Annotated in this window: 49 protein-coding genes (1 of these 49 cut by a window edge); 18 read left to right on the forward strand and 31 right to left on the reverse strand. The window is 73.5% G+C overall.

The genetic code is table 11. The features are described from left to right. The first annotated feature begins 290 nt into the window (after nt 1-290). Entirely contained in the window at nt 291-503 is a 213-nt protein-coding gene (locus ACFO9I_RS05085; RefSeq protein ID WP_379178454.1) for a DUF7218 family protein, read from the forward strand. Between the two features lie 19 nt (nt 504-522). Here ACFO9I_RS05085 and ACFO9I_RS05090 read toward each other — a convergent pair whose 3' ends face one another. The 13 genes from ACFO9I_RS05090 to ACFO9I_RS05150 all read right to left on the reverse strand — a co-directional run bounded on the left by ACFO9I_RS05090 (nt 523) and on the right by ACFO9I_RS05150 (nt 12,248). Continuing rightward, nucleotides 523-1,677, reverse strand: coding sequence for a site-2 protease family protein (locus ACFO9I_RS05090; RefSeq protein WP_379178456.1), 1,155 nt, complete (start codon nt 1,675-1,677; stop codon nt 523-525). Between the two features lie 48 nt (nt 1,678-1,725). Further along, complete coding sequence (locus tag ACFO9I_RS05095; RefSeq protein ID WP_379178458.1) at nt 1,726-2,199, reverse strand: universal stress protein; 474 nt, start codon at nt 2,197-2,199, stop codon at nt 1,726-1,728. Then, the gene (locus ACFO9I_RS05100; RefSeq protein ID WP_379178460.1) at nt 2,196-2,849 is read right to left on the reverse strand and encodes a V-type ATP synthase subunit D; all 654 of its coding nucleotides are present in this window, start codon (nt 2,847-2,849) and stop codon (nt 2,196-2,198) included. The genes ACFO9I_RS05095 and ACFO9I_RS05100 overlap by 4 nt, the downstream gene beginning before the upstream one ends. 3 nt (nt 2,850-2,852) lie before the next feature. Then, entirely contained in the window at nt 2,853-4,253 is a 1,401-nt protein-coding gene (locus ACFO9I_RS05105; protein WP_379178462.1) for a V-type ATP synthase subunit B, read from the reverse strand. 10 nt (nt 4,254-4,263) lie between these two features. Continuing rightward, nucleotides 4,264-5,979 (reverse strand): V-type ATP synthase subunit A, encoded by a 1,716-nt coding sequence (locus ACFO9I_RS05110; RefSeq protein WP_379178463.1) that lies wholly within the window; start codon nt 5,977-5,979, stop codon nt 4,264-4,266. Then, nucleotides 5,976-6,509 (reverse strand): hypothetical protein, encoded by a 534-nt coding sequence (locus tag ACFO9I_RS05115; RefSeq protein ID WP_379178465.1) that lies wholly within the window; start codon nt 6,507-6,509, stop codon nt 5,976-5,978. Before ACFO9I_RS05115 ends, ACFO9I_RS05110 begins: the two co-directional genes overlap by 4 nt. Next, nucleotides 6,506-6,718: a V-type ATP synthase subunit F gene (locus tag ACFO9I_RS05120; protein WP_379178467.1), complete on the reverse strand. Its 213-nt coding sequence runs from the start codon at nt 6,716-6,718 to the stop codon at nt 6,506-6,508. Before ACFO9I_RS05120 ends, ACFO9I_RS05115 begins: the two co-directional genes overlap by 4 nt. Nucleotides 6,719-6,728: 10 nt before the next feature. Then, complete coding sequence (locus tag ACFO9I_RS05125; protein WP_379178469.1) at nt 6,729-7,097, reverse strand: ATP synthase subunit C; 369 nt, start codon at nt 7,095-7,097, stop codon at nt 6,729-6,731. After that, nucleotides 7,094-8,494 carry a V-type ATPase 116kDa subunit family protein gene (locus ACFO9I_RS05130; protein WP_379178471.1) on the reverse strand — a complete coding sequence of 467 codons (1,401 nt, stop codon included), beginning with the start codon at nt 8,492-8,494 and terminating at the stop codon, nt 7,094-7,096. The genes ACFO9I_RS05125 and ACFO9I_RS05130 overlap by 4 nt, the downstream gene beginning before the upstream one ends. Further along, a complete protein-coding gene (locus tag ACFO9I_RS05135; protein WP_379178473.1) occupies nt 8,481-9,419 on the reverse strand; it encodes a hypothetical protein in 939 nt (312 codons plus the stop codon). Before ACFO9I_RS05135 ends, ACFO9I_RS05130 begins: the two co-directional genes overlap by 14 nt. Continuing rightward, a complete protein-coding gene (locus ACFO9I_RS05140; protein WP_379178474.1) occupies nt 9,416-9,856 on the reverse strand; it encodes a hypothetical protein in 441 nt (146 codons plus the stop codon). The genes ACFO9I_RS05135 and ACFO9I_RS05140 overlap by 4 nt, the downstream gene beginning before the upstream one ends. Nucleotides 9,857-9,940: 84 nt before the next feature. Further along, nucleotides 9,941-11,122, reverse strand: a complete 1,182-nt coding sequence (locus ACFO9I_RS05145; protein WP_379178476.1) for a zinc-dependent alcohol dehydrogenase — start codon at nt 11,120-11,122, stop codon at nt 9,941-9,943. An 85-nt stretch (nt 11,123-11,207) separates the two neighbouring features. Then, nucleotides 11,208-12,248 carry a phosphatase PAP2 family protein gene (locus tag ACFO9I_RS05150; protein WP_379178478.1) on the reverse strand — a complete coding sequence of 347 codons (1,041 nt, stop codon included), beginning with the start codon at nt 12,246-12,248 and terminating at the stop codon, nt 11,208-11,210. Between the two features lie 89 nt (nt 12,249-12,337). Between ACFO9I_RS05150 and ACFO9I_RS05155 the strand changes: the two genes are divergently transcribed. Next, a complete protein-coding gene (locus ACFO9I_RS05155; RefSeq protein WP_379178479.1) occupies nt 12,338-14,158 on the forward strand; it encodes an MFS transporter in 1,821 nt (606 codons plus the stop codon). A gap of 4 nt (nt 14,159-14,162) precedes the next feature. Here the strand turns inward: ACFO9I_RS05155 and ACFO9I_RS05160 are convergent, their stop codons facing one another. Next, entirely contained in the window at nt 14,163-15,656 is a 1,494-nt protein-coding gene (locus ACFO9I_RS05160) for an ATP-binding protein (protein WP_379178481.1), read from the reverse strand. 6 nt (nt 15,657-15,662) lie between these two features. Then, the gene (locus ACFO9I_RS05165) at nt 15,663-16,505 is read right to left on the reverse strand and encodes a class II glutamine amidotransferase (protein ID WP_379178483.1); all 843 of its coding nucleotides are present in this window, start codon (nt 16,503-16,505) and stop codon (nt 15,663-15,665) included. A 136-nt stretch (nt 16,506-16,641) separates the two neighbouring features. Between ACFO9I_RS05165 and ACFO9I_RS05170 the strand changes: the two genes are divergently transcribed. From ACFO9I_RS05170 to ACFO9I_RS05200, 7 genes are all read left to right on the forward strand, one after another. Continuing rightward, nucleotides 16,642-17,088, forward strand: a complete 447-nt coding sequence (locus tag ACFO9I_RS05170; RefSeq protein WP_379178485.1) for a DUF6325 family protein — start codon at nt 16,642-16,644, stop codon at nt 17,086-17,088. 13 nt (nt 17,089-17,101) lie between these two features. After that, nucleotides 17,102-17,407 (forward strand): SHOCT domain-containing protein, encoded by a 306-nt coding sequence (locus ACFO9I_RS05175; RefSeq protein ID WP_379178487.1) that lies wholly within the window; start codon nt 17,102-17,104, stop codon nt 17,405-17,407. A 33-nt stretch (nt 17,408-17,440) separates the two neighbouring features. Further along, nucleotides 17,441-18,208 carry an ABC transporter ATP-binding protein gene (locus ACFO9I_RS05180; protein ID WP_379178489.1) on the forward strand — a complete coding sequence of 256 codons (768 nt, stop codon included), beginning with the start codon at nt 17,441-17,443 and terminating at the stop codon, nt 18,206-18,208. After that, the gene (locus tag ACFO9I_RS05185; protein ID WP_379178491.1) at nt 18,183-18,500 is read left to right on the forward strand and encodes an antibiotic biosynthesis monooxygenase family protein; all 318 of its coding nucleotides are present in this window, start codon (nt 18,183-18,185) and stop codon (nt 18,498-18,500) included. Before ACFO9I_RS05180 ends, ACFO9I_RS05185 begins: the two co-directional genes overlap by 26 nt. Nucleotides 18,501-18,509: 9 nt before the next feature. Further along, on the forward strand, nt 18,510-21,503 hold the full coding sequence (locus ACFO9I_RS05190; protein ID WP_379178493.1) for an ABC transporter permease: 2,994 nt from the start codon (nt 18,510-18,512) through the stop codon (nt 21,501-21,503). Nucleotides 21,504-21,606: 103 nt separating this feature from the next. Next, a complete protein-coding gene (locus ACFO9I_RS05195) occupies nt 21,607-23,454 on the forward strand; it encodes a glycoside hydrolase family 15 protein (RefSeq protein WP_379178495.1) in 1,848 nt (615 codons plus the stop codon). A gap of 40 nt (nt 23,455-23,494) precedes the next feature. Continuing rightward, nucleotides 23,495-23,914 (forward strand): hypothetical protein, encoded by a 420-nt coding sequence (locus tag ACFO9I_RS05200; protein ID WP_379178497.1) that lies wholly within the window; start codon nt 23,495-23,497, stop codon nt 23,912-23,914. Here the strand turns inward: ACFO9I_RS05200 and ACFO9I_RS05205 are convergent. Next, complete coding sequence (locus tag ACFO9I_RS05205) at nt 23,861-24,577, reverse strand: anti-sigma factor family protein (protein ID WP_379178499.1); 717 nt, start codon at nt 24,575-24,577, stop codon at nt 23,861-23,863. The genes ACFO9I_RS05200 and ACFO9I_RS05205 overlap by 54 nt on opposite strands. Next, on the reverse strand, nt 24,574-25,086 hold the full coding sequence (locus ACFO9I_RS05210; protein ID WP_379178501.1) for a sigma-70 family RNA polymerase sigma factor: 513 nt from the start codon (nt 25,084-25,086) through the stop codon (nt 24,574-24,576). Before ACFO9I_RS05210 ends, ACFO9I_RS05205 begins: the two co-directional genes overlap by 4 nt. Before the next feature lie 189 nt (nt 25,087-25,275). Here ACFO9I_RS05210 and ACFO9I_RS05215 point away from each other — a divergent pair, with 189 nt between their 5' ends. Continuing rightward, nucleotides 25,276-26,823, forward strand: coding sequence for a trypsin-like peptidase domain-containing protein (locus ACFO9I_RS05215; RefSeq protein WP_379178503.1), 1,548 nt, complete (start codon nt 25,276-25,278; stop codon nt 26,821-26,823). Between the two features lie 98 nt (nt 26,824-26,921). Next, nucleotides 26,922-28,256 (forward strand): APC family permease, encoded by a 1,335-nt coding sequence (locus ACFO9I_RS05220; protein WP_379178505.1) that lies wholly within the window; start codon nt 26,922-26,924, stop codon nt 28,254-28,256. Here ACFO9I_RS05220 and ACFO9I_RS05225 read toward each other — a convergent pair. Together ACFO9I_RS05225 and ACFO9I_RS05230 are read right to left on the reverse strand one after the other, a co-directional pair. Then, nucleotides 28,177-29,628 (reverse strand): PLP-dependent aminotransferase family protein, encoded by a 1,452-nt coding sequence (locus ACFO9I_RS05225; RefSeq protein ID WP_379178507.1) that lies wholly within the window; start codon nt 29,626-29,628, stop codon nt 28,177-28,179. The genes ACFO9I_RS05220 and ACFO9I_RS05225 overlap by 80 nt on opposite strands. Before the next feature lie 64 nt (nt 29,629-29,692). Further along, the gene (locus ACFO9I_RS05230; RefSeq protein WP_379178509.1) at nt 29,693-31,099 is read right to left on the reverse strand and encodes an alkaline phosphatase; all 1,407 of its coding nucleotides are present in this window, start codon (nt 31,097-31,099) and stop codon (nt 29,693-29,695) included. 307 nt (nt 31,100-31,406) lie between these two features. On the opposite strand from ACFO9I_RS05230, the gene ppsA reads away from it, so the two are divergent. Genes ppsA through ACFO9I_RS05250 form a run of 4 tightly spaced genes read left to right on the forward strand, consistent with a single transcriptional unit; the run spans nt 31,407 to nt 36,353 of the window. Further along, on the forward strand, nt 31,407-33,749 hold the full coding sequence (gene ppsA / locus ACFO9I_RS05235) for a phosphoenolpyruvate synthase (protein WP_379178511.1): 2,343 nt from the start codon (nt 31,407-31,409) through the stop codon (nt 33,747-33,749). Nucleotides 33,750-33,791: 42 nt separating this feature from the next. After that, nucleotides 33,792-33,944: a hypothetical protein gene (locus tag ACFO9I_RS05240; RefSeq protein WP_379179408.1), complete on the forward strand. Its 153-nt coding sequence runs from the start codon at nt 33,792-33,794 to the stop codon at nt 33,942-33,944. A 13-nt stretch (nt 33,945-33,957) separates the two neighbouring features. Further along, nucleotides 33,958-35,631, forward strand: a complete 1,674-nt coding sequence (locus ACFO9I_RS05245) for a SulP family inorganic anion transporter (protein ID WP_379179386.1) — start codon at nt 33,958-33,960, stop codon at nt 35,629-35,631. Between the two features lie 8 nt (nt 35,632-35,639). Continuing rightward, entirely contained in the window at nt 35,640-36,353 is a 714-nt protein-coding gene (locus ACFO9I_RS05250) for a M15 family metallopeptidase (protein ID WP_379178513.1), read from the forward strand. A gap of 37 nt (nt 36,354-36,390) precedes the next feature. Here ACFO9I_RS05250 and ACFO9I_RS05255 read toward each other — a convergent pair whose 3' ends face one another. Both ACFO9I_RS05255 and cls read right to left on the reverse strand, forming a co-directional pair. After that, nucleotides 36,391-38,526 (reverse strand): DEAD/DEAH box helicase, encoded by a 2,136-nt coding sequence (locus ACFO9I_RS05255; RefSeq protein WP_379178515.1) that lies wholly within the window; start codon nt 38,524-38,526, stop codon nt 36,391-36,393. Between the two features lie 228 nt (nt 38,527-38,754). Continuing rightward, the gene (cls, locus tag ACFO9I_RS05260; protein ID WP_379178517.1) at nt 38,755-40,206 is read right to left on the reverse strand and encodes a cardiolipin synthase; all 1,452 of its coding nucleotides are present in this window, start codon (nt 40,204-40,206) and stop codon (nt 38,755-38,757) included. 158 nt (nt 40,207-40,364) lie between these two features. On the opposite strand from cls, the gene ACFO9I_RS05265 reads away from it, so the two are divergent. Further along, nucleotides 40,365-40,724, forward strand: coding sequence for a cupin domain-containing protein (locus tag ACFO9I_RS05265; RefSeq protein WP_379178519.1), 360 nt, complete (start codon nt 40,365-40,367; stop codon nt 40,722-40,724). On the opposite strand, the gene speB is transcribed toward ACFO9I_RS05265, so the two are convergent. The 7 genes from speB to ACFO9I_RS05300 all read right to left on the reverse strand — a co-directional run bounded on the left by speB (nt 40,706) and on the right by ACFO9I_RS05300 (nt 50,300). Beyond that, complete coding sequence (gene speB / locus ACFO9I_RS05270; protein WP_379178521.1) at nt 40,706-41,656, reverse strand: agmatinase; 951 nt, start codon at nt 41,654-41,656, stop codon at nt 40,706-40,708. The genes ACFO9I_RS05265 and speB overlap by 19 nt on opposite strands. Beyond that, a complete protein-coding gene (gene narI / locus ACFO9I_RS05275) occupies nt 41,653-42,378 on the reverse strand; it encodes a respiratory nitrate reductase subunit gamma (RefSeq protein ID WP_379178523.1) in 726 nt (241 codons plus the stop codon). Before narI ends, speB begins: the two co-directional genes overlap by 4 nt. After that, nucleotides 42,378-43,076, reverse strand: coding sequence for a nitrate reductase molybdenum cofactor assembly chaperone (gene narJ / locus ACFO9I_RS05280; protein WP_379178525.1), 699 nt, complete (start codon nt 43,074-43,076; stop codon nt 42,378-42,380). The genes narI and narJ overlap by 1 nt, the downstream gene beginning before the upstream one ends. Continuing rightward, complete coding sequence (gene narH, locus ACFO9I_RS05285) at nt 43,073-44,752, reverse strand: nitrate reductase subunit beta (protein ID WP_379178527.1); 1,680 nt, start codon at nt 44,750-44,752, stop codon at nt 43,073-43,075. The genes narJ and narH overlap by 4 nt, the downstream gene beginning before the upstream one ends. A gap of 1 nt (nt 44,753) precedes the next feature. Beyond that, complete coding sequence (locus ACFO9I_RS05290; protein WP_379179388.1) at nt 44,754-48,440, reverse strand: nitrate reductase subunit alpha; 3,687 nt, start codon at nt 48,438-48,440, stop codon at nt 44,754-44,756. A 14-nt stretch (nt 48,441-48,454) separates the two neighbouring features. After that, complete coding sequence (locus ACFO9I_RS05295) at nt 48,455-49,699, reverse strand: MFS transporter (RefSeq protein WP_379178529.1); 1,245 nt, start codon at nt 49,697-49,699, stop codon at nt 48,455-48,457. Between the two features lie 76 nt (nt 49,700-49,775). Continuing rightward, nucleotides 49,776-50,300: a hemerythrin domain-containing protein gene (locus ACFO9I_RS05300; RefSeq protein WP_379178531.1), complete on the reverse strand. Its 525-nt coding sequence runs from the start codon at nt 50,298-50,300 to the stop codon at nt 49,776-49,778. A gap of 100 nt (nt 50,301-50,400) precedes the next feature. On the opposite strand from ACFO9I_RS05300, the gene ACFO9I_RS05305 reads away from it, so the two are divergent. Continuing rightward, entirely contained in the window at nt 50,401-51,027 is a 627-nt protein-coding gene (locus ACFO9I_RS05305; protein ID WP_379178533.1) for a helix-turn-helix transcriptional regulator, read from the forward strand. Between the two features lie 508 nt (nt 51,028-51,535). Here ACFO9I_RS05305 and ACFO9I_RS05310 read toward each other — a convergent pair. Genes ACFO9I_RS05310 through ACFO9I_RS05320 form a run of 3 tightly spaced genes read right to left on the reverse strand, consistent with a single transcriptional unit; the run spans nt 51,536 to nt 57,272 of the window. Continuing rightward, nucleotides 51,536-55,003, reverse strand: coding sequence for an ATP-binding protein (locus tag ACFO9I_RS05310; RefSeq protein WP_379178535.1), 3,468 nt, complete (start codon nt 55,001-55,003; stop codon nt 51,536-51,538). Further along, nucleotides 55,000-55,779: a DUF4194 domain-containing protein gene (locus ACFO9I_RS05315; protein ID WP_379178537.1), complete on the reverse strand. Its 780-nt coding sequence runs from the start codon at nt 55,777-55,779 to the stop codon at nt 55,000-55,002. Before ACFO9I_RS05315 ends, ACFO9I_RS05310 begins: the two co-directional genes overlap by 4 nt. After that, nucleotides 55,776-57,272 carry a DUF3375 domain-containing protein gene (locus ACFO9I_RS05320; protein WP_379178539.1) on the reverse strand — a complete coding sequence of 499 codons (1,497 nt, stop codon included), beginning with the start codon at nt 57,270-57,272 and terminating at the stop codon, nt 55,776-55,778. The genes ACFO9I_RS05315 and ACFO9I_RS05320 overlap by 4 nt, the downstream gene beginning before the upstream one ends. A gap of 137 nt (nt 57,273-57,409) precedes the next feature. Here ACFO9I_RS05320 and ACFO9I_RS05325 point away from each other — a divergent pair, with 137 nt between their 5' ends. Beyond that, nucleotides 57,410-57,671: the 5' portion of a hypothetical protein gene (locus ACFO9I_RS05325; RefSeq protein WP_379178541.1), read on the forward strand. 35 nt of this gene lie beyond the right edge of the window; only the first 262 of its 297 coding nucleotides appear in the window; it begins with the start codon at nt 57,410-57,412; its stop codon lies off the right edge, out of view.

Consider the following 57,671-nt stretch of genomic DNA (forward strand, 5'->3'; position numbering starts at 1 on the left):
CACCCCGACCAGCCCCCACCCGATGGTCAGAGACCACACCGACAACCCCCGAACCCCTGCGGTTGGTGACCAAACCGCAGGTGATCGCGGAGCGGACGCCGGGAGCCGACCCCCACCCCGGCGGACCTCCCCCGTAACCAGCCGAGAACCGCAACCGAAAGCAGCCCGAGAGCCGGGAGCGACCCCCGGCCGGAGCCCACCGGAGCCGCGACCAGCCGAGCACCGCATGGCCACGAACCACCCGGGTACCCACCACACGTCAGCACTCGCAACGACAGGGAGGCGACGACATGGCCGGCAACATCAAGAACGAGAAGCAGTACGAGGCGCTCAAGGACAAGGGCATGTCCAAGGAGCGTGCGGCGAGGATCGCCAACTCCCCCGACGCCTCGAAGCACGGCGGGCAGAAGAGCGGGTCGGGAGGCGACAGCTCCCAGGGCGGCACCACCGCCCAGAAGAAGGAGGCCGGCCGCAAGGGCGGCAAGGCGAGCCACGGTTCCTGAGCAGCACGCCCTGGCCGGGTCAGGGCTGGTGCTGGCGGACCCGCAACGGGGCGGTGGCGATCGCGCGCTCCAGGTCGGCGGTCGAGAGGATGCCGACCGGCTGCTCGCCGGACGGCCCGCCGAGCACCACGGACGAGGGCGGTACGTCAGCGCTGGCGTGCAGGAGCGACTCGCTGAGCGCTCGCGCCGCGTCGATGACCTCGTCGTCGGGGTGCAGCGCCGGCAGCGCCGCGGCGGGGGTCATCACCTCACCGACGCGTACGGCGTGCCGCCGGGACACCGGCACCGCGCCGGCGCGGGAGAGCACCAGCGTGCCGAGGTAGCGCTCCCCCGCCACGACCGGGTACGCCGAGTGGTCGGCGAGGGCGTCCAGGCTCTCGGCGAGCTCGGCGATCGTCATGTCGGGTGACAGCGTGATCGGCGGTGCCGTCATCAGGTCCCGCACCTGCAGGCCGGTGAACGCCTGCGTCGCCCGGGCGGAGAGCACCTCCTGCCGCACGGCCTGGAAGAGGAACCACCCGATCGCCGCGAACCAGACCCCTCCGACGGTGTCGCCGAGCAGCAGGAACATCATGCCCATCGAGATGAGCAGCACGGCGAACACGCGGCCGGCGCCGGCCGCCCGGATCGTGGCGACCTCGCTGTCACCCGTGCGCCACCACAGGAAGGCGTGCAGCAGCCGCCCGCCGTCGAGCGGCAGGGCCGGGACGACGTTGAAGGCGAGCAGCAGCGCGTTGATCTGCGCCAGGTAGGACAGCACACCGACCCACGGGTCGGGGGCGCCGGCGGCACCGGCCCCCACGGCCGCGAGCCAGAACAGTCCGGCGAGGACCGCGGACGCCGCCGGCCCGGCGGCCACGATCCGGAACTCCGCGCCCGGCCCCGGGATGGGCTGGTCGGCCTGCGAGACCCCGCCGAAGAGGAACAGGGTGATGTCCTTGACGTGCACGCCCTCGCGGATCGAGCGCAGCGTGTGGCACAGCTCGTGGACGAGCAGCGAGGCGAACAGCAGCACGGTCGCCACCGCCGCCATCGTGAGGTACTCCCAGGTGGGGAGGTCGGCGTAGCTGGTCGGGAACAGCACCGTCGCCAGTGACCAGTAGACGAGCGCGACGATGACCAGCCAGCTCCAGCCGACCCGGATCGGGACGCCCCGCACACGGAACACCACCACAGCTCAACGCTAGGAGCGTCGCCCGACCTCGGCAGGGGTCGAGCGGCATCACCGGGAGGACCTTGGACCTGCGCCGAGCCCGTCCCGCTTCCGGGTCGGCGGGACGACCAGCACCGGGCGCTCGGCGAACTCCAGCACGTGCCGGGTCTGCGCGCCGACGTAGGGCTCGCCGCTGTAGCTGCGGCGGGCCCGGCCGATCACGATCACGTCGGCCGCCCAGCGGCGGGCGTCGTCGAGGATCGCCTGCCCCACCTCCCCGTCGAGCACGGCGGCCTCGACCTCCACACCGGCGTCCTCGGCGAGCGCGGTGACCCGGCGCAGGACCACGGACGCAGCGGGCAGCCCGCCGCCCTCGCGGCCGGTGCCGGTGGCCGCGAGCAGCGCCGCGTCGAACTCGTGGTCGACGAGCACGTGCACGATCCGCAGCCGCGCCTGCAGGCCGCGTGCGATCTCCACCGCGGCGCGCGCGGCGGCCATCGCGTCGGGCGAGTCCTCGACCGCCAGCAACACGCGGCTGATCACGGCTCGGCCGTCCCGGCGCCGCCCCCGCGGGGCCCGGCGACCCCGTCGGCGCCGGCGGCCCGCCGCAGGCGTACGCCGTCCTCCCGCTCCGTCTGCTCCAGCGCGGCCTCCCGCTCGGCCAGGGCCTGCCGCAGCCACGGCGTCCAGCGCCGCTCCAGGGCCCGCATCCGCCGTCGCGTGACCGCGATCTCGGCCTCGACCCGGCGCACCGCCTCCTCGGCGGCGGCGGTGCGCACCCCTGCCCGCAGCGCAGCCTCGAAGGCCCGCGCGGCCGGCACGACCGCCGCGTTCGCCGGCGGGACCGTAGGCGTGCCCTCCGACACGACCAGCTCGGCCCCGGCCGGGTACCCGAGCCCCATGGTGCCGGCCCAGGTCACCTCGACCCGGGCCGGCTCGACCGCGCTCGCCGCGAGCACGGCGTCCTCGCCCCCGAGCAGCACGACGCGCAGCAGCCAGGTCCTGGCCTCGGCGTACGCGGCGGCCCACTCGCGTCCCAAGCGGTCGGCCTGCAGCCGGCGGCGCTGCAGCTCCGGGAGCAGGATCCGCAGCTTGCGGTCCAGCTGCTCACGACCGCGCTCGGCGACGGCGAGCCGCCGGTGCAGCCACATCCGCCCGGCGCGGCCGGGCGGGATCCGCGATGCCTGGGGCACGGCTCATCGCCTCCCGTCGAGATGGGTCTCGAGCAGCCGGGTCGGCAGCATCGTCAGCTCCCGCACCGGCAGGACCGAGGCGACGTCCCAGCACCGGTCCAGCGTGTCGTCCAGCGAGCGCACCTCGGTCCGCGACTGGTCCAGGAGCCGACGCTCGAGGCCGGTCGCGAAGTCCAGGTAGCGCTGGTCGGTCGCGTTCAGCGCCGCGGCTCCCACGATCTCGGCCAGCTCGGAGACCTGCCGGGCGCGGGCGAGGGCGGCGAGCAGCTGCGCCGCGAGGTCGAGGTGGTCCTCGCGGGTGCGGCCCGGCCCGGCGCCGCTGCGCATCAGGCGCGACAGCGACGCCAGCGGGTCGACCGGCGGGTAGACGTCGCGGGCGTGCACGGCCGCCGAGAGGACCACCTGCCCCTCGGTGATGTAGCCGGTCAGGTCCGGCACCGGGTGGGTGATGTCCCCCGCCGGCATGGTCAGCACGGGCAGAACCGTGACCGAGCCGGGCCGACCACGGACCCGTCCGCAACGTTCGTAGAGCGAGGCCAGGTCGCTGTAGAGGTAGCCGGGGTAGGCGCGCCGCCCGGGCATCTCGCCGCGGGCCGAGGAGACCTCGCGCAGCGCCTCGGCGTAGCTGGTCATGTCGGCGAGCACGACGAGGACGTGCCTGCCTTGGGTGAAGGCCAGGTCCTCCGCCACGGTGAGGGCGATGCGGGGCGTCAGCACCCGCTCGATGACGGGGTCGTCGGCGGTGTTGAGCAGCAGCACCAGCTCACCCGCCGCCGAGCGCTCCTCCAGCACCGAGCGCACCATCTCCGCGTCGGCGTGGGTCAGCCCCATGGCCGCGAAGACGACGCTGAAGGGTTCTCCGCCGGCGGTCGCCTGGGCGGCCACCTGGGCGGCGAGCTCGAGGTGGGGCAGCCCGGCGACCGAGAAGATCGGCAGCTTCTGGCCGCGGACCAGGGTGGTCAGCGCGTCGATGGCGGAGACACCGGTGAGGATCGGCTCCGCAGGCGGCTCCCGCCAGGTGGGGTTCAGCGGCAGCCCGGCCGCGGGCGCGGTGGTGGCCGCCAGGACCGGCGGGCCGCCGTCCACGGGCTCGCCGCGACCGTTGCAGACGCGGCCCAGCCAGGCCGGACCGACCGGCACCCGCAGCGGCCGCCCGGAGAACGCCACCCTCGTGGTGCCGGTGGCCAGCCGGTCGGTGCCCTCGAGGACCTGCACCACCGCGAGGTCCCGGTCCACCTCCAGCACCAGCCCGTGCCGGACCTGCGGGCCGCCGTCGGCGTCCTGCACGAGCACGGTAGCGAACTCGTCCCAGCCCACGCCGGTGGCGCCGCTGACCACCAGCAGCGGACCGCGCAGCTGCTCGACCCCGGTCCGCACGACCTCGAGGTCCGGGACCGGCCTCATCCCAGCCCCCTCATGTCAGGGCTCCCAGGGTGCGCAGCACCACGTCGCGGCGCGCGTCGACCTCGTCCACGGCGTCCGGCGGCGACTCCCGGGCGGCCCGCAGCAGCGGCGAGAAGTCGACCTCCTCGATCTCGGTGGCGATGACGCCCCGCTCCACCAGCGCCGTGCAGGCGTCGACGACCGCGAGCACGGCGTCGACGAGCGCGGTGGTCTTCCCCGCCGTGCAGTGGGCGTCGTTCGGGTCGACGGCGCTCTGCTGGAGCACGGCCTCGCGCAGCAGCCGCCCGCCGAGCAGGACGACCCGCTCCCGGCCCGGCAGCGACGCCGTACCCACCAGCTCGGCGAGGTCACCGAGCCGGTCGGCCTCAGCGAGCAGCGAGACCATCCGGGCGCGGCGCGCTCCCCAGCCCGGGTCGCCGTTGCGGGCGTACCAGACGGCCAGGCCCTCGGCGTCCCGGGCGAACGACCCCGTCCAGCCCACGGCCGGGTAGTGCCGGGCGTAGGCCAGGCTCCGGTCCAGGGCCCACAGGCCGCGGACGAACCGCTCGGTGTGGGCCGTGACCGGCTCGGTCGTGTCCCCGCCCGGCGGCGAGACCGCACCGATGATCGTGACCGAAGCCTCCACCCCGCCCAGGGTGACGAAGCGCCCCGCACGCTCGTAGAACGCCGCGAGCGCGGACGGCAGCCCGGCCGGGTAGCCCTCCTCGGCGGGCAGCGCCCCCGAGCGCGAGGCGAACTCCCGCAGCGCCTCGGCCCAGCGCGAGGTGGAGTCGGCGATCACCACGGCGTGGTGGCCCATGTCGCGGAAGTGCTCCGCCACGGTGACGCCCGTGTAGATGCTCGCCTCGCGCGCCATCATCGGCATGTTCGAGGTGTTGGCGATGATCACGGTGCGCCCGGCCAGCGCCCGGCCGGTCCGGGGGTCGACCAGGCGGGAGAGGTCCTGGAGCACGTCGGCCATCTCGTTGCCCCGCTCGCCGCACCCGACGTAGACGATGACGTCGGCGCTGCACCACTTCGCCACCTGCTGCAGCAGCATGGTCTTGCCGGTCCCGAAGCCGCCGGGAACGGCCGCGGTGCTCCCCCGCGCCAACGGGAAGAGCGCGTCGAGCACCCGCTGCCCGGTGAGCAGCGGCTCGGCGGTGGCCACCCGGCTGAGCACCGGCCGGGGTCGTCGGACCGGCCAGGTCGCGCCCATCGTGACCGAGGTGCCGGCGACGTCAGCCACCGGTTCGTCCGCCGTGTAGGTCCCCGGCCCGGCGAGCCACCGCACCGGGCCACCGACGCCGGGGGGCGCGAGCACGCGGTAGTCCACGCTGCCCGCCCCGGGAACGGTGCCGAGCACGGCCCCGGGGGTCACCTCGTCACCCACGCCGACCGCCGGCCGCCACTCCCACTGCGACCCGGTGTCGCGCTGGTCGGTGTCGGGCTCCAGCCAGGTGGGCGCCGACGCGAGCGGCCGGAGCAGCCCGTCGAAGACCCCGCCGAGCAGCCACGGCCCCAGCCGGGCCGACAGCGGCCGCCCGAGCGCGGTGACCCGGTCGCCCACCGCGAGCCCGCCGGTGTACTCGTAGGCCTGCACCGAGGCCGCCTCTGTCCCGACGGCGACGACCTCGCCCGGGAGCCCGGCGGCTCCCAGGGCGACCAGGTCCGCCATCGCCAGGTCGCCCAGCCCCGTCACCTCGACCAGCGGCCCGTTGACGCGGCGCACCCGTCCGGCGCTCACGGCGCAGACCACAGCCGGGCCCCGTCGACGGACGGGAGGACCCGCTCCACCAGCGCCTCGGGCGAGGCATCGATGCTGCGCCCGTCCGCGGTCCGGGCGGACAGCCCGTCGCCCTCGAGGTCGTGCACCGCGGCCCCCGGGAGCAGCACCAGCAGTCGGGCGGCCAGGTCCTCGCGCACGCTGGGGTCCACGAGCAGCGCGCGCACCCGCTCGACCGACTCGCGACGCAGCCGCTCGTAGGCGTCGCGCTGAGCGGACAGCACGACTCCCCGCGCGGCACGCCGGGCCTCGGTCTCCTCCGCCGCCAGCACCCAGGACGCGTCGGCCGCCCCCTGCGACCGTGCCTCGGCCAGCAGCGCCTCGGCCTCCCCGCGGGCAGCCGCCAGGCGACGCCGCGCGTCGGCCTCCGCCTCTGCCCGGACCCGGTCCGCCTCCGCTGCGGCGGCCGCGAGCAGGGCGGCGCGCACGGGCTCGAGCGCGGTGGCCGGGGCCGCGGGGGTCGGTGCGGAGGCCACCGGGGTCGCGGTCATCGCGGCAGCACCACCGTCAGCGGGGCCCCTGGGGCGGTGCGCTCCGGACCCAGTGCGTCCGCGGCGGCCCCCGTCAGCACGACGACGGCCACGCCGGCAGGCAGGGCCTCCCAGGCCGCCCGCACGGTCGCGGGATCGTCCGCCTCGTGCACCTGCGCACCGGCGAGGCCGAACCCCGCCACCAGGTCCGCGGTCCCGATCGCCGCCACGCCGGCCACCTCAGGCCTTGCCGATCAGGATGATCGACACGATCAGCCCGTAGATCGCGATGCCCTCCGCAAGGCCCACGATCACCATGGCGCGCCCGAACAGCTCGGGGCGTTCGCTCATCGCCGCGAGTGCCGCCGAGCCCGTGTAGGCCACCGCGATCGCCGCCCCGATGGAGGAGCCCGCCACCGCGATCGCGGCGCCGATGAGCGCCGAGCCGTTGGCGTCGCTGCCCGACGAGGAGGCGGCGGCCTCGGCGTGCGCAGACGCGACCCCGGACGCCGGCGAGGGGTCGGCGGTGACAGCGACGACGAGGAGCACCAGCGACGCCAGCAGCAGCACCCCGCTGGTGACGAGCACGACGCGCAGGATCCTGTTCACGGGACGACCTCCTGGGGGGCGAGCGGGACGTGCCAGGGCTGGAACGGCCGGCCCTCGAGGTCGAAGACCCGGGAGAACAGCTCGTAGTACTCCAGGCGCAGCGCCTGGATCGCCGCCACCACGCCCTCGAGGGTGAACGCCAGCGCGTTGCCGACCACGAAGACCAGGACCGCGGCCAGGCCGGCGGCCGGGCCCCGACCCCACAACCCCGAGGTGGCTTGCCAGATCACCGCACCGAGGGCGGCGTGGGTCAGTCCGAAGGCGGCCAGCCGGGCGAAGCTGACGACGTTCGACCCGAGCCGGACCACCAGGTCGACCAGCTCCACGGCCGCCTGGGCGCCGCCGCCCACACCACCACCGGCGGCCGTGAACAGACCGGCGTACGCCGCGACCAGGCCCGCCGCGGCGACCACGCCGGCCAGCACCACCACCCAGGCGACATCGAGGTAGATGCCGGCCGCGAGCAGGCCCAGGCCGAGGAAGACCGCCGTCCCGGCCAGTCCGGACGGCGCGTAGACCGCCCGCCGCCAGCCGCCCTCGCGGAACCGGTTGACCGAGCCGAGCGCGTAGGCGCCGGCGAGCAGCACCCCGCCGGCAACCACGGCGACGCCGAGCAGCGGAACCGGGTGCTCCAGCGGCGCCATCCACAGCACCGGCAGCACCCCGGTCGGGCCGAAGAACTCCCCGTAGAGCACGCCGAAGAAGACGCTCGCCGCACCCGCGCCGACCAGGAACGTCCACACGGGACGCAGCCGCGCCAACCGCCAGGCCTGCGCCCGCGCGGCCAGGCCGGCGGCCAGCAGCAACGCCCCGTGGCCGGCGTCGGCGAACATCATCCCGAACATCACGACGTAGGCGACCCCGGCGAGGACCGACGGGTCGAGGTCGGCGTACGGCACCGTGGCGTAGGTGCGGACCAGCGGCGCGAGCTCGTGGGAGGTCCCGTGCTGGGTGAGCAGCGTCGGTGGCTGCACCCCGCGCGGGGCCGGCAGCGGGACCGCCGCGGCGCCCAGCGCGGCGAGCCGGTCGGTCAGCGGCGCCATCGCCTCGACCGGCGTCCAGCCGACCAGGGCGGCCACCCGCCCCTCGGTCACCGCCCGGGCCGCGCGCTCCTCGAGCTCGGCCTCCCCGGCGATGAGGTCGAACCGGCCGTGCGCCTCGCAGTCGTCGAGGTCGGGTGGCAGCGACGACAGGGCCGCCGTCGTGGGCCGGGTCGGCAGCCGCTGCAGCCGGGCGCTCGCCGAGCCGGGCAGCGTGGGCTGCGTGCCGGGGCGGGGGTCGAGCTCCACGGTGCCCGCGTCGCCGACGACGACCAGCGCGTCGCGCAGCGCCGCGCGCGGGGCCACCAGCGCCACCCGCTGCATGCCGACCGGGTGCAGGGCCTCACGCCAGCGCATCGCCCACCCCCACCTCGAGGGCGTCGACCGACGCGTCCGGCCGGGCCGCGACCTCGAGGGCCGCCCGCACCCGCCAGGCGTCCACGGCCAGCAGGGCCACCGCACCGAGCACCACCGCCGGGCCGGGGCGGGGACTGCGGGCCAGCGCGGCCGCGTCGGTCTCGACCCGCGCCCACCACCGGCGCTCGGCGGCCCACAGGTCGGTGCCCGTGGCCACCCCGTGCAGCGCCCAGGACGCCACCCGGGACAGCGCCGGGACCAGGTCGCCGAGGGTGGTGGCGGACGCCGCGGCCGGGCCCACGACGCGGGCCGCCGACAGCCGGGCTCCCGGGGTGAGGTCCGGGTGCTCGAGCGTGAGGGCGCGGGCCAGCAGCAGTGCGACCGCGCCGGCCGCCCACGGCGCGGTCTCCGGCGCCACGGCGATGGCCCGGTCGGCCAGCGAGAGACGCATCGCCCACACGACCTGCTCCGGTGCCTCGCCGCCGGGATCGCCCCAGGCGGAGGTCGCCAGGGCACGTCGGACGCCGGCTGCGTCGCCGGCCGCCGCCAGCCGCGGCCAGGCCGTGCCCAGGCTGCCCAGCTCGTACGGCGGCCAGACGTCCTCGCCGCGCAGGCGGCGCAGGTGGTCGGCGACGTCGGCGATCTCGAACGGCGCGAGCAGCACCCGGAGCAGGGCGGCTCCCTCGCGGGGCACCCAGCCCCCGAGGACCCGCACGTTCCAGACCAGGGTGTCGTGGACGGCGCGCTGGGCGGCGGCCAGCGAGGAGCCCGGGCGCACGTCGCGCCGGTACGGCGAGCGCGCCAGCGCGACCAGCGCGTCGTCGAGCGAGGGCTCGGACGCAAGCCGGCGGACGCCGGCCCGACCGAGCCGGCGCCGGGTCATCGAGCGGGCGCGGACGCTCCCGGCCACCCAGGCGGCGGTCACCCGGTGCCCCCGACCAGGGCACGGACCGCGTCGACCACGTCCTCGACGCAGCCGGCCATCCGGGCGTCGGCCTGCTCGCGGACCGCGGCAGCCCGGCGCTGAGCCTCGGCCTTGGTGGCGTCGGCGTCGGCGGCCCGGCGTTCGCGCAGCTCCGCGACGACGGCCGCGCGCTCGGCGCCCTGCTGCTCGCGTGCGGCCGAGACCCGGCTCGCCGCCTCCTGCTCGGCGCGGCGCCTGACCGCCTGCGCGTCGGTCCGGGCCTGCTCGAGCAGCGAGGCACACGCGCGCTCGGTCGGGGCGAGCGCGGCCAGCAGGGAGGCGAGCTCGGCCGCGGGACCGGCCTCCCGGTCCACGGGCACGCCGGCCACCCCGGCGGCGCCGGGGGTCCCCGACGGACGGAACCGGTTCAGCAGGTCGCGGGCACGCGGCACCCTCACTCCCCTCCTCCGACGCTGGTCCGAGGATCGGACGGCGCCGGAGGCGGGAGACAGGGCACAAAGGCCCGGAGGGCCGGCCGTGGGTCAGGGCTTGAAGACGACCTTGACCGTGCCGTCCTGCTTCTTCTGGAAGTTCTCGTACGCCGTGGGCGCCTCGTCCAGCGGGACCCGGTGCGTGGCGAACTCCTCGGTGCCGAGGGGATCGGCGTCGTCCACGAGCAGCGGCATGATGTCGTCGACCCAGCGCTTGACGTTGGCCTGGCCCATGCGCATCTGCAGCTGCTTGTCGAACATCGTCATGATCGGCATCGGGTCGGTCTGGCCGCCGTAGACCCCGATCAGCGAGACGGTCCCACCGCGGCGTACGGCGTCGATCGCCGTGTAGATCGCGGCCATCCGGTCCAGGCCCACCCTGCTCATCAGCGGCGCGGTGATCCGCTTGGGCAGCGCGTTGAAGATCCGCTGCCCGACCTCCGCGACCGCCGAGCCGTGCGCCTCCATGCCGACGGCGTCGACGACCGAGTCGGCGCCGCGGCCGACGGTCCGGGACCGGACCTCCTCGCCGACGTCGTCGACCTCCCGCAGGTCGAGCACCTCGACCCCCCGGGCGCGGGCGCGGGCCAGGCGCTCGTCGACGCGGTCGACCGCGATCACCCGGAACCCCTGGTGGGTCGCGATGCGGCAGGCCATGTCCCCGATCGGGCCGAGGCCCAGGACCAGCAGGGTCCCGTCCTTCGGCACGTCGGCGTAGGCGACCGACTGCCACGCGGTCGGCAGCACGTCGGAGAGGAACAGGAACCGCTCGTCCGGCGGCCCCTCGGGCACCTTGATCGGCATGAACTGCGCCTGGGGCACCCGCAGGTACTCCGCCTGCGCGCCGGGCACCTCGCCGTACAGCTTGCTGAAGCCGAAGAGCGCCGCGCCGGTGCCCTGGTCGCGGACCTGGGTGGTCTCGCACTGCGTGTGCAGGCCCTGCTCGCACATCCAGCAGTGGCCGCAGCAGATCTGGAAGGGCATCACGACCCGGTCTCCTGCGCGGAGGTCGCCCACCTCCGGGCCGACCTCCTGGACGATGCCCATCGGCTCGTGCCCGAGGACGTCGCCCTCGCCCATGAACGGACCCAGGGTCTCGTAGAGGTGCAGGTCGGACCCGCACAGGCCGCTCGAGGTGATCTTGACGATCGCGTCGTTCGGCTCCGAGATGACCGGGTCGGGGACCTCCTCGACGCGCACGTCGCGCCGTCCGTGCCAGGTGACTGCCTTCATGCTCGCTCCTTCGTCGTGCGGACGTCGGTTCGCGAGTCCCGTACCCGAGGCACGGGCGGCCATGTGCGCCGCGGGGAGCGGCAGGTCAGTCCGGGCGGCCGGTCGGGTAGACGGTGAAGCGGCCGAGCAGGACGGCCAGCGCGGCCAGCGCGACCCCGGCGATGTCGTCGACGACGAAGTGCCAGCCGAAGTAGACGGTGGCCACCATCACCGCGAGGAGGTACGCCGTCATCGCCAGCGCCAGCCGACGCCGGCGGTAGTAGAGCAGCATGAAGAGCACCATGCAGGTGAAGCCCACGTGCAGGCTGGCGAAGGCGGAGATGCTGACGAAGGAGTCCGGCGCGGCCGGGTCGGCCAGCATCTGCGCCCGCTCCGCCATGTACTCCGCCTGGGTGCTGGTGATCCCGGTGTGCGGCAGCGCCGCGAACACGTGCGGCGCCGAGGCGAACGGCCCGAGCGTCGGGATCAGGTAGTAGGAGCCGACCCCCAGCACCCACACCCACATGGCCGAGGCGAGGAAGACGTAGCCCTCACGGATCCGCGGCGTGAACACCAGGGCGGCGACCACCGAGAGCGGCACGAGGTAGGTGAAGGACTTGTAGACCACCATCAGGACGTACGCCGCGGTGTCCTGCCCGAACACGTCGTGCAGCAGCGCCGCCGGGTCGTGACCGAGGAACATCCAGCGGTCGAAGCGCAGCATCTGCTCGTCGCGCACCGTGTTGAAGGCGTCCCAGCTCTTCAGGTTGCGGTAGCAGATGTAGACGGCGTGGTAGGCGACCAGGCCGGTCACGGCCAGCGCCAGCCGCCGGACCGTCCAGCGGGACCGCAGCGTGGCGACGAACCGGCGCCAGGGCTGCCGCTCCCGGACCGTGCGGACCACCGCCTCGAGGAGGACCAGGCCGGCGAAGAGGACCAGGGCGCTGGTCAGCCGGCCCCGGAACATCTTGCCGTCGGGGTCGCGCAGGGGGACGCCGACGTGGTGGGACCAGACGGCCGTCACGACGGCGAAGACCGCGACCAGCACCCAGATCCCGGCGGCCCAGCGCACCTGGCGCAGGTCGTCACGGGTGGGTTCGGGGGCCGGCTGGGGGCGGGTCCGGCTGATGGAGGAGGACGAGGCCACGATCGACTCTAGCAAGCGGAGGACCCCGGATCCGCCACCCCGGCGTGACACGATGGGCTGCGAAGGTGCGTTCGAACGGGGAGGGTGCGATGTCGGCGGGGAGCCAGGTGCTCGCTCGCGAGCCGGTGGTCCCGAGCCCCGCCGGCCGCTTGGCCGTGCTGGCGCGCCACCCGGTGCTCGTCACCGCGGCCGCGGCCGCGGTGCTGCACGTGCTCTGGTGGTGGTTGCTCGCGACCAGCGGCGGCGACCTGGCCGCGCAGGACGCGTGGGCGGAGTTCGCGCGCACCCATCCCGGGAGCGCCTACAACCTGGCGTGGTACGGCGGCATGCACCCGGTGTCCTACAGCGCCCTGTCCCCCTACGTGATGGCCACGCTCGGCGTGCGCACCACGATGATGCTGGCCGGCACCGCCTCCGCGGCGCTGCTGGCGCTGCTGCTGGTGCGCAGCAAGGCGCTGACCCGCCCGCTGTGGCCGGCGCTCTTCGGTGCCGTCGCGTTCGCCGGCAACGCCGTGTCCGGCCGGGTCACGTTCGGCCTCGGGCTGATGTTCGGGCTGGCGGCCCTCGCCACCGTCTTCGCGTGGCCGACCAGGTGGCGCACCCACGAGCCGCGGCACCGGTGGCCCCGGGCCGCGCTGGCCTGCGCCCTGTCCGGCGCCGCGACCGCGGCCAGCCCGGTCGCCGGGCTGTTCCTGGGTCTCACCGCCGCAGCACTCTGGCTCGGCCGCCGCCGCCCGGCCGCCTACGCCCTCGGTCTGCCACCGGTGGCCGTGGTCGCGCTGTCCTCGTGGCTGTTCCCGTTCTCCGGCCAGCAGCCGATGCCGTGGGCCTCGATGATCCTGCCGGTCGCGTTCGCCGCCGGGCTCTTCGTCCTCGCGCCGCCGTCCTGGCGGACCGTGCGCATCGGGGCGGTCCTGTACGGCGTCGGGGTGGTCGCGGTGTGGCTGGTGCCGTCCCAGATCGGCACCAACATCACCCGGCTGGGCCTGGTCTTCGGCGGCGTGCTGGTGGTGGCCGTGGGGGTGCGGAAGCCGTCGGCTCCGGTCCCGGGGCGCCGACCCGCGCTGCTGCACGCGCACCCCCAGCGGTTCACGGCCCTCCTCGTGGTCGGGGTCCTCACCTCCTCGATCTGGCAGGTCGCGACCGCGGCCCGGGACTCGATCGACACCCGCCCCGACGCCGCCTGGACCGTCGACGTCCGGCCGCTGGTGAACCAGCTCCAGTCGCTCCAGGCCGGCCAGGCGCGGGTCGAGGTGGTCCCGGCCGCCAGCCACCGGGAGGCGTCCGCGCTCGCGCCGTACGTCAACCTGGCCCGCGGGTGGAACCGGCAGGCCGACGCCGAGCGCAACCCGATCTTCTACACCGAGGGGCTGCTGACCAAGCGCAGCTACCGCGCCTGGCTCGACCGCTGGGCGGTTCACTACGTGGTGCTCTCGACCGGCGAGCCGGACCAGGCGGGGGTGGCGGAGGCGGCGCTCGTCTCCGGCGGCCTGCGCTACCTGCACGAGGTGTGGGCCGACGACAGCTGGCGCCTGTACGCCGTGCAGGAGCCCACGCCGCTGGCCGATCCCCCCGCCGTCGTCACCTCGTTCACCGCCGCCCAGGTCGTGATCCGGATGCCGCGGGCCGGCGAGGTCCTGGTGCGCATCCCCGACTCGCCGTGGCTGAGCCTGGTCGACGAGGAGGGCCAGCCCCTGCCCGGCCCGGTGTCCCCGGGGGCCGGGCTGCCCGCGGTCAACGTGAACGGCTGCCTCAGCGAGGCCGAGCAGCCGCACCTGCCGGGCGAGGCGGTCGACAAGTGGACGGTGCTGCACGCCCCCCGGGCGGGCACCTACCGGATCGCGGCTCCCTACAAGCTCCCCCGCGGCACCTCCTGCCCGGACGAGGGCGGGGGCGAGGACGCCCCGTAGCGCCTCACACCCGCGGTGCGGCCCAGGTGGTGGGCACGTCGGCACCGCCCTCGACGGTCACCCGCTCCCCCATCCGGACGTACGTCGCGTAGGGCACGACCTTGCCCGCGACCAGGGCCTCCCCCTTGGTGAACGCCGTCGCCCCGGCCAGCAGGCCCGACGGCACGAACGACAGCAGCCGCCCGAGGTCGATCAGGTCGGCCTGGCTGTTCATCCGCATCAGCAGCAGGTTGTCGCACTGCGACACGACGTTCTCGTGGACCTTGTGCGGGCGCTGGGTCGAGGTCAGCAGGTAGAGGCCGAACTTGCGGCCCTCGGCCGCGATCTGCACCGCCCGCTCGGCCGAGAGCGCGGTGACCTCGTCGGTGGCGAGGGCCGGGCAGATGTTGTGGGCCTCGTCGACGACGACCAGGCACGGCCGGCGCGACATCCGGTGCCCCCACAGCGTGGCCAGGACCGCGTCGGCCACCAGCCGCTGCTCCTGGGGCGTGTCCAGCGAGCCGAGGTCGACCACTGTGCAACGGGAGGTCGGGGCGCGCAGCTCGTCGACCAGGGACCGCTGGTCCGGACCCCACACCTGCCAGTCGAGGACGCCGAGGTTGAGCGCGCGGGTGCCGAGCATCCGGGCGCCGGGGTCCTCGGAGCCGAGCAGGTCGTCGGGGCCGGTCACCAGCGGCCGGCCGCTCTCCTGCCGTTGCAGGAGGTAGAGCAGCGCGGCGTACTCGTCGCGGTCGCGCACCGGGTCCAGGCCCAGCACCGCGGCCTGCGCGGGCTGGTCGAGGTCGCGGAACCGGAGTCGCAGGGGGTGGTCGGCGGTCTCCGCGTTGTTGCCCCAGACGGCGACGCCGGAGGCGGCCGGCGCGTAGCGCTGCAGCAGCGCCGGGTCCGCGCCGTCCCGCACCCGGCCGAGGCCGACGTAGTCGGAGTTGGGGTCGAGCACGACGACCCGGAGCGTGGTCTCCATCAGCACCCGCTCGAGCAGGACTCCCAGCGAGTAGGTCTTGCCCGAGCCGGACTGGCCGCACATGAAGGTGTGCCGGTCGAAGCCGCCTCCGTCCAGGGTGGCGGGTACGCCGGGGGCGAACCGGACCTCGCCGATGGTCAGGCCGGCCCGGTCCGGACGGCTCCGCTCGAACCAGTCGCCCACCTCGGCGGCCGTCGCGAGCCGGACCGAGGCGTCGTGGAACGGCTGGCCGTCGCCGTCGAGCACGACCCCGGTCCCCCGGGCGAGGCGGACCAGCACACCGCCCTCGCCGCCCGCCACGCCCTGGGCGGCCGCGGACGCCGCGTCGGTCGACAGGTCGACCACCATGCCCAGCCGCGCACCGCTCTCGCCCTCGAGCACGACGTACCCGCCGCGCCGCAGGTCGAGGCGGTGCAGCGAGGCCTGCCACTCGAACGACGCTCCGTCGACCGAGGTGGCCAGCGGCAGCACCGCCCGCTCCAGCAGCTCCCGGGTCTGCCGGTAGTCGGAGAGACGATCGTCGATGGCGCCCACCGCGGGTCACACCGTGGCGCGGGAGCGGACCGGGGTGAACGGCTGCAGGTCGTCGGCGCCGTTGCGCACCACGCCCCACGACGACTCGGGCACCTCGTGCCATGCGCCCGGGAGGTCTCGCAACGGCTCGGAGACCACGAGCCGGGCGTCGTCGCCGAGCTCGCGCAGCACCTCGAGCTCGGGGTGCAGGGCCCGCAGCTGGTCGAGCCGGGTGGAGTAGAACAGGGTCCGGGTCTGCCCGATGCTGGAGTAGCGGAAGGCCCAGATCGACTCGCCGTCGGTCGTGGCCGCCGACATCTGCACGGGGTGCTCGATGCCGTGCCTCTCCGCGACGTCCTCGACCAGGCCGACCGCCCGCTCGACCGCCGGCACGGGGTCGTCACGCAGCCCGAAGGTGAGGGCGAGGAAGAACAGCGTCTCGGAGTCGGTCGAGCCCTCGATGTCGGCGTACAGCGCCGGGTCGACCTCGAGCATCAGGTCCCGCTTGATGTCGTGGAAGCCCGCGATCGAGCCGTTGTGCATCCACAGCCACCGGTCGTACCGGAACGGGTGGCAGTTGCTGCGCTGGATCGGCGTGCCCGTCGACGCCCGGATGTGGGCGAACATCAGCCGGGTCCGGACCTGTGAGGCCAGCTCACGCAGGTTGCGGTCGTTCCACGCCGGGTCGACGCTCTTGAAGACCGCGGGCACCGGCCCCTCGCCGTACCACCCGATGCCGAAGCCGTCCCCGTTGGTGGTGGTCGCCCCCATGCGCGAGTGCAGGCTCTGGTCGATCAGGGAGTGCTGGGGCCGGAACAGCAGCTCCTCGGCCAGGAGGGGATCACCGGAGTACGCCATCCATCTGCACATGGCTCCACGGAACCAGCAGCCCCGCGAGGACAGCATCATCCGTCGGGGATGAGGCCCCGGGACGACGCATCGCGCACTGTCGAAAGAGATCCCGTCGAACCCACCCCGACCACCACCGGACCACCCAGGAGCGACCGTGTCCACCACCACCGACGCCGAAGTCCACGGCCCCGTCGACTTCGTCCTCCTCGAGTTCCCCCGCGACCACCTCACCGGCGAAGCCGCCCAGGCGCTCGTGGACCTCGTCGAGGCCGGCACCATCCGCCTCTACGACCTGCTCGTCATCAGCAAGGACGCCGACGGCGGCATCGAGGTGCTCGAGCTGACCGACCCGGGCGGCCCGGCCGCCGGCTTCTCCTACTTCGCCGGCGCCCGCTCCGGGCTGCTCGCCGACGAGGACGTGCAGGAGGCCTCGTCGGCCATGGAGCCGGACACCCTGGCCGCGCTGATCGTCTACGAGAACACCTGGGCGGCGCCGTTCGTCGCGGCCGCCCGGCGCAACGGCGGGGAGCTGATCGCCAGCGCCCGCATCCCGGCGACGGACATCATGGCCGCGGTCGATTCGCTCGAGGCCGCGAGCTGAGGAGGAGGACATCATGCCCGGACTGCTTCGAGGAGTGGCACGCACCGCCGTGGTCGCCGGAACGGCCACCGCCGTCAGCGGTCGTGTCCAGCGGCGTCAGGCCGAGAAGTTCGCCGGCCGCGACGCCCAGATCGCCGCCGACCGCGAACAGGCCTACTACGACCAGCAACCGCCGCCCCCTCCCCCGCCGGCCGCGCCGGCGGCACCCGCCGCCGACCCGATCCAGCAGCTCAGGGAGCTGGGCGAGCTCAAGGCGCAGGGGATCCTCACCGAGGAGGAGTTCGCGGCCCAGAAGGCCAAGATCCTGTCCTCGACCTGACCACAGGACCGCACGCGACCGAAGGGGGACGCCGTGCGCAGGAACCGACACGCGAGCGCCGTACCCGCGCCGATGGTCGACGACGATGTCATCGTGCGCGCATCGGGGGTCCGCAAGACCTACGACACCGGACAGGTCAAGGTGGACGCCCTCAAGGGCGTCGACCTGTCGCTGACCCGCGGCGAGATGGTCGCGGTGATGGGCCCGAGCGGCTGCGGCAAGACCACGCTGCTCAACTGCCTCTCGGGCATCGACGACATCGACGACGGGCAGATCCTCATCGAGGGCGTCAGCCTGGCCGAGCTGTCGGACCGGGCCCGGACGAGGTACCGCGCCGAGCGGATGGGCTTCGTCTTCCAGTTCTACAACCTGATGCCGGTGCTGTCGGCGGTCGAGAACGTCGAGATGGCGCTGCTGCTCGCAGGAGAGCGGCCGCGAGAGGCGCGGCAGCGCGCCCTGGAGGCGCTGGACCTGGTGGGTCTCGTCGAGAGGGCCGGCCACGTCCCCGAGGAGATGTCCGGCGGGGAGCGCCAGCGCGTCACGATCGCGCGGTCGCTGGTCAACGAGCCGGCGATCGTGTGGGCCGACGAGCCGACCGGAGACCTCGACAGCGAGACCGCGGAGGACGTGACCACGCTGATGCGGCGGCTCAACGTGGAGCGCGGCCTGACGTTCCTGATCGTCACGCACGACATCGCGGTCGGTCGCCGGACCGACCGGATCCTGCGGATGCTCGACGGTGCCGTCGTCGACGAACAACGGATGGAGCAGTCGGATGTACGCACGCGTCACCCAGCTTGAGATCGACATCCTGCGCATCGACACCGACTCGGCGGTCCAGGTCTACGTGTCCGAGGTGGTCCCCGACCTGCACCGCCAGCCCGGCTACGCCGGTGTTCTCGTCCTGGCCAACCCGGAGGGCACCGGCACGATCATCACGTTCTGGGACACCCTCGAGGCGGCGGAGGACTCGTCGCCGACGGGCTTCTACGCCGAGGTGATCGACAAGTTCGCGACGATCTTCAAGTCGCCCCCCGGGCGCGGCCGCTACGAGGTCCGCTTCGCCGAGCTCCCCACCACCGCGAGCCCGTAGGGGGTCACCGTGCGCGAGCTGTTCGGGGCCCCGGTCGACACGCTCGCGGTCGTGCTCGTCGCGTCGGCGTTGCTGACCTTCGCCCTGGTGGCGGCGCTCGCCGTACGCCGCACCGTGCTGCTCAAGCTCGGGGTGCGCAACCTGACCCGGCGCCGCGGCCGCAGCGCGATCATCGTGGGCGGGCTGATGCTGGGCACGATGATCATCGGCTCCGCCCTCGGGTTCGGCGACATCATGGCCAACACGGTCCGCACGTCGGTGATCACCTCCCTGGGCCAGACCGACGAGATCGTGTCGGCCAGGTCGGGCGAGGCCCCCGACATCGCCACCCTCGGGGAGGCGGGCGCCGTCCGCTACCTGAGCGCCGAGGAGGCGGACACGGTCATCACCGCCGCCCGCCGGCTGCCCTCGGTGGACGGGGTCGCCCCGGGGATCAGCGAGCCGGTCGCCGTCCGGGACACGACCAGCCGGACCAACGAGCCCCGGCTGACCCTCTTCGCCACCGACCCCGCGGCGATGTCGGGGTTCGGCGACGTCACCGGCCAGGACGGCGGGGTCGTGGACCTGGCCGACCTGCCGGACGGCGAGGTCTACCTCGACGCCGAGGCGGCCGACGCGCTGGACGCCGCACGTGGTGACGGGATCGTGGTCTTCCTGCGCACCCGGCAGGTGCCGCTCACGGTCCGCGGCGTGGTCCGGTACGACGGCACCGGCACCGACCAGGGCGCCCTGCTCATGCCGATCTCGCAGGCGCAGCGACTGCTGGGCGTCGGCGACGGGGTGCAGCACGTCCTGGTGTCCAACGACGGCGACGCGACCAGCGGCGCGGACCTCACCGGGGAGGTCACCTCGCAGCTGGAGCCGACGACCGCGGAGCTCGGCCTGCGGGTGGAGGAGGCCAAGGCCGACGGGCTCGAGCAGGCCGACAAGCAGGGCGCGACGTTCCTCTCGCTGTTCTCGACGTTCGGCACCTTCACGATCACCGCGGGGATCCTGCTGATCTTCCTCGTCTTCGTGATGCTCGCCGCCGAGCGGCGTGGCGAGATGGGTACCGCGCGCGCCATCGGCACGCAGCGGCGGCACCTGGTGCAGATGTTCCTCTTCGAGGGGGCGGCGTACGACGTGCTGGCGGCTGCGGTCGGCGCGGTGCTCGGGCTCGGGCTGTCGGTGGTGATGGTGCGCCTGATCGCGGGCGCGCTGTCGGAGTCGGGGCTGGTCACCATCCGCTACCGGCTCACGTGGACGAGCCTGCTCGTGGCGTTCTCGCTGGGGGCCCTGCTCACGCTGGCGGTGGTGACGATCGCGGCCTGGCGGGTCAGCCGCCTCAACATCGTGGCTGCCGTCCGCAACCTGCCGCAGCCGCCCCGGCGCCGGCGTCGCCGGTACGGCTGGCTGCTGGCCGCGGGCTGCGTCGCCCTCGGGGCGCTGCTGGTGGCCTCGGCGTACTCCTCGAAGAGCGCGGTCGCCCTGCTCGTCGGCGGCTCCCTCGTGCTGGTGGCGCTGGTCCCCGCGATCCGGTCGCTGGGCGGGAGCGAGCGGCTCGCGTACACCGTGGCGGGCGTGGGCGTCCTGGCGTGGAACCTGCTCCCGTTCAGCGTCTACAAGGACCTCGTGCCCGACCTGCAGATGGGCTTCGACGTGTTCGTGATCGTGGGGCTGCTCCTGGTCGCGGGCGCCACCTGGGTCCTCGTCTACAACCTGCGCCCCATGCTCAACGCCGTGATGTGGGTCTTCGGCCGCTCGCGGCGCGCGGTGCCGGTCCTGAAGACCGCGATCGCCAGCCCGTTGCGCAACCGGTTCCGCACCGGCGCGACCGCCGGCCTGTTCACGCTCGTGGTCTTCACGCTGGTCACGGGGGCGGCGACCTCCGGCTCCTTCCTGGCCGCCCTCGACGACGAGGAGACCTTCGGCGGCGGCTACGACATCACCGCGCAGACCTCCCCGCTGAGCCCGATCCCCGACATGGGCGCCGCGCTCGCCGCCGCGCCCGGCATCGACCCCCGCGACATCACGACCTGGGCCGGCCAGTCCTACGTGCCGATGGACGCACGCCAGGCCGGGGACCGGTCCTACGTCGGGTACGTCGTCCGCGGCCTCGACGACAGCTTCCTGCACACGACCACCTACGGGTTCGCCACCCGGGCAGCCGGATACTCCTCGGACCGCGCGGTCTGGGACGCCCTCGCGAAGCACCCCGGGCTCGCGGTCGTGGACGCCTTCTCCGTCCCGCGCCGGGCCAACTGGGGCGCCGGCACGGTCTCGGACTTCCAGCTGCACGGCTTCTTCTTCGAGGACCAGTCCTTCGCGCCGGTCCCGGTCGAGGTGCGCGACACGCAGAGCGGCAGGACGATGCGGCTCAAGGTCATCGGCGTCCTCGCCGACAACGTGCCGTACGCCATGCTCGGGATCTCGACCTCGCAGCGCACCCTGGCGCCGCTGGGAGCCGCAGCGGCCCCGACCGTGTGGTACTTCGGCGTCCGCGACGGCGTCGACCCGGTGACCGAGGCCGACCGCCTGGAGGCGTCCTTCCTCGACAGCGGCATGCAGGCGACCGCCCAGAGCGAGGCCCTGCACGACGCGGTCTCCGCGTCGCTCACGTTCCAGTACCTCATCCTCGGTTTCCTCGCCCTGGGCCTGGTGATCGGCGTCGCCGCGCTGGGCGTGATCAGCGCCCGCTCGGTGGTCGAGCGCCGCCAGCAGATCGGCGTGCTGCGGGCGATCGGCTTCCAGGCGCGGATGGTGCAGATGAGCTTCCTGGTGGAGTCGCTGCTCGTCACGCTCGTCAGCGTCGTGGTCGGCAGCGTGCTCGGGCTGTGGGTGGCGTTCAACGTCATCCAGGACAGTGCCGGTCAGCCCGGCTACGAGAACCTCACGCTCCGGCCCCCGTGGGCGGCCCTCGCGGTCATCCTCGTCACCGTCGTCGTCTGCTCGGTCCTGGCCACCTGGCTGCCCAGCGTCCGGGCCTCGCGGGTCTACCCGGCCACCGCGCTGCGCTACGAGTGAGCGCCGACGGGGCCTCACCCCCTGTGTGGGACGCGCGAGCGGGAACCCGGACGGAGAGTCGTAGGAGTCCGGCTCTGCACACCCTCGTGAAAGGCCCGAGCCCGTGTCCGACTACCCCCTGATCGCCGACCACGGCCTGATCGGTGACCTGCAGACCTCCGCCCTGGTCGCCACCGACGGCTCCATCGACTGGTTCTGCGCGCCCCGCTTCGACTCCCCGAGCATCTTCGGCGCCCTGCTCGACCACCGCAAGGGTGGTCACTTCCGCGTCCGGCCGACCGTCGACGTCTTCACCACCAAGCAGCTCTACTTCCCCGACACCGCCGTGCTGGTCACCCGCTTCCTCACCGAGCAGGGGGTGGGCGAGGTCGTCGACTTCATGCCCGTCGAGGACCCGACGACCGCCACCGACCGGCACCGGATCGTCCGGATGATCCGGTGCGTGCGCGGCCGGATGACGTTCGCCGTCGACCTGGTTCCGCGCTTCGACTACGGCCGCGAGGGGCACGAGACCCACCTGACCGAGGACGGTGCCGTCTTCGAGAGCGCACACACGTCCGTCACCGTCAACCTGGTCCGGGAGCCCGACGACGCGCGGCTGGCCCACATCCAGGTCGACGGCGAGGGCGACGTGCATGCCCAGGTGGAGCTGACGGCCGGCCAGATGCGGGGCGTGGTGCTGGAGACCGGCGCGGCCGGCCCGGTGCGACAGGTCCGCCCCGCAGAGGTCCGGGCGATGTTCGACGAGACCGTCCGCTTCTGGGAGTCCTGGCTCGCGCAGTCGACGTACGACGGCCGGTGGCGCGAGACCATCAACCGCTCCGCGATCACGCTGAAGCTGATGACCTACGCCCCCACGGGCGCACTCGTCGCGGCACCCACGGCGGGGCTGCCCGAGCAGGTGGGGGGCGAGCGGAACTGGGACTACCGCTTCACCTGGGTCCGCGACGCGTCCTTCTCCGTCTACGCGCTGCTCGGGCTGGGCTTCACCGAGGAGGCGCAGGCCCTCGGCCGCTGGCTGGGCGCCCGGGTCGACGAGCAGGTCGGCGGCAACGGGTCGGGCCCCCTGAAGATCATGTACCGCGTGGACGGCTCCAGCGACCTGACCGAGGAGGTCCTCGACCACTGGGAGGGCTACCGCGGCTCGAGCCCGGTGCGCATCGGCAACGCGGCCTCCGACCAGCTGCAGCTCGACATCTACGGCGAGGCCATCGACAGCATCTACTTCGCCGACCAGCACGGCCTGGAGGCCGGCCACCAGGGCTGGCGGCGGGTCTGCGAGCTGCTGGACTGGGTCACCGACAACTGGGACCAGCCCGAGGAGGGGATCTGGGAGACCCGCGGAGGACGCCAGGACTTCACCTACGGCCGGCTGATGAACTGGGTCGCGCTGGACCGCGGGATCCGGCTGGCGGCGAGCCACGGACGGCCGGCCCCGGTGGACCAGTGGCGGACCCAGCGGGACGCGATCTACGACCAGATCATGGAGAAGGGCTGGAGCCCGGAGCGGCAGGCCTTCGTCCAGCACTACCGGACCGACGTCCTCGACGCCTCGCTGCTGCGGATGTCGACGGTCGGGTTCGTGACCCCGACCGACCCGATGTGGACGTCGACGCTCGAGGCGATGGACGGCGAGCTCGTCACCGACAGCCTCGTCTACCGCTACGACCCGGCCGCCTCGCCCGACGGCCTGCGCGGCTCGGAGGGCACGTTCTCGCTGTGCACGTTCGCCTACGTCGAGTCGCTGGCCCGGGCCGGTCAGGTCGACAAGGCCCGGATCACCTTCGAGAAGATGCTGACCTACGCCAACCACGTCGGGCTGTACTCCGAGGAGATCGCGTTGACCGGCGAGCAGATCGGCAACTTCCCGCAGGCGTTCACCCACCTGTCGCTCATCGACGCCGCGATCACGCTCGACCACGCCCTGGACCAGCAGCGGGTGCTGGTCTGAAACCGTGAACCCGGGGCCGGTGGGACACGTACCACCGGACATGAAGACACGCATCCTGACCGCGATCGCCGTGCTGGTCTCGGCGTACGTCCACCTGAAGCTGTGGTTCGACGGGTTCCGCGACCTGCACGTCGTCGGCCCCGCCTTCCTGCTCAACGCCGTCGCCGGCCTGGTCATCGCCGCCGGCCTCGTCCTGTGGCGCCACTGGCTGCCGCCGCTGCTCGCGGTCGGCTTCGGCCTGTCCACCCTCGGCGCCTTCGTCATCTCGGCCACGGTCGGGCTCTACGGGGTCCACGAGGTCTGGTCGGGCTCCTACGTCCTGGCCGCCGCGGCCTCCGAGGTCGTGGCGATCGTCGGGGGCGCCGCCGTGCTCGTCCTGGAGCGCCCGGCCGCGACCGGCCCGACCTCAGCTCGTCAGCCGGAGCACCGGTTCGCCCTGCGCCGTGCGCACCTCCACTGAGGCGATCTCCGCCTGCGCGGCGGACGTCGCGGCGGTGAGCCGCATCGTCCGCCCGGGCAGGGAGCGCCACGTCGCGACCTGCTCGGTGCGGCCGTCCCGGGTGCGCACCACCAGCGCGTACGTCGCGTCCCCGGCCGGCTCGTCGTGGTAGCCGGCGGCGGGGCCGACCGCGTAGCTGCAGGTCAGGTCCAGCCGGGTGCCCCACGGCACCGGGGCCAGCGCCACGTCCGCCTGCATGCCGGAGTCGGAGCCCACCGGCGTCATCGGTCGACCGGCCGCGACGCGGGTCGGGGCCGAGGCGGAGGGGCCCCGGTCCGGACCGCCGTCCCCGGGGATCCCGAGGGCGAACCCCGCGCCCACCGTAACCACGACCGCCGCGGCCGCGGCCAGGCCGGCCGTGAGCGCCGTACGCCGCCGGTCCACCCGCCGCACCTCGCCGAGCAGCCGCGGGAGCAGCGTGTCCGGCAGCGGGGGCTCGTCGGGGTCCTCCTCGAGGACACCCGGCCCGACCCGGGCCAGCAGCCCCGGCAGCCCGGCGATCTCCTGCACGGCGCGGGAGCAGGACGGGCAGCCCGCCAGGTGCTCCTCGAACGCGCGGCGCTCGGCCGTCGACAGGGCGCCCAGCACGTAGGCGCCGTCCAGCCGGGAGAACTCGCAGCTCATGCCCCCACCCCCATCTCCTCGAGGACCAGCCGCAACGCGCGCAGGGCGTAGTGCGTGCGGGACTTCACCGTGCCCTCCGGGATGCCGAGCCGGCGCGCGGCCTCGGCCACCGGGAGCCCGCGGTAGTAGCACTCCAGCAGCACCGCCCGGTGCTCGGGCGAGAGCCGGGTCAACGCCTCGGCGACCATCCAGGACAGCAGCAGCTGGTCGGTGTGGTCGACCGGGTCGACGGCCTCGGGCACGTCGGCGACCGCGAGCTCGGAGCGGGACCTCTTGGTCCGCCACTCGTCGATCACGATGTTGCGGGCGACGGTGAACAGCCAGGCCCGCACCGAGCCGTGGCTCTCGTCCAGGTTCGGGAAGTGCCGCCAGGCCCGCAGCAGCGTCTCCTGCACGACGTCCTCGGCCCGGGCCCGGTCCTGGCCGGTCAGGCGCACGCAGTAGCTCCACAGCGCGGCTGCGTGCTCGTCGTGCAGCTGCTGCATCAGCGCGGCCTGGTTGCCGACCATCGGACCTCCTGCACCTGACACGGCGTACGCGCCCGGCAGGTTCAGTCTGCTCCCGGTCGGGCTCCAGATGGCTCGGATCGACGCCTCAGGTCGGCCTCAAGTGAGGGGCAAGCCGCCTCCAAGCGACCCGGCGCAGGCTCTGGACCAAGAGCCGGAGACCCGGTCAGAACCCCCACAGGAGACATCCCCATGAACACCAGCAGCACCTCCCTCGCCCGTCGCGCCGCCGTCGCCGCCGCTGCCCTTGCCGCGGTCGCCACCGCCTCGGTGGGCGTGGCCGGTCCGGCCCTCGCCGACGGCCCCTCCACCCCGGGCACCGCGACGCCGTCGACCGACACCCCCACCCAGGTCGCGCCGCTGGTGCAGCCGTCGGTCGTCTACGAGACGGTGACGTGGTCCGGCTACGTCTACGACCGCTACAACCGGCAGTACCTCCAGGACAAACCGTTCACGGTCACCATGCAGTGCACCGGCTTCGTGGTGAACCCCGACGGGTACGTCGCCACCGCCGGCCACTGCGTCGACCCCGACGGCGGCAAGGACGCCATCCGCCGTCAGGCCGCGCAGTGGGCGCTCCAGAACTACTACGACTACGGCTCGGCGCTCACCGTCGACTCCGTGATCGGCGACTACCGCGTCGACATCCTCGGCGACGGCAACCAGGTGCTGCACAACCAGGTCGAGCGCGAGGTCGGCGTCTCCTGGGGCGCCTCCGTCTCGGGCGTGAAGGTGCAGAAGCAGAAGCCCGCCCGGGTGCTGGCCTTCCAGCAGTTCGACGAGGGTGACGGCGCGCTGCTGAAGGTCGACGAGACCGACCTGAACGCCATCGAGCTGGCCGACACCTCCGACGTCGAGATCAACTCGGGCGTCGTGGCGATCGGCTACCCCGCCGTCATCGACTCCTTCACCGACCCCGACCTGACCCCGACCTTCGACTCCGGCAACGTCAGCTCGATCAAGACCGTGGCCCACGGCCTGCTCTCGGTCTTCCAGCTCTCCGCCGAGCTGTCGGGCGGCATGTCCGGCGGCCCCACCGTCGACTCGGAGGGCCGCGTGATCGGCGTGAACAGCTCGCACTTCGTCGGTGAGCCGTTCAACTACGCCGTCCCGGCGGAGCGGATCGAGGAGCTGCTCGACAGCGCCGGTGTCGACAACACGGTCTCGGAGACCACGCAGACCTACCGCGACGGGATCCGCGCCTACTTCCAGGGTGACCGCGACACCGCGGTGGCCGACCTCGAGCAGGTGCTGGAGGACCAGCCGGCCAACGGCCTGGCCGAGTCCTACCTCGCCAAGGCCAAGGACCTGCCCGCCCCGGCGGAGGACTCCTCCGGCTCGACCGGCTGGGCGCTCTGGGCCGGGGTCGCCGCCGCCGTGGTCGCGGCGATCGCCGGCGGGCTCGCCGCTCTGGTGCTCCTGGTGCGACGTCTGCGCCGCCGGGCCGCCGTCGCCGTGGCCGGTCCGCCGACCGCCCCCGTCGCTCCGGCTCCCGCCGCCGCGCAGGCGGCCGCCCCGGTCGCGACCGAGGCCCCGACGTGGGTCCCGGAGGCCGCGCCCCGCCCGGTCCCGGCCGGGTTCGCCCCCGCTCCGGCACCCGCCTCGGCACCGGCCGGCGCACCCGCCCCCGGCGGCGTCGCCACCGCGACGGTCAGCCCTGCGGCGTACTGCTCGGCGTGCGGGCACCCCGTGGACGCCGGTGACCACTTCTGCGGGTCGTGCGGGGCGCGCCACGCGTGACGTCCCCGCCACCACCCTCGAGGGCCTGCTGATTGGACCGATCAGCAGGCCCTCGATTGGCTCTTCAAGGGGCCAATCGAGGGCCCTAGTGTTCCCCCGTGACGATCGACCAGGGCTCCCCCGGCACGTCGGAGACGCCCGCCCTCCCCCTCAGCGACGCGGACGTCCCGGCCGGCGGCCTCACCGTGGCGCAGGGCGCCGCGCTCACCGTCGGCGCCGTCCTCGGGACCGGTGTGATCTCGCTGCCGGCCCTGGCCGCGCAGGCCGCCGGCCCCGCCTCGCTGCTCGCCTGGCTGGCCCTCGTCCTGCTCTCGATCCCGCTGGCGGCGACGTTCGCCGCGCTCGGCGCCCGCCACCCCGACGGTGGCGGGGTGTCGACGTACGCCCGCCGTGCCTTCGGGCCGCGGGCCGCGACGGTCGTCGGCTGGTGCTTCTACTTCGCGGTCCCGATCGGGGCGCCGCCCGCCGCGGGGTTCGCGGGGGCGTACGTCGCCGACTCGCTCGGGGCCGGGCGGCAGGCCCAGCTCCTCACCACCGGTGCGCTGATCGTGCTGGTGGCGACCCTGAACTGGTTCGGGGTGCGGGTCTCCGGGCGGGTCCAGCTCGGCATCGCGGCCGTGCTCGCCGCGCTGCTGCTGGTGGCGACGGTGGTGTCGCTCCCCCACGCCCGGATGGCCAACCTGACACCGTTCGCCCCGCACGGCTGGCTGGCCGTCGGGTCGGCCGCAGCGCTGCTGGTCTGGGCGTTCGCCGGGTGGGAGGCGGTGACGTCGCTGTCGTCGGACTACCGGCACCCCGCCCACGACATCACCCGCGCGACCGCCGTGGCCGTCGGGGTGGTCGCGGTGATGTACCTCGGCGTGGCCTTCGCGACCGTCGCGGTGCTCGGGGACGACGCCTCGAAGGCCCCGCTGTCCGACCTGCTGGTGCTGGGACTCGGCGAAGCCGCCCGGCCGGTCACGACCGTGGTGGCCGTGCTGCTGTCCGTCGGGGCGATGAACGCCTACTTCGCGGGAGGCGCTCGACTCGGTGCCGCGCTCGGCCGCGACGGCTCCCTGCCGGCGTGGTTCGCGCACGGGTCCCGGGCCGGCGAGGTGCCGCGCCGCTCCCTGCTCGTGGTCACCGGCTCCGCGCTCACCTGCCTGGGAGTCATCACCCTCGCCCGCCTGCCGCTGGAGTCGCCGCTGCTGCTGGTGACCGGGGCGTTCACGCTGGTCTACGTGGTCGGGACGGCCGCCGCGGTGAGGCTGCTGCCCCGTGGCACGTGGGTCCGGCGGGGGGCGATGCTCTCCCTCGTCGCCACACTGGCCCTGCTGGCGCTGACCGGTGCGCACCTGCTGGCGACCCTGGTGATCACCGCCGGCGCACTGTTGTGGACGCTCCGCCCGGCCGCCGCTCCAGCAACCGGGCCAGCCGGCGCAGACCCGGCGTGATCGAGTCGGTGCGCGCGGCGCCGTAGCCGAGCACCAGGCCGCTGGGCCCGCGCCCGTCCAGGGAGTACGTCGACAGCGCGTCCACCGCCACGCCCTGGTCCGCCGCGTCCCGGGCGAGCCCGACGTCGTCGAGGCACGGTTCGGTCGCCAGGGCGGTCACGTGCAGGCCGGCCGCCGAGTCGACCAGCTCCAGCCGGTCCCCCACCAGCGTCGCCAGTCCCTCGACGAGCAGCGCCCGGCGCTCGGCGTACACCTGGCGGGCCCGGCGCAGGTGGCGGGCGAGCTGGCCGTCGGAGACGAACCGTGCCAGCGCGGCCTGCTCCGGCAGCGCACCGAAGCCGTCGGCCAGCTGCCGGGCCCCGCGCAGCGCCTGGCGCAACGTCGGCGGGGCGACGACGTAGCCGGCGCGCAGGCCGGGCACCAGCGACTTGGAGAAGGTGCCGACGTAGACGACCAGCCCGGACCGGTCGAGCGCGTGCAGGGTCTCCATCGGTCGCTCGGTGAAGCGGAACTCGCTGTCGTAGTCGTCCTCGACCACCGCTGCGCGCCGGGGCGTGGCCCACGCGAGCAGGGCACGGCGCCGGTCCGCGGAGAGCGGTGGCCCCAGGGGGAACTGGTGGGACGGCGTCGTGAACACCAGCCGGGCCCGGTCCGGCAGCGCGTCCACCACCAGGCCCTCGCGGTCGACCGGCACCGGCACGACCCGCGCACCGTGCGCGGAGAACACGGCGTGCGCGGACGGGTAGCCGGGATCCTCGACCGCCACCACGTCGCCCGGCTCGAGGAGCACGCGGGTGACCAGGTCCAGCGCCTGCTGCGTGCCGTGGGTGACCAGCACGTCCTCGGGGTCGGCGCCCACCCCGCGCGAGAGGGCCAGGTAGCGGGCGATCGCGGCCCTCAACGGCGGATGGCCGCCGGGGTCGGCGTACGTCCCCGGGCTGTGCGCCCCTGCCCGCACCTCCGCGGCGAGCAGGGCCCGCCAGGTTTCGAACGGGAACAGGCCCGCCTCGGGGATCCCGACCCGGAAGTCGTGGGCCGGTGTCGTCGCCTGCCCGCTGACCGGCGCGGACAGGTGCGTCCAGCCCCGCCGTGGCCGGAGCTCGGCTCCCTTGGGGCTGGCGGGAACGGCCGCCGCGAGGTCGGTGACGAAGGTCCCCGACCCCACCCGGGAGGCGAGGAACCCCTCGGCGACCAGGGACTCGTACGCCGTGGCGACGGTACTGCGGGCCACGCCCAGGTCGGCCGCGAGCGCCCGGGTCGGCGGCACCCGGTCACCGGGAGCCAACCGACCCGAGCGGATCGCGTCGAGCAGGGCGCGGTAGACCGCCGTGGCGCGGTCGCCCCGCCGGGACAGGTCGACCGCGAGATCCATGCGGCCAGCGTGCCACGTGGTCGGCCTGCCCGGAGGCCGGCGATGCGGTCGGTCGTGCCGTGAGTCAGGGCGTGATGGCGTCCACCAGCACCTGGTGCAGCTCGGTGTTGTCGAGGTAGCGGCCGCGCACCGGGTCCTGCTGGTCGGCGTACCCGCGGAGCAGCCGGGCCGCGTCGCCCTTGGCGAACACCGGCACGAGGCTGTTGGTGTGCGCCACGAGGTTGAACTGCATGCCCGGCACGGCGCCCGCACCGTTGTCGACGAGCGGCGTCCAGACCGGGCCTTCCGGGGTCGGGCCGGAGCCCGGACCGGTCAGGTAGCCGGTCTCGTGGTCCGACGCGACGACGACCGCCGTCTCGCCCCAGTTGCTGTGCTGGTCCACCCACGCGAGCGCCGCGTCGACGGTCCGGTCGAAGGAGATCTCCTCCTCGATCATCCGGCCCTTCAGGTTGTTGTGCGACGCGAGGTCGGTCGCGCCGCCCTCGATCATCACGAAGAACCCGTCCGGGTCCTCGTCGAGGACGTTGAGCGCGCCGGTCGCCATCTCGGGCAGGGTCGGGACCATGTCCAGCGCGGGGACGACGTAGGGGTCGGCCTGCAGGTCCCCACCCCGGTCGACCTGCAGGCTCCGGCGGACCTGCGCCATGCCGAAGACCCGCGTCGGCGTCTCCCCGGTCGTCAGGGCCCGGAACTCCGCGGGCGTCTGCACCAGTGTCCAGGGGTCGGGGACCTGGTCGCCGTCGGCGTCCCCGCCGGCCGTGCCGGCCACCAGCGCCTCCCAGTCCGGCTGGGCGATGAACTCGTAGCCGCGGTTCTGCGCGGGCGCCCCCTTCCGGGTGTACAGCGGGTGCCCCGCCCCCATGACGACGTCGGTCGCCGCCTCCTGGACCATCTGGTGGCCGATGCCGGCGAAGTCGTCACGCGCGGTGTCGTGCACCACGAAGCCCGCTGGGGTGGCGTGGCTGAACGGCACGCTGGTCACCACGCCGGTGGCCTTGCCGAGCTCCTCGGCGACCTCCGACACGTTCTGCTGCCGCGTGCCCTGGCAGTCGACCCCGATCGCCGAGTCGTAGGTCTTCACCCCCGTCGCCATGGCGGTCGCGGCCGCCGCGGAGTCCGTGGGGTCGTGCTCGACGTAGGTGAAGTCGGACCAGGCCTGCCGGGGGTCGTAGCCGACCGGCTGCTCGGGACACTGGCCCACCTCGACGTCCCCGTAGGAGTACGTCGACATCGCGAACCGGAACGGGAAGTCGTCGTACGTCTCGCCGTGCCGCAGGCCGGTGTCGAAGAGGCTGCCCGCCTCGTGGTGGTTGTAACCCGCACCGTCGTCGATGAGCACGATCAGGTTGCGTGCCAGTGGCTTGCGGGCTTCGGCGGACCGGGCGCCCGCGGCGTGCGGGGCGGCCACGGACGCGGTGGCCAGGAGCCCTGCGGTGGTCGCGACCGCGATGGTCAGGGTTGCTCGTCTCATCGTTCTCACACCGTTCGTGACCGGTGCCGCTGCGCGTGCGCCGGTCCGTCAGGGGGAACGAGCTGCGGAGCCCACCGGCCCGACGGCCGGGCGCATGCTCCCCGAGTGGTGCGCCACCGCGGTGAGACCGGCGCGAGCCCCGTGCTCCCATGCTCGGACGCACGGTCACCGGCCGGCAGGGCCGAAGGTCGCGGCGAGCCCGGCCGAGGTCCCGACGCCCGCTCGCGACCGCCCGCCGCAACCAACGGCACTCCCACGGTGACGAACGGCCCTAGGCCGCCCCGGGCGCCCACCCGAGGCTGGAGCCATGGTGGAGAGCCCGGCCCCCTCGACGGCGGCATCCGTGACGGACCTGCCCACGACGGACCTGGTCGCCTGGTTCGGCGAGATCGGCAGGGCCGACGTGCCGCGGGTGGGCGGCAAGGGCGCCAACCTCGGCGAGCTGGCCGGCGCCGGGCTTCCGGTCCCGCCCGGCTTCGTGGTGACCGCCGACGCCTACCTGCAGGCCATGCAGCTCGGTGGCGTCCGGGACGCGCTACGCGAACGGGTGGCGGAGGCGGACGTGGACTCCCCCGAGGACCTGGAGCGGGCGACGGCCGACCTGCGGGCGCTCGTGCACGCGGCCGGGGTGCCCGACGACCTGCGCCGGTCCGTGCTGGAGGCCTATGCGCGGCTCGGTGACGAGCCCCGGGTGGCGGTCCGGTCCTCGGCGACCGCCGAGGACTCCGCCTCGACCTCCTTCGCGGGCATGAACGAGACCTTCACCAACGTGCGCGGCGGCGAGGAGCTGCTGGTCCGGATCGTCGACTGCTGGGCCTCGCTGTGGAGCCCCCGCGTGGTCGCCTACCGGGCCGCCCAGGCACTGGCCGAGGAGCCGGCGATCGCGGTGGTCGTCCAGGCGATGGTCGACTCCGACAGCTCCGGCGTGATGTTCACCGTCGACCCCTCGACCGGCGACCGCGACAGCATCATGGTCGAGGCGGCGTACGGCCTCGGCGAGGTCGTGGTCGGCGGGCAGGTCGAGCCCGACACCTACGTGCTCTCCAAGAGCACCGGCGCCGTGGTGCGGGCCCATCTCGGCACCAAGGCGGTCCGCATCGTGCGCGGGCCCGACGGCCACGACCGGCGGCTCGAGGTGCCCGCCGAGGACCGGTCCCGGTGGGTGCTCGACGAGGACGTGCTGCACGACCTGGCCGGGCTGGCCCTCGACATCGAGCGGCACTACGGGAGCCCCCAGGACGTCGAGTTCGCCCGCCAGGGAGATCGGACCTGGATCGTCCAGTCGCGCCCGATCACGACGCTCTCGGACGTCGCCGCCGCGGGGACGGAGCCGGAGGCGGAGACCGGCGACGTGCTGCTGAACGGGCTGGCCGCCGCTCCGGGCCTGGTGTCCGGGCCGGTGCGGATCCTTCGCAGCACCGCGGACGGCGACCGGCTGCAGGCCGGGGACGTGCTCGTCGCCAGCATGACCAGCCCCGACTGGGTGCCGATGATGCGCCGCGCCTGCGCGCTGGTGACCGACGGCGGCGGGGTCACCTGCCACGCCGCCATCGTCGGGCGCGAGCTGCACCTGCCGACGGTGGTCGCGACGCGGACGGCGACGACCGTGCTGCGCGACGGCGAGATCGTGACCGTCGACGGCTCCCGCGGCGTCGTGCGCGCCGGCGCCGTGGCCGCTGCGCCCGCGAGCACGACGCAGGCCGCCGCCGTGGGTGCGACCGCCCCGGGCGCACCCGTCCGGGCAGCCGAGACGACCGGGACCCTGCTCTACGCCAACCTCGCGATCGCCGAGCACGCCGAGGAGGTCGCCGCCCTGCCGGTCGACGGGGTGGGCCTGCTGCGCGCGGAGTTCATGATCACCGACGCGCTGGCCGGCGAGCACCCCAAGCACCTGCTGGCGACCGGCCGGCGCGAGGAGTTCGTGCAGCGGATGGCCGACTCGGTGCTGCGGATCACCCGGGCCTTCGCGCCCCGGCCGGTCGTCTACCGGGCGGTGGACTTCCGCACCAACGAGTTCCGCGGGCTGATGGGTGGCGAGGAGTTCGAGCCGCTCGAGGCGAACCCGATGATCGGCTACCGCGGCTGCTACCGCTACATCCGTGACCCCGAGATCTTCGCCCTCGACCTCGACGTGCTGGCGCGGGTGCGCGAGGAGACGCCGAACCTGCACCTGATGATCCCGTTCGTGCGCACCCGCTGGGAGCTCGAGGCCTGCCTCGAGGCCGTCGACGCACACCCGCTGGGCCGCCAGCGGGGGATGCACCGGTGGGTGATGGCCGAGGTGCCGTCGGTCGCCCACCGGATCCCGGAGTACGCCGCGATGGGCATCGACGGTGTCTCGATCGGCTCCAACGACCTGACCCAGCTGATGCTCGGCGTGGACCGGGACTCCGAGATCTGCGCCGAGCTGTTCGACGAGTCCGACGCGGCGGTGCTGGACGCGATCTCCCGGATCATCCGGGCGGCCGCCGATGCCGGCATCACCTCGTCGCTGTGCGGGCAGGCGCCGTCGAACCGGCCGGAGTTCGCCGAGTTCCTGGTCCGCCAGGGCATCACGTCGGTGTCGGTGAACCCGGATGCCGTGGACCGGACCCGTACGGTCATCGCGCGCGCGGAGCGCCGGATGCTGCTCGACCACGCGCGCCGATGAGCGCGCCGATGGATGTGGAATCAACCCAGGAGGTGTGGTGCCGTGGCACAGACGAACGAGACGAGCTCCTCAGGCGTGGTCTGCCCCGACTGCCACGCGCTGGTGGCTGACCTGGCCGCGCACGCGCACTGGCACTCACGGCTGGTCGCCGACCTCGCCAAGGCCGTCGAGGTGGAGATCGGCCGACGCGCCTAGGCGCCCGCCGGTCCTGGCCTGGGTGCCGGGCTACCGGAGGGAGATGCTGCGCGGCGACGTCGTCGCCGGCGTGACCGTCACGGCGTACCTCGTCCCCCAGGTGATGGCGTACGCCGAGGTCGCGGGCCTCCCGGCCGCCGTGGGCCTCTCCGCTGCGGTCGGCTCGCTGCTGGCCTACCTGCTGCTCGGCAGCTCGCCGCAGCTGTCGGTCGGGCCCGAGTCGACGACCGCGCTGATGACCGCGGCCGCCCTCGGCTCGGTGGCGGGCCTGACCGGCGACCGGTACGCCGAGTTCGCCGCCGCGCTCGCCCTGGTCGTGGCCGGTGTCTGCGTCGTGGGCTGGCTCGGGGGTCTGTCCTTCCTCTCCGAGCTGCTGTCCCGACCGGTGCTGGTCGGCTACATGGCCGGCATCGCGGCGATCATGGTCGTCTCCCAGCTCGGCAACTTCACCGGCATCTCGGTCGACGCCCAGGGCTTCCTGCCCGAGCTGGCCTACGTGGCCCACCACCTCGACGAGGTCGAGGGCGCCACGCTCGCCGTCGGACTGGTGACCCTGGCCGGCATGCTCCTGCTCGGCGCGGTCCGGCCGCACGCCCCGGTCGCCCTGCTCGGGATGCTGGCCGCGTCGGCCGCGGTGGCCCTGCTCGACCTGGAGGCCCGCGGCGTCGAGGTGATCGGCAGCGTCCCGGCCGGCCTGCCGGCCCCGGGTCTCCCCCAGGTGTCGCTCGACTCCGTGCTCTCGCTGGTGCCGGCGGCCCTCGGCGTCGCGTTCGTCGGCTACACCGACAACATCCTCACCGCACGGGCCTTCGCCCACCGCCGCGAGCAGCGGATCGACGCGCGCCGGGAGCTGCTCGCGCTCGGTGCCGCCAACGTCGGCGCCGGCCTGATGCACGGGTTCCCGGTCAGCAGCAGCGGCAGCCGGACCGCGATCATCGACTCCGCGGGCGGACGCACCCAGCTCACCGGGCTGGTCGCGGTGGCGGCCACCTTGCTGGCCGTGCTCACCCTCCGGCCGGTGCTGGAGGCGTTCCCGACCGCCGCACTCGGCGCGGTCGTCGTGTACGCCGCGGTCCGGCTGGTCGACCGTGCGGAGTTCGGCCGGCTGGGCCACTTCCGCAGGAGCGAGCTGCTGCTCGCGCTCGGGACCACGGCCGCCGTCCTCGTGGTCGGGGTGCTCACCGGCATCCTCGTGGCGGTCGGGCTCTCGGTCCTCGACCTGATGCGACGGGTGGCCCGGCCCCACGACGCCGTCGAGGGGTTCGTCCCCGGCATCCCCGGCATGCACGACATCGCGGACTACGCCGAGGCGCGACCAGTGCCCGGGCTGATGATCTACCGCTACGACTCCCCGCTGTTCTTCGCCAACGCCGAGGACTTCCACACCCGCGCGCGGGCCGCGGTCGCCGGCTCCCCCGAACCGGTGCGCTGGTTCGTGCTCAACACCGAGGCCATCGTGGAGGTGGACGTGACCGCCGCCGACGCGCTGGAGAAGCTACGGCGCGAGCTCACCGAGCGCGGCGTGGTCTTCGGGCTGGTGCGGCTGAAGATGGACCTGCGCGACGAGCTCGCGCCCACCGGCATCCTCGAGCGGATCGGCGAGGACCGGCTCTTCCCCACGTTGCCGACCGCCGTCGCGGCGTACGCGGCGTGGTGCCGGGACCACCCGGACTCCGGGCCGTCATGAGGTCGCGGGTGCCGACGGCGCTGGCCGTCGTGGTGCTCCTGCTCGCCGGGGCGTGCTCGACCTCGCCCCGGGCCAGGCATCCGGGCACCCCCTCCCCACGCGCGTCCGGGTCGACGAGCGCCGCTCCGGCGCGGCCGCCGTACGCCGCGACCGTGCACCGCATCGGCCCGCGGCTGCGGGCCAGGATGCGCTCCAGCCACGGCGACGGGTGCCCGGTGCGACCGGCCGACCTGCGCCACCTGCGGCTGCGCTACGTCGACTTCCGCGGCCAGACGCACGTCGGGGAGCTGGTGGTCCACGAGGACCAGGCGCAGCAGGTGGCGGACGTGTTCGGCGTCCTGTACGACGCCGGGTGGCCGATCCGCCGGATGCGGCTGGTGGACGCGTACGGCGGCGACGACGACCGGTCCATGGCTGCCGACAACACCTCGGCGTTCAACTGCCGGCGGGTCACCGGCGGCGGTGCGTGGTCCCAGCACGCCTACGGCACCGCCATCGACATCGACCCCGTCGAGAACCCCTACGTCAGCGGCTCCGAGGTCGCCCCACCCGCGGGCCGGCGGTTCGCCACGATCGACCGCGGGGCCGCCTCGCCGGTCCCCGCCGGCGTGATCCGCGCGGACGACGTGGTGGTGCGGGCCTTCGCCCGGATCGGCTGGGCGTGGGGCGGGAGCTGGACCGGCAGCAAGGACTACCAGCACTTCTCCGCGACGGGCCGCTGACCTGCGGCCCCGGCTGTGGGCCGGCCTGCCCGGCCGGTCACTCCGCGGCGGCCTCCAGCGCCTCCGTCAGCAGCGCGACCAGCGCCTCGAGCTGGACGTCGACCGAGGACGCGACGTCCTCGCCGGCGCCGTCGAGGGCGCGCGCCGCGAGCCCGGCCTTGCTGTCGATGAGCTCGGCGATCTTGGTGTCGATGGTCTGCGCGGCGATGATGCGCCAGGCCGTGACCGGCTGGTCCTGGCCGATGCGGTGCACCCGGTCGATGGCCTGGGTCTGCTCCGCGTCGGTCCAGGAGAGCTCGGCGAGCACCAGGTCGGAGGCGACCTGCAGGTTGAGCCCGACACCGGCGGCGGTCAGCGAGCAGACCACGACGCTGACCTCGGGGTCGTTGACGAACGCGTCGATGCTCTTCTGCCGGACCTTGGGGGTCTGGTCGCCGCGGATCGAGGAGTAGCGGATCCCCCGCTTGGCGAAGAGCTCCTCGGCAGCGTCCATGACGTCGACGTGCTTGGCGAAGAAGACGACCTTGCCGACGCTGCGGGCGAGCTGGGCGGCGTAGTCCGCGGCCAGCCCGGCCTTGGCCTGGCCGATCCGGCGCATCATCCCGAAGACGTTCTCGCCGGTCTCGGAGGTCGTGTCCTCGCGCTCCCACGTGGCGACCCTGCGCACCAGCTCGTGGTCGATGCCGTCCACGACACGGCCGGAGGTCCGGGTCTCGAGCGCGGTCTCGTAGCGCTGGACGAGGCGGCGGGCCAGCTCCTTCTCGGCCTCCCGGATCGAGCGGCCCATCTCGTCGTCGAGCTCCACCGGGAGGTCGGCGACCCGGCGGGCGGGGATGTCGGCGGCCACGTCGACCTTGCGACGTCGCACGATGCCCATGTCGACCACGCAGTTGCGGGCGACGGGGTAGAACGCCGGGTCGGCCGGGGTCAGGCCGGTGTCCTCGAGCTTGTCCATCAGCTCGCCGAGCGGCTTCTTCTCGTCGATCCAGCCGAGGAACTGCCAGATCGCGCGGAAGTCCTCGATGTCGTTGATGAGCGGGGTGCCGGTGAGGGCCATCAGCAGCGGCCGGACGGTCCGCGACCGGATCCGCTCGGAGAGCTGGAGGACGTGCTGCGAGCGCTGCGACGACTTGTTCTTGATGAAGTGCGCCTCGTCGACCACCATCCCGCGGAACCCGTGGGTGGCGATCCAGCCGACGTGCCGGTCGAGCACCTCGTAGTTGACCACCACGATGTCGGCGAAGCCGTCGATCGTCTCGCCGTCCCCGTGGATCACGGTGGCGGTGCGGTTCGGGGTCCAGATGCCGACCTCGCGCGCCCAGTTGGTCTTGACGACGTTCGGGACCACGACGAGCAGCGGGTAGGCGTCCGCCGCCTGGGCGGCCAGCAGGGCCTGGGCGGTCTTGCCGAGGCCGGGCTCGTCGGCGAGCAGGAAGGTGCGGTGGCCGGTGGCCGCGGCGGCCACGACCTGCGCCTGGTGCGGCATCAGCTCGAGGTCACCGGGCAGCCGGACCGACGACGGCTCGGGCAGCGTCATGCAGGACGAGGCGCCCTTGCCGGCGTACTCGAAGGACCGGAACAGGGGGCCGAGCAGCTCCCAGGTGGCCAGCCGACGCGGGCGGCCCGAGCTCTGCTGCGCGGCGGAGAAGTCGGGGACGAGGAACGGGTTGGCGAGCTGGCGCGCGATCACCGACTGGGGCACGACGCGGCGCTCGGTGCCGGGGGCGGGGGCCGCGGGCTCCTCGGGGGCCGCCTCCTCGGCGGGCGTCTCGAGCCCGGCCGCCTCCAGCATCTCGCGGCGCAGGTCCTTGGCGGAGTCGGACATGACCGCGTCCTCGGCGAGCAGCGTGAAGAGCGAGGGCTCCCGGGCCGCGGTCTTGGCGAGGATGGTGGCGACCCCGTCGAGCCGCTTGAGCTGCCCGGCGCGCTGGGTGTCGTTGACGGTCTGGTCGGTCTTGACCCGGGCGCGCTCCTCGCGCACCAGCATGGCCACGACCTGGAACTTCGTGCGCACCGAGGGCCGGATCTGCCCGCGCTCGACGGCCGTCTCGACCTCGCGCACGGCGCGCGCGAGGACGGGGATGATGCCGTCGTTGTCGACGTTGCGCCCACGACGCTGGGTGGACGTGGTGCCACGGCGAGCACCCGACTGGCGCTGGCCTCGTCGAGCCAAGAACCCTCCTCTGGAGAGCCCCGCACGGTCGTCCGCGAGCACCTGCTCGCGACCGCCCCGCCGGGGCGAACAACGGTGCGTCGAGCTGAACCCGGCCTGGCCGGCCACTGCGCGACGCGACTCGGACCCCGAGTCTGCGAGAGACGTGTGCCGGGCCGACGGCCCGCCACGGAGTGGGGTCCACGACCGTCAGACGACGGCCGGTCACGACCATGGTAGCGCGTCGCCTCAGAGGAGCCGTGAGGTGAGCCGGCTCAGCGAGTTGCGCAGCCGCGCCCACCGGCTCAGCGCGGCCAGGTCGGCGAGGGTGAACTCGGAGCAGTGGGTGAGGTCCTGCTCGTACTGCGCGGCGCAGGTCCGGGCGATGTCGTCGTCGTAGATCACCGCGACCACCTCGTCGTGGAGGATCAGGCTGCGGATGTCCCAGTTGCAGGTGCCGATGATCGTCACCTCCTCGTCGACGGTGACGGTCTTGGAGTGCAGGAACCCGGCGTCGTACATGAACACGCGCACGCCCGCCGCGAGCACCGTCGGGAAGTAGGCGTGCGCCGCGTTGAACGGCAGCTTCTTGTCCGGGTGCCCGGTCATCATCAGCCGGACGTCCACGCCGCTGGACGCGGCGACGCACATCGCGGTCAGGAGCGGCTCGTCGGGGACGAAGTACGGCGACTGGATCCACACCCGGTTGCGCGCGGCCGTCAGCCCGACCATGAACACGTCGCGGATCGTGGAGAACGGCGTGGAGACGCTCGAGTGGAGCACCTGGACGGGCACGCCGCTGCCGACGACGTGGGGGCCGGCCGGTTCCGGGAAGCCGGCGTACAGGTCCTCCTCGCGCCCGTTGAGCTGCCAGGTCGCGGCGAAGAGCTGGAGGTACGGCGCCACCACCGGCCCGCTCATCCGGAAGTGCGTGTCCCGCCAGACGGCGAAGCGGGGCCCGCCGTCGATGTACTCCTGGCCCATGTTCATCCCGCCGGAGTAGACGACCGCGAGGTCGATGATCGCCATCTTCATGTGGTTGCGGTAGTTCAGCTGCCGGGGCTTCTTGTAGCAGGGCACGACCGCGGCGCCGGCCTCGGCGAGCGCCTTCAGCTCGCTCTTCTTGTAGGGCAGCGAGCTCAGCCAGTCGTAGAGGATGTGCACCTGCACGCCGGCCGCGAGCCGGTCCATCAGGATCGCGGTCACCTCGGCGGTGAGCTCGTCGCGCTCCCAGATCAGGTACATCAGGTCGATGCGCTCCCGTGCCGTGCGCAGGTCGGCCAGCAGGTCACGGAACTTGTCCGCGCCGGCGAAGTAGAGCCGCACATCGTCGGCCGGCAGCGGGACGGTGCCGCCCTCGCGGCGGCCGGCGGACTCCAGGCGCTGCCCGGGCGCACCCTCGAGGGAGCGCACCGTCGCGTCGGAGAAGCCGCTCGCGGCCGCGAGCACGGGAGCCAGCTCGCGGTCGACGACGGCGTGCGCGCCGCGGTCGTGCTCGGCGCGCACGCGGGTCTCGCGCCGGAGGTTGCGCCCGACGAAGAAGTAGGCGACCACGCCGAGGATAGGCACCAGCAGGATCACGAACAGCCAGGCCAGCACGACGGTCGGGTCGCGGTCGTCGGTCAGCAGTGCGAACACCACACCGAGGATCGCGACCAGCACCACCACCGAGGCCAGGGTGGTGAGGACGGCGGTGATCACGTGTCGAAGACTCCCCCGGCGGGTCCACCCGCCGCATCACCCGTCGCGGGTGAGGGAGCCGGTCCGAGACCACCCGCGAGGTGGGGCTTTCGCCTCTGTCGGCCGGCGTGCGGCGGTGCTCCGCTGGCAGCAATCGGGGGCGTCCACAGGAGGAGCACATGACCACGACCACCGCCCGCAGCATCGACACCCCGGACGAGACCCGTCCCTTCAAGGACCACGGACACATGGACGTGGTGACGCTGGGTGACTTCACCCTCGGCCGCGGCGTCTTCGAGCCGGGCTGGCGCTGGTCGGAGGACGTCAAGCCGATCGCCGGCACCGAGAGCTGCCGGACCCGGCACACCGGGATCTGCGTCTCCGGGCGGATGACGGTGCGGTACGACGACGGCACCGAGATGTCGGTCGGCCCCGGCGACGTCGTGGTCATCGAGCCCGGCCATGACGCCTGGACCACCAGCGACGAGGCGTGCGTCATGTACGACACCGGCGTCGCGGCCTACGCCCGGCCCAGCTGACCCGGCAGCACCCCCAGCAGCTCGTAGGCCACGTGGGCGGCGGCGATGCCCGTGATCTCGGCGTGGTCGTAGGCCGGTGCGACCTCGACGATGTCGGCGCCCACGACGTGCAGCCCGGTCAGCCCGCGCAGCATCTCGAGCAGCTGGGCGCTGCTCAGGCCGCCCGCCTCGGGCGTCCCGGTGCCGGGGGCGAACGCCGGGTCGAGCACGTCGATGTCGAGGGAGACGTAGACCGGCCGGTCCCCGAGCCGGTCGCGCATCCTGTCGACCAGGTCGTCGATCGGGTGCCGGACGAAGTCGCGGCAGGCGATCGCGGCGAACCCGTGCTCCTCGCTCTCGTCGAGGTCCAGCCGACCGTAGAGCGGCCCCCGGATCCCGACGTGCAGCGAGTGGTCGAAGTCGACCAGGCCCTCCTCGGCCGCGCGGCGGAACGGCGTGCCGTGGGTGTACGGCGCCCCGAAATAGGTGTCCCACGTGTCGAGGTGCGCGTCGAAGTGCAGCACCGCGACCGGGCCGTGCCGCTCGTGCTGCACGCGCAGCAGGGGCAGCGCGATCGTGTGGTCACCGCCGAGCGTGAGCAGCGAGCGGGAGGTGCCCGAGAGCTCGCGGGCGGCGGCCTCGACGGTGGCGATCGCCTCGTCGATCGAGAACGGGTTGACGCCCACGTCCCCACCGTCCGCGACCTGGGCGCGGGCGAACGGCTCGAGATCCTGGGCAGGGTTGTAGGGACGCAGCAGCCGCGAGCTCTGCCGGACGTGCTGGGGGCCGAAACGGGCGCCCGGGCGGTAGCTCACGCCGCTGTCGAACGGGACGCCCCACACCACGGTGTCGGCGTCGTGCACGTCGCTGAGCCGCGGCAGCCGGGCGAAGGTGCCCTCGCCGGCGTACCGGGGCACCCGGGTCGCGTCGACCGGGCCGACCGGGCCGCTCACGAGACCCGGTCCCAGCCGCGCCGCGGGCGGTGGCTGCCCAGCTGGACGTCGCGGCTGCGGTAGACGATGTAGGGACGCGTGACGTAGCCGACCGGGGCGCTGAAGACGTGCACCAGCCGGGTGAACGGCCACAGCGCGAACAGCCCGAAGGCGACCAGCGCGTGCAGCTGGAAGCCCACCGGGGCGTCCGCCATCAACCCGGCGTCGGGCTGGAAGGCCAGGAACGAGCGGTACCAGACCGAGACGCCCTCGCGGTAGTTGTACTCACCCCCGATGGTCATGATCGAGCCCGCGACGGTGTTCCACATGCCCAGGACGATGACCACCGCGAGGAAGGCGTACATCACCTTGTCCATCACCGTCGTCGCGGAGAAGACCGGGCCGACCGTGCGGCGCCGGTAGATCAGGATGGCCAGGCCCACCACGGCCATCACCCCGGCCAGGAGGCCGCCCGCGACCGCGACCACGTGGTAGGCCTCGTGGCTGATGCCCACCGCGTCGGTCCACGACTGCGGCACCAGGAGGCCGATGACGTGGCCGCCCACGACGCCCAGCATCCCGAAGTGGAACAACGGCGAGCCGAGCCGGAGCAGCCGGTCCTCGTAGAGCTGCGAGGAACGCGTGGTCCAGCCGAACTTGTCGTAGCGGTAGCGCCAGACGTGGCCGACCACGAACGTCGTCAGGCACAGGTAGGGCACGATCACCCACAGGAAGGTGTCCATCAGCGAGCTCCTGGGAACGACGGCATCGGCAGGGGCGTGGGGCCGGCCGGCACGGCCGGGCCCGGGTCGAAGCCGGGGGTGGCGTACGGCGTGAGGCCGACCTCCTCCTCGGGCGGCCCCTCGGCCGCGAGCCGTCGGATCGCCGTGACCTCGTCGCCCCCCAGCGCGGGCAGGGTGGCGGTGACTGCCGCGACGGCGCCGGCCCAGCGCGATCCCGAGTCGGTCAGCGCCATCCGCAGCAGCTCCAACCCCGCGCGGTGGTCGAGCAGCAGCCGCCGGCCCTGCTCGCGGTCGACGGTGGCGGCGTACTCCAGGACCACGCACAGGTGGTCGGGCAGCTCTCCCCCGGCCTCGTCGAGGACGGCCCCGGACGCGAGGTAGGCCTGCTTGAAACGCAGCAGCGCCATCCCTCGCTTGCGGGTGTCGCCGTGGGCGAAGTAGGTCAGGAACAGGCTGTGCCGCCGGCGGCTGTCGAAGGTCTCGACGTAGTCGGCCTCCAGGGTCTCCAGCGGCGCCTCACCCAGGCGTACGACGCACGCCCGGAGCGGCTCGCCCACGTGACCGGGGAGCTCGCGGGAGGCCCGTTCCACCAGCTCGAGCCGCTCGGCCAGCGCCGGGTCGGGGTAGTCGAGCAACAGGGATGCGGACTGCCAGGCGATCGTGAGCTGCTCGGGTGAGAGCCCGGGGCGGCGGCTCACCGCCCTCCCTCCCCGTGCGTCGGCTCGTGGTCCGGCTCCTGCTTCGGCGGGAAGAGGCCCGGTGGGGAGCCCTTGCCGTCCCAGTTGAGCAGGTTCACCCGCGCGGCCTTGTCGTCGGGCGCCGCCAGGGTGTCGGCGGTCTGCCGGTCCTGGAGCATCCGGAAGTTCTCGACCGCGAGCGGGGTCAGCCCGCCCGAGCCCTCCCCGAAGATCTCTGGGTTCCCGCCGCCGTACTCGCTGACCGAGCACTCGGTCGCCAGCTCCTCCAGCGCGTGCGCCTGCTCGGAGTGGGCCGGCGGGATGACGTAGCGCTCGTCGTACTTCGCGAGCGCGAGGAGCCGGTACATGTCGTACATGTGCTCCTCGCTCATGCCGACCGCGGCCGGGATCGAGGCGTCCGGCTCGCGGCCCATGTTGATGTCGCGCATGTAGGACCGCATCGCCGCGAGCTTCTTCAGCACCCCCTCGACGGGGGCGACGTCGCCGGCGGTGAACAGCTCGGCGAGGTACTCCACCGGGATCCGCAGCGCGTCGATGGCGGCGAACAGGTTGCCCCGGTCCTCGGCGTCGTGGCCGGTCTCCTTGACCACGTCGACGACCGGCGAGAGCGGCGGGATGTACCAGACCATCGGCATGGTGCGGTACTCCGGGTGCAGCGGCAGCGCCACCTTGTAGGTGTTGATCAAGGCGTGGATCGGCGAGCGCTGGGCGGCCAGCACCCAGTCGCGCGGGATGCCCGCCTGCTCCGCGGCCCGGACCACCGCGGGGTCGTTCGGGTCGAGGAACACCTCGCGCTGGGCCTCGTAGAGACCGTGCTCGTCGGAGGTGGACGCGGCGGCGAGCACCTTGTCGGCGTCGTACAGCACCAGGCCGATGTAGCGCAGCCGCCCGACGCAGGTCTCCGAGCAGACCGTCGGCAGCCCGACCTCGATGCGCGGGAAGCAGAACGTGCACTTCTCGGCCTTGCCGGTGCGGTGGTTGAAGTAGACCTTCTTGTAGGGGCAGCCAGAGACGCACATCCGCCAGCCCCGGCAGCGGTCCTGGTCGACCAGCACGATGCCGTCCTCGGAGCGCTTGTAGATCGCCCCGCTGGGGCAGGAGGCCGCGCACGACGGGTTGAGGCAGTGCTCGCAGATGCGGGGCAGGTAGAACATGAAGGTCTGCTCGAACTCGAACTTCACCTTGTCCGCGATGTTCTTCAGCATCGGGTCGTGCTGCTGCGTGGCCGCCGAGCCGCCGAGGTCGTCGTCCCAGTTGGAGGACCAGGAGATCTTCATGTCCTTGCCGGTGATCAACGACTTCGGGCGCGCCACCGGCGTGTGCTCCTGCGCGGGGGCGTCGGTGAGCGTGGCGTAGTCGTAGGTCCAGGGCTCGTAGTAGTCCTGGATGGAGGGCAGCTTCGGGTTCGAGAAGATCGTCGCCAGCTTCTTCAGCCGGCCCCCCGCCTTGAGCTTGAGCCGGCCGCGCTGGTTCAGCTCCCAGCCGCCCTTCCACGCCTCCTGGTCCTCGTACCTGCGCGGGTAGCCCTGGCCGGGCCGGGTCTCGACGTTGTTGAACCAGACGTACTCCGTGCCGGTCCGGTTGGTCCACGCCTGCTTGCAGGTGACCGAGCAGGTGTGGCAGCCGATGCACTTGTCGAGGTTCATCACCATCGCCATCTGGGCCATCACGCGCATGTCAGTACTCCACGTCCTGCGAGCGGCGACGGATGACCGTCACCTCGTCGCGCTGGTTGCCGGTCGGTCCGAGGTAGTTGAACGCGAAGGAGAGCTGGGCGTAGCCGCCGATGACGTGACTGGGCTTGACCAGGATCCGGGTGAGCGAGTTGTGGATGCCGCCGCGCTTGCCGGACGTCTCGGCGAGGGGTACGTCGATCAGCCGGTCCTGGGCGTGGTGCATGTAGACCGTGCCCTCGGGCATCCGGTGCGACACGATCGCCCGGGCCACGACCACGCCGTTGCGGTTGACCGCCTCGATCCAGTCGTTGTCCTCGACCCCGACCTTGGCGGCGTCCTTGTCGCTCATCCAGATCGTCTGCCCGCCCCGGGAGAGCGAGAGCATGAACAGGTTGTCCTGGTACTCCGAGTGGATCGACCACTTGTTGTGCGGCGTCAGGTAACGCACCGTCACGGTCCGCTCTCCCCCGGCCTCGCCCATCGAGCCGATCGCGGGCTCGCTGAACAGCGCGCCCATGTTCAGGGGCGGCCGGTAGACGGGGAGCCCCTCCCCGAGCTCGCTCATCCAGTCGTGGTCGAGGTAGAAGTGCTGCCGGCCGGTGAGCGTGTGCCAGGGCTTGAGCCGCTCGACGTTGATCGTGAAGGGCGAGTAGCGCCGGCCCCCGGTCTCCGAGCCCGACCATTCCGGCGAGGTGATCACCGGGACCGGCGCCGCGACGGTGTCGGCGAACGTGATCTGCTTGCCCTCGTGCTCGGCCGCGAGGTCGTGCAGCAGATGGCCGGTCCGCTTCTCCAGGGTCTTGAACCCCTGGGTGGCGAGGTGCCCGTTGGTGGTCCCGGAGAGCGCGAGGATGGCCTCGCAGGCGTGCACGTCACGCACCAGCGACGGACGCCCGTCGGCGGGGCCACCGCGGACCGCGCCGTTCTTGTGCAGGAGGTACTCCACCGAGGCGGTGACGTCGTAGGTGATGCCCTTGGTGGTGGTGCCGAGCTTCTCCATCAGCGGGCCGAGCGCCTGCATCTGGGCGCCGATGGCCGTGTAGTCGCGCTCGACCTCGACGATCTTCGGCATGGTCACGCCCGGGACCGGCTCGCACTCTCCGTGCTTCCAGTCCCGCACGACGCCGTGCGGGTTGGCCATCGCGTCGGGAGTGTCGTGCAGCAGCGGCACCGCGACCACGTCCCTGCGGGTGTCCAGGCGTCCGGCTGCGAGCTCGGAGAACTTCGCGGCGATGGTCTGGAAGGCGTCCCAGTCGGTGCGCGTCTGCCAGGGCGGGGAGATCGCGGGGTTGAAGGAGTGCACGAACGGGTGCATGTCGGTGGTGTTGAGGTCGTGCTTCTCGTACCAGGTCGCGGCCGGGAGCACGACGTCGGAGAAGATCGTGGTGCTGGTCTGGCGGAAGTCCAGCGTGAGCAGCAGGTCGAGCTTCCCCTCGGGCGCGTCGTCGCGCCACTCGACCTCCTGCGGCCGCTGCCCCTCGCCGACCTCGGTGGCGCGCAGCGAGTGGTCGGTCCCCAGCAGGTGCTTGAGGAAGTACTCGTTGCCCTTGCCCGAGGAGCCGATCAGGTTCGCGCGCCAGATCGCCAGCACCCGCGGGAAGTTCTCGGGTGCGTCCGGGTCCTCCGCGGCGAACCGCAGGTCGCCCGACCGCAGCTGGTCAACGACGTGCTCCGCGACGGGGGTGCCCGCCGCCGCTGCCTCGTCGGCGAGGTCGAGCGGGTTGCGGTTGAACGTCGGGTACGACGGCATCCAGCCCATCCGTGCGCTCTTCGCGATGACGTCGGCGGTGCTCATGCCGGCCAGCCGGCCGGTGCCGGTCTTCGCGGCGACGACGTCGGCGCCGAAGCTGTCGTAGCGGAACTGGTCGGTGTGGAGGTACCAGTACGCCGTGTGGATCATCTGCCGTGGCGGTCGCTTCCAGTCCAGCCCGAAGGCGAGCTGCGCCCAGCCGGTGACGGGTCGGCACTTCTCCTGGCCGACGTAGTGCGCCCAGCCGCCGCCATTCACGCCCTGGCAGCCGGTGAGGGTGGTCAGCGCGAGGAAGCCCCGGTAGATCGTGTCGGAGTGGAACCAGTGGTTGGTGCCGGCGCCCATCAGGATCATCGAGCGGCCGCGGGACTCCTCGGCGTTCTGCGCGAACTCGCGCGCGATCCGGGCCGCGGCGGCCGCAGGCACGCCGGTGATCCGCTCCTGCCAGGCAGGCGTGTACGGCGCGTCCGCGTCGTCGTACGACGTGGGCCAGTCGCCGGGCAATCCGGGCCGGCCGACGCCGTACTGCGCGAGCATCAGGTCGAAGACCGTGGTGACCAGGTGACCGCCGACCCGGCGGACCGGGACGCCCCGGACCAGCGAACCGGGTGCGCCGTCGGGGCTGTCGAAGCGCGGCAGCTCGACGCGCACGCTGTCCGCCGAGGTGTCGCCGAGCGTGAGCTTCGGTCGCACGCCCTCGAGGTCGAGGTTCCACCGGCCGGCGCCGGTCTCGCCGAAGCGGTGGCCGAGCGAGCCGTTGGGCACCGTCGGCTCGTCGCTCCGCTCGTCCATCACGACGGTCTTGAAGTGGGCGTTCTCGAGGTACTCGTGTCCCGGCAGGTCCGCGGCCGTGAGGAACTTCCCCGGCCGGTAGGTCTGCCCGGCGACCTCGTCGAGCACCACGAGGTGGGGCAGGTCGGTGTACCTGCGGGTGTAGTCGGCGAAGTACGCCGTCTCCCGGTCGACGAAGAACTCCTTGAGCACGACGTGGCCCATCGCCATCGCGAGCGCCCCGTCGGTGCCGGGCGCGACCGCCAGCCACTCGTCGGCGAACTTCACGTTGTCGGCGTAGTCGGGCGAGACCACCACGACCTTCTGGCCGCGGTAGCGCGCCTCGGTCATCCAGTGCGCGTCGGGGGTGCGCGTGACCGGCACGTTCGACCCCCACATGACCAGGTAGCCGGCGTCCCACCAGTCGCCCGACTCGGGCACGTCGGTCTGGTCGCCGAACACCTGCGGGGACGCGACCGGCAGGTCGGCGTACCAGTCGTAGAAGGAGAGCATCGAGCCGCCGAGCATCGAGGTGAACCGGGCACCCGACGCGTGGGAGACCATCGACATCGCGGGGATGGGCGAGAAGCCCGCGACCCGGTCCGGGCCCCACGTCGCGATCGTGTGCACGTAGGCGGCGGCCACCATCTCGGTGGCCTCCTCCCAGCTGGCGCGGACCAGCCCGCCCTTGCCGCGGGCGGACTTGTAGCGCTTCGCCCGGGCCGGGTTGTCGACGACGTGGGCCCAGGCCTTGACCGGGTCGCCGTCGTGCTGGGCCTTTCCCTCGCGGTACATCTGCAGCAGCACGCCCCGCACGTAGGGGTAGCGCACCCGCGTGGGCGAGTAGGTGTACCAGGAGAAGGCGGCGCCCCGCGGGCAGCCGCGCGGTTCGTACTCGGGCCTGTCCGGCCCGACCGACGGGTAGTCGGTCTGCTGGGTCTCCCAGGTGATGATCCCGTCCTTGACGTAGACCTTCCACGAGCAGGACCCGGTGCAGTTCACGCCGTGGGTGGAGCGCACCACCTTGTCGTGGCTCCACCGGTCCCGGTAGAAGTCGTCGGCCTGGCGGCCGCCCGCCTTGGTCAGGGTGCGGAGGTCGTCCGAGACGGTGCCCCTCGTGAAGTACCGCCGGCTGCGAACCAGAGCATCGCTCAGTCCCCCGTCCATCCCTGGCTCGTTGCTCACGCGGTGGTCCTCTCCTCGGCGGATGCCCGGGCGGTGTGCCGGACGACGGTGACGGTCAGCAGCAGGGTCAGCGCGGCGGTGATCGAGAGCATCCACAGCCCGATCGCGTAGGAGTCGGTGCGGCCGTAGACGTAGCCCATGACCAGCGGCGGCACGAACCCGCCGAGGCCGCCGGCCGCGCCGACCAGGCCGGTCACGCCACCGACCCGCGAGGGCTCGGTGACCCGGGCGATGAGGGCGAAGGTCGCGCCGCTCCCGGCACCCAGCGCCGCGGCCATCGCCAGGAAGGCGACGGTGCCGACGTGCTCGAGGATCGGGTTCGTGGCCGCCACGCCGGCCCCGACGACCACGATCGAGTACGCCGTCGCGAGCACCGGGATCGGGCCGAACCGGTCGGAGAGCCAGCCGCCGACCGGCCGCATCACCACGGCGACCACCACGAAGCCGGCCATCCGGTTGGCCGCGTCGGCGGGGGTCAGGCCGTAGTCGGTCTTGAGGTACGCCGGCAGATAGACCGAGAACGCGACGTACCCGCCGAAGGCGACGGCGTAGAGCAGGCAGGCCTGCCAGGTGATCGGCAGCCGGGCGTTGCTGACCAGGCGGCTCGCCAGCGAGGTGGTGGGGGCGACCCGGCCGGGTGCGTCGCGCAGGACCAGCCAGGCGGCGACGGCGTAGACCGCCAGCACGCCCGCGGTGATGAGGAACGGCGCCTTGGGGCCGACGTCGGTGTAGAGCTTCACAGTGGTCAGCGCACTGATGGCGGTGCCACCCATGCCGGCACCGAAGATGCCGATCGCCAGGCCCCGTCGCTCGGGCGGGAACCACGCGTTGACGAAGGGCACGCCGACCGCGAACGCCGTACCGGCGATGCCGAGGAAGAAGCCGCCGACCAGGATCAGCGCGTAGGAGTCCAGCGCGAAGAACGCGAGGAACAGGATCGGCAGGATCGTCACGCCGGACACGACCGGGAACATCACCCGGCCGCCGAGCTTGTCGGTGAGCGCACCGACCACGATCCGGCCCAGCGACCCCACGATCACGGGGACGGCCACCATCAGGGCGACGTCGGACTCGCTGAGCGTGCCGAGCGTGCCCTTGTCGCGGAACAGCGGGCCGAGCGGGCTGATCAGCGCCCAGGCCCAGAAGTTGACCGCGAAGCCGATCGTCGCCATCACGAGCATCACCCAGGGCGAGCCTCCGGCCGCCTCGCCGCGTCGCGCGTGCTGGTCCGGGGCCGTCACCACTGACCGCTCCCGAGCCGCGTCACGGTGTCCACCTTCACGCACGGAGGACTCCTTGCCAATGGGCACACGCTGCTCAGTCATGGCTTCCCACCAGCTCGTGCAGGCTGCCGAGCAGCTCGGCGACGGAGACATCGGGGTCCGCGACCAGCAACGGCAGGACCTGGTCGTTCTCCTTGGCGAGGTGGACCTCGAAGACCGCGCGCAGCGCACCGGCGGCCACCGCGGCGTCGACCGCGCAGTCCGCGGCGGCGAGGCCGTCGACGTGGCGCAGGATCGCCTCGTGCTCGGCCAGCATCGCCTCGACCAGCAGCCGGCCCTCGGCGCGTCCGGCGGCGACCCGGTAGAGGGTGTCCTCCTCGGCGACCGCGTGCGGCACCAGGTCGGTGCGGCACCAGCGGGCCAGGTCGTCGCGCGCGTCGGCGGCGGCCCGCTCGCGGCCGGCCCGTGCCCGCGCGGTCAGCGTCTCCGCCCTCAGCGCGAGCGCGCCGGCCATCCGGTGGTGGTGGTGCGTCACGGCCCTGGCCGCGCGCGCATCCGCCTCGCTGGAGGCGATCTCCTCGAAGTCCATCTGGTTCTCCTCGGGTTGCAGGTCGTCCACCTGACGACCCGAGCCCAGATTTACTACAGTGAACTCCGTGGAAAATAGAGGCCGTTCGGCCCCCGTGCGCGGTCCGAGGCCGGGCCTGCGCGGCCGCCGGATGTCCGCGTCCCGCGCCGCGCTGCTCAACACGCTGCGCGACCAGCCCGAGCCGGTGACCCTCGCGGCGCTGGTGGCGGCCACCTCCCTGCACGAGAACACGCTGCGCGAGCACCTCGACGCCCTCGTCCGGGACGGCCTCGCCAGCAGGCGACGCGCGCAGCCGACGGGACGCGGGCGCCCCGCGTGGCTCTACGAGGCCACCGACAGCGACGTCGCCGAGTACGCCGGCCTCGCCGCCGCGCTCGCCGCCAGCATCGCGCGCACCAGCGCCGACCCCGAGCAGGTCGCCGCCGCGGCGGGCGAGGAGTGGGGCCACCAGCTCGCCCGCGGCCGCGGCGCGGCACGCACGTCTCCCGAGGAGGCGCGATCGCAGGTCGTGGCGCTCTTCGACGATCTGGGGTTCGAGCCCGAGACCGGCCCGGACTCCCTCGCCGACGTACGACTCACCCGCTGCCCACTGCTCGAGGCCGCCCACCGGCACCCCGGCGTGGTGTGCTCGGTGCACCTCGGGATCGTGCGCGGGGTGCTCGAGGAGCACGGCGCGGATCCGAGCGGCACGCAGTTGCTGCCGTTCGCGGAGCCGGGGGCTTGTCGGCTCGTGGTGCCTCCGGTCGGGTCGGCCTGACCTTCCGGCGGTGGCCTTCTATCCGGCAGTTGCCCTTTTCCGGCGGTGGCCGGGCTTCTCTCGGGCTGTGGCTCGCGGCTGGCTCGTGCGGGCCCACCGCCGCGGACCCGTCTGGCCCGCTCCCTCGTCCTTCACCCTTCTCTGCTGAGGGTTGTTGTCGATCCCTGACCGGGCTCGACGGTCCTCATCGGGTCCTGGCACCCGACGGTCTGACGGGACTCCGTCGATTGGTCAGAGACCGCATCGAAATCAGCGAAAGTGTTGCGGTTGGTGACCAAACCGCACCCCAAACCCGGGAGCCGGCCCCAAGCGAAGCCCTCCTCCCCCGGTAGCCAGCCAGGACCGCAACCGCAGACGGCCCGAGAGCCGGAAGCAAGCCGAAGCCGAGGCGAAACGGACCGGTCCGTCAAGAGGCCAGGACCGCAACCGAAAGCAACCGAACAGCCGCGAGCCCGGGCCCAACTCCGGGGCAGCGCCCGCGACTCGGCCCCGACGACAAGCCTCAGGACTAAGTCGAGACCCCAGCCCGGTCCGCGTCGGTGATCGGGAAGATCGACGACAGGTGCGTCTCGGTGTGCTTGGTGATGACCAGCAGCTCGTCCATGTGCGGCTCGAGCCCGGTCACCTTGTCCAGCGGCACGCCGATCACGAGCTGGAAGCCCAGCCCCTTCCAGGCACGCACGGCGCGGCCCGCGAACTCCGAGTCGGCCTTCACGAAGCCCTCGTCGAGGAAGACCGGGGCGAAGCGCGGGCGGGAGCGCATCTCGTCCCCGAGCCGGAAGCGCAGCGCCGAGCCGACGATGAAGGCGACGAGCTCCTGGCTCTCGCCACCGCTCTTCTCCCCGAGCGTGCGGTAGGTCGCCTTCAGCTCGCCGGTGAGGCGGTCGTAGCGCTCGGCGCTGATCTCCACGTGGCGGCGTACGTCGAGCAGCCGGTCGCGGTCGCCCTCGGTCGGGCCGCCGTGGGGGCTGTCCGGACGGCGCAGCTGGCCCATGAAGCGCCGAAGCTGCGCGAAGCGCGCCTCCATCTGCTCCTCGTCGAGCTCGCGCGTCGAGCCGCGGGACAGCTCGCGCAGGTCCCGCACGAACGCCTGCACGTGCGCCGGGGCGAGCCGCCGCAGCCGGATCCGCAGCCGGTCCTTCTCCGCGCCGAACTCGAGCCGGCGCAGGATCGCGTTGATCGGCTCGAGCCGGTCCTCGATCTCCTCGACCGACGCCGACATCGCGCCGGCCAGCGGCACCAGGTCCTGACCGCTCCACTCGGTCAGCCGGCGGCGCCACTCCGAGCGGCGCTGCGCCAGGCCGGTGGCCTCGATGTCGGCGAGGATCCGGGCGAAGTCGGGGTAGGACTCGGAGGTCGTCCCGAGGTTCGGGTCCTCCCACTGCAGCTGGTAGCCGCGGAAGATCGCCGCCAGCTCGCGGTCGACGTGCTCAACCTCGACCTGGGCCGAGGCGACCGCCTCGTTGAGGCGGGTCTGCAGGCGGCCGGCGTTCTCGTGGAACCGGCTCAGGTCCTCGGGGTCGTCGGGTGCGGCGGCCGCGGCGAACTCCGCGTCGAGCCGCGCCACCTGCTCCTCGGAGAGCAGCGACCCGCCGGAGCGCTCGATCCGCTCGAGCTCGTCGTTGACCTGGTCCTCGGCCTCGACCAGGTCGCCGTGCTCGGCGTCGAGGCGGGCCCTCTGCTCCTCGAGCTGGAAACGGTGCCGCCGTGCCTCCTCGAGCTGGGTCTCGAGGTCCGTGATGTGCCGCTCGAGGGTGTCGAGCCGGTCGTCGGTGCCGAGGATCTCCTCGCGGCGCCGCTCGAGCCGGGCGATCCGCTCGTCGCAGGACGCGACGTCGAGGTCGTCGAAGCCGTGGTTGCGGACGGCGTCGTACGCCGTGCGCCGCAGCTCGAGCACCCGGGTCGCGCTCTCCACCTGCTGGAGCCGGCCGTCGAGGCCCGCGAGCGACTCCTCGATCGCCGCGAGCTCCTCCTCGATCTCGGCGACGGCGTCGGCGTTGCTGAAGCCGATGATGTTGCGCCGGTCGCCGCGGCCGTGCGACCCGCGTCGACCCGAGCGCGTCTGGCCGGCGAGGCTGACGCGGTAGCCGCCACCACCGAGCTCGGCCGCGGACTCCACGCAGCGCGCGTTGCGCCCGGGCTCGGCGACGTGCCGCTGGACCCAGCCTCGGAACGGCGAGTCCTGGAAGACGAGCTTGCCGGCGACCGTGTCCGGTGCCGCGGGGGCAGGCGCGTCGAGGTCGACCTCGGCGCCCTCGAAGGTCAGCCGCCCGCGCAGCCGCACCGAGTCGATCGCCGCCGAGAACTCCTCGAGCCGGTCGGCCGGCACCAGCATGACCCGGGCGGTGCCGGCGAGCACGGTCTCGATCGCCAGCCGCCAGCGGGACTCCTCGGGCGCCACGTCGATCAGCTCCGCGACGAACGGCAGCTGCGCCAGGGACAGCCCGCTGGCGCGGGCGACCTCGCTGCGCAGCGCGTGCAGGTGCTCGGGGACCCGGCCGGCGCGACCCGCGAGGGACGTGCGCTCGGCCACGAGCTCGGTGCGGCGGGCCAGCAGCGGGTAGCGCGCTCCCATCACCTCGTCGCGCTCGGCGACCAGCCCGGCGGCCTCCTGCGGGTGCTCGGCCAGCCAGCGCTCCGCGCGGGCCACGAGGTCGGCGAACGTCTCGCGCGACGCCAGCGCCGCCGCGGCGCCCCCGGTGCCCGGCTCGAGCAGCGGGCCCATCCGGTCCAGCAGCAGCTGGCGCCGTCCGAGCCGGTCCTCGCGCACCGCGCGCTCGCGCTCGATGTCGGCGGCGAGCCGCTCCAGGCTCGCTCCCCCGGCCGCCCGGTGCTCCTCCTTGGCGGCCTCGAGGTCGGTGTCGAGCACGCCGACCGTCCGGCCGCCGGCCTGCAGCTGGTCGGCCACGCGGGCCCGCGCCTGCCGGTTGGTCTCGACCGCCGTGCCGAGCAGCCGCGCGTGCGTGCGCAGCAGCCAGAGCCGGACGGGGGTGTCGCCCTTGGCGGTGACGCCGTACGCGTCGAGCTCCTCGGTGCGCGCGAGCGCCGCGGTCTTGCGGGCGTGCAGGTCGGTGATCGGCGCCAGCAGCTCCTGCTTCTGCTCCTCGGTGCGCATCGCGGTGTACGCCGACTCGAGGTCGTCGAAGTGCTCGACGGCCCGGTCGGCGGCGGCGAACGTCGTCGGTCGCTCGAGCACCATCTCCTTGTAGAGCTCGTCGACGCTGCGGACCTGGTTGCCGGCCTGGATCCGGGCGAGCAGCCGCAGCGCCTTCGCGCCGTCGCCGTTGGCCCCGATCCCCAGGCGGGCGTAGAGGATCGCGGCGTACTCGGCGTAGGTGCGGTGGACCCGGACCCCCGGGTAGAGCTTCTTGAGCGTGTTGGCGTGGAAGCGGTCGGGCACTGCCGCCTCGAGAGCGGCCAGGTCGACGGGCGCGTCGAGCGTGGCCAGCTGCATCTGCACCTCGCTGGAGCGGGCAGCCCGGCGCGGGACGTAGTAGGTGCGCAGCGCGGTGAAGCGGCGCTGCTGGTCGTTGACGAACGTCATCGCCACCGCGCCCCACGTGTCGCTGCCGCGTCCACGGAGCAGCTGCTCGACCGGGCGACCGGTGCGCGGGTCGTCGACCACGTCGACCGCGCCGCGCAGGTAGGACAGCAGGTTGCGCTGCCCGGCCCCGCGGGCGCGCCCGGCCACGGCGTCGTTCGAGGCGCCGTTGAACTTCGTGTCCGAGGGCATCATCAGCGCGGTGTAGGCGTCGAGCACGGTGCTCTTCCCGACGCCGGAGGCCCCCGAGATCATGGTCGCGTCGCCGTGCAGGTCGACGGTGACCCGACCCGAGAAGCCGCCCCAGTTGACCAGCTGGAGCACCTCGGCGCGCCACTGCAGGGTGTCGTCGGACGGCGTCGCCACGACGCCCTGCTCGAAGAGTCCCTCCCCCTCGAGCGTGACGTCCGGGACGTTCTCGACGTCGGTGGTCATGCGTGCTCCTCGTCGTCGTCCGCGGGCTCGTCGGCCGGCTCCGGCTCGGGCCCGGCGAAGAGGGCGTCGTCGGCCTCGTCACCGGCGGGGTCGTTGGTCTGCTGCAGGCTCACCAGCAGCTCCTTGAGCAGCTCCAGCGGGAGCAGCGACTCGATCGCCTCGCTGATCTCGAAGCGGTCGTCGGTGGGCGACCCGATCAGCAGCCCGGCCTTGTTGACGCTGCTCACCGCGTTGCGGGCCCGCTTCTCGTCGCCGGCCACATCGGTGGCGTGCGCGGGGCGGAAGCCGGCGACGTACTCCACGACGTCCTCGCGGTCGACGTAGACCCGGCCCTCCCCCGCCGCGCTGGCGGCCCGGAACCGGTCGCGCAGGTGCACCAGGACGACGGTCTCCTCGCGGCTCCAGGCGGCGTCGTAGAGCAGCGTCGGGAACTTCGGCCCGGTCTCGGGGACGGCCTGGCGCTTCCAGGCGACCTCCCGGACGGGGTCGATCTGCAGCTCGAGGAACAGGTCGTTGAGGCGCGACCGGATGACCCGCTCGTTCTCGGTGAGCGCGCGCCAGTCCCTGGGGTGGGTGCGGGCACTGATGAAGCGCTGCTTGAGCAGCGCGACCAGGGCGCGCCGCTCGGCGTACTCCAGGCCGCCCTCGTCGCCCTCGAACAGCGAGACCGACGTGGTGGCCTCACGCTCGGGGTCCTCGGCGTCGACCGCCACGAAGTCCGGCTCGCCGTCGACGAGGGCGGCGACGTCCTCGTGCTCGTCCGCGGTGGTCGTCATGGTGCGTGCTCCTTCGGCCTCGGCGGCAGGTCGGGGTCGTCCAGGGGTACGCGCGGCACCGCGAAGGTCCGCGCCGTCCCGTCGGGGCGCACGGCGCGGTAGGGCTCGAGCGCCGTCTCCGCGGGCAGCTGCTGGTCGGCCGCCAGGTGCAGCAGGCCGAAGATCTCCACCGGCCGGCGCAGCGCCGGCTCGAGGGAGTCGAAGACCTCACCGAGGGACGAGGCCGGGTCGAGCGAGCGCAGCGCCTCCTCGAGCCGTTCGCGCAGGACGGTCACCGACGGGCCGCCCTGCGCCATCAGGGCGGCGTACGACGGCGGCGCGGCCTCCTCGCCCCGGCTGTCGGCGAGCCGGGTGGGGGCGATGTCGTCGGCGGGGTCGTAGAAGCGCTCGCGGAAGTGCTCGACGTCCGCGCGGGCGGGCAGGAGGGGTACGTCGACGGTGGCGCGCGGGCCCGACTCCGCCATCCAGGTCATCAGCTCGGACTCGATCTGGCGCAGTGTCTGCTCCAGCTCGCGGTCCCGGGCGCCGTCGTGGGAGACGATGTAGTCCTTCAGCGTCGACGTCACCCGGGAGCGCTGCGAGAGGACCCGGTCCAGGCCGTCGCGGACCAGCCGGACCGTGCCGCGCAGCTCGGCCCGGTCGGCGTCACCGAGGATGCCGTCGGCCAGCGGGTGGTCGAGCAGCGCGCCGAGGTCGTCGCGGAGCTGGGCGACCAGCGCGTCGTCGCGCAGCAGGGCGAAGGCCCCCTCGAAGGCGCGGCCCTCGGGGGTCGCCGTCACCAGCGCGTCGGCACGGGCTAGGTAGTCGTCGATGACCTCGCCGGCGGGCCGGTCCTCGGCACGGAACGACGCCAGGATCTGGGCGCGGATCTGGGCGAACCGCTCCTCCACCCGCGCGAAGTCGCTGGGCAGGGCGGAGATCAGCAGCTGGAGCTCGGTGAACCCCTCGAGCATGTAGTCCTGCGACGGCGGCTCCATCTCCACGCCGTCGACGAGCCGGTCCCGCTCCGCGGTCAGCCGCGCGATCTCGGCGTTGAGGATGTCGACGCGGGCGGTGCGGTCCGGGTTCGCCTCGCTGTTGAAGCGGCGCACGGTGGTGAGGATCGTGGCGATCCGGTGCTCGCTGAGGGTGGCGCGGTCCCGCGAGAGGGTCTTGACGAGCTCGAGGGCCTGCTGGGCGTGGGAGGTCAGGGTGTAGACCTCCTGCCCGCTGTCGTCCAGCGACCGCACCAGCCACTGGCCGCGCATCCACCGCTGGCACAGATCCCGTCCGCTGCCCGTGGGGAGGTCCGCCTCGCCGGTGCGCCGCAGCTCGGCGAGGTGGTCCTCGACCTGGGTGTGGAGGCGGGCCGTGGGGATCGGTCGGTTGTCGCGGCCGAAGGCGGACCTGAACACCGCGATCACCACGGGCGCCTGGCGCTGGTGCAGCAGGGTGAGCATGGGCTGCGCGAACGCGCCACGCACGCGCCCGAGCTCAGCGGCCACCTCGCTCATCGAACCTCCCAGACTGCACCGCACCCGGCCGGGCGCGGCGAGACAGCATGCCACCGCCGTCCGCCGTTCTCCCAGACGGGGGTGGACCCCGCCGGTCCCCGGGCCCGCCGGGTCCGGCCGCGGGCTAGGGTCGCCGCGTGAGCGAGCCGCCCGAGGTCACCCCCTGCGGGAGGTACGTCGTCATCGACGGCCGGCGCTGGCGGGCCACCGATCCCGACATCCCCGAGGGCCGGCGCGACGAGCTCACCCGGCTGCTGATGGCCTGGCGGCGCGAGGTGCGGCGCACGAAGGGCACCGACGGCGAGGCCGCCGCCCGCGCCGGGGTGCAGGCCGCCAAGGTCGCGCTGGGTGAGCGCGGCACGCCGTGGTGGGAGCAGTCCGACGAGCAACGGCGGGAGC

The organism is Nocardioides sp. GCM10023255, from assembly GCF_042653125.1.
In the GTDB taxonomy this organism is placed as follows: Bacteria; Actinomycetota; Actinomycetes; order Propionibacteriales; family Nocardioidaceae; genus Nocardioides.

What these genes read in the sequence shown, in the direction of transcription:
- ACFO9I_RS05310 (WP_379178535.1), bottom strand. Translation starts at nt 55,003, where the DNA reads ATGACCACCGACGTCGAGAACGTCCCGGACGTCACGCTCGAGGGGGAG.
- ACFO9I_RS05230 (WP_379178509.1), bottom strand. Translation starts at nt 31,099, where the DNA reads ATGAGACGAGCAACCCTGACCATCGCGGTCGCGACCACCGCAGGGCTC.
- ACFO9I_RS05200 (WP_379178497.1), top strand. Translation starts at nt 23,495, where the DNA reads ATGAAGACACGCATCCTGACCGCGATCGCCGTGCTGGTCTCGGCGTAC.
- ACFO9I_RS05085 (WP_379178454.1), top strand. Translation starts at nt 291, where the DNA reads ATGGCCGGCAACATCAAGAACGAGAAGCAGTACGAGGCGCTCAAGGAC.
- ACFO9I_RS05210 (WP_379178501.1), bottom strand. Translation starts at nt 25,086, where the DNA reads ATGGTCGGCAACCAGGCCGCGCTGATGCAGCAGCTGCACGACGAGCAC.
- ACFO9I_RS05175 (WP_379178487.1), top strand. Translation starts at nt 17,102, where the DNA reads ATGCCCGGACTGCTTCGAGGAGTGGCACGCACCGCCGTGGTCGCCGGA.
- ACFO9I_RS05225 (WP_379178507.1), bottom strand. Translation starts at nt 29,628, where the DNA reads ATGGATCTCGCGGTCGACCTGTCCCGGCGGGGCGACCGCGCCACGGCG.
- ACFO9I_RS05205 (WP_379178499.1), bottom strand. Translation starts at nt 24,577, where the DNA reads ATGAGCTGCGAGTTCTCCCGGCTGGACGGCGCCTACGTGCTGGGCGCC.
- ACFO9I_RS05265 (WP_379178519.1), top strand. Translation starts at nt 40,365, where the DNA reads ATGACCACGACCACCGCCCGCAGCATCGACACCCCGGACGAGACCCGT.
- ACFO9I_RS05105 (WP_379178462.1), bottom strand. Translation starts at nt 4,253, where the DNA reads ATGAGGCCGGTCCCGGACCTCGAGGTCGTGCGGACCGGGGTCGAGCAG.
- ACFO9I_RS05130 (WP_379178471.1), bottom strand. Translation starts at nt 8,494, where the DNA reads ATGCGCTGGCGTGAGGCCCTGCACCCGGTCGGCATGCAGCGGGTGGCG.
- ACFO9I_RS05165 (WP_379178483.1), bottom strand. Translation starts at nt 16,505, where the DNA reads ATGTGCAGATGGATGGCGTACTCCGGTGATCCCCTCCTGGCCGAGGAG.
- ACFO9I_RS05320 (WP_379178539.1), bottom strand. Translation starts at nt 57,272, where the DNA reads ATGAGCGAGGTGGCCGCTGAGCTCGGGCGCGTGCGTGGCGCGTTCGCG.
- ACFO9I_RS05185 (WP_379178491.1), top strand. Translation starts at nt 18,183, where the DNA reads ATGTACGCACGCGTCACCCAGCTTGAGATCGACATCCTGCGCATCGAC.
- narH (WP_379178527.1), bottom strand. Translation starts at nt 44,752, where the DNA reads ATGCGCGTGATGGCCCAGATGGCGATGGTGATGAACCTCGACAAGTGC.
- narI (WP_379178523.1), bottom strand. Translation starts at nt 42,378, where the DNA reads ATGGACACCTTCCTGTGGGTGATCGTGCCCTACCTGTGCCTGACGACG.
- ACFO9I_RS05305 (WP_379178533.1), top strand. Translation starts at nt 50,401, where the DNA reads ATGTCCGCGTCCCGCGCCGCGCTGCTCAACACGCTGCGCGACCAGCCC.
- ACFO9I_RS05290 (WP_379179388.1), bottom strand. Translation starts at nt 48,440, where the DNA reads ATGGACGGGGGACTGAGCGATGCTCTGGTTCGCAGCCGGCGGTACTTC.
- ACFO9I_RS05155 (WP_379178479.1), top strand. Translation starts at nt 12,338, where the DNA reads ATGTCGGCGGGGAGCCAGGTGCTCGCTCGCGAGCCGGTGGTCCCGAGC.
- ppsA (WP_379178511.1), top strand. Translation starts at nt 31,407, where the DNA reads ATGGTGGAGAGCCCGGCCCCCTCGACGGCGGCATCCGTGACGGACCTG.
- ACFO9I_RS05215 (WP_379178503.1), top strand. Translation starts at nt 25,276, where the DNA reads ATGAACACCAGCAGCACCTCCCTCGCCCGTCGCGCCGCCGTCGCCGCC.
- ACFO9I_RS05145 (WP_379178476.1), bottom strand. Translation starts at nt 11,122, where the DNA reads ATGAAGGCAGTCACCTGGCACGGACGGCGCGACGTGCGCGTCGAGGAG.
- ACFO9I_RS05115 (WP_379178465.1), bottom strand. Translation starts at nt 6,509, where the DNA reads ATGACCGCGACCCCGGTGGCCTCCGCACCGACCCCCGCGGCCCCGGCC.
- ACFO9I_RS05315 (WP_379178537.1), bottom strand. Translation starts at nt 55,779, where the DNA reads ATGACGACCACCGCGGACGAGCACGAGGACGTCGCCGCCCTCGTCGAC.